The organism is Deinococcus yavapaiensis KR-236 (assembly GCF_003217515.1).
GTDB lineage: Bacteria > Deinococcota > Deinococci > Deinococcales > Deinococcaceae > Deinococcus_A > Deinococcus_A yavapaiensis.
In genome coordinates, this window is record NZ_QJSX01000008.1 from 1,929 (window position 1) to 58,396 (window position 56,468).

General features: G+C 66.1%; 56 protein-coding genes and 1 tRNA gene (1 of these 57 only partly in view). 33 read left to right on the forward strand and 24 right to left on the reverse strand.

The window, feature by feature from the left end; genetic code table 11:
• Positions 1-1,060 (reverse strand): NPCBM/NEW2 domain-containing protein (locus tag DES52_RS10885; protein WP_211317912.1); only part of this gene is annotated, 1,060 nt, incomplete at its 3' end.
• Positions 1,061-1,276: 216 nt separating this feature from the next.
• Here DES52_RS10885 and DES52_RS10890 point away from each other — a divergent pair.
• The 10 genes from DES52_RS10890 (at position 1,277) to DES52_RS10935 (ending at position 13,273) form a co-directional block, all read left to right on the forward strand.
• Positions 1,277-2,086 (forward strand): MurR/RpiR family transcriptional regulator, encoded by an 810-nt coding sequence (locus tag DES52_RS10890; protein ID WP_110886851.1) that lies wholly within the window; start codon positions 1,277-1,279, stop codon positions 2,084-2,086.
• Between the two features lie 55 nt (positions 2,087-2,141).
• Positions 2,142-3,236, forward strand: coding sequence for an o-succinylbenzoate synthase (gene menC, locus DES52_RS10895; RefSeq protein ID WP_110887030.1), 1,095 nt, complete (start codon positions 2,142-2,144; stop codon positions 3,234-3,236).
• 12 nt (positions 3,237-3,248) lie between these two features.
• Positions 3,249-4,007, forward strand: a complete 759-nt coding sequence (locus tag DES52_RS10900; protein WP_110886852.1) for an ABC transporter substrate-binding protein — start codon at positions 3,249-3,251, stop codon at positions 4,005-4,007.
• The gene (locus tag DES52_RS10905) at positions 4,004-4,771 is read left to right on the forward strand and encodes a GNAT family N-acetyltransferase (RefSeq protein WP_110886853.1); all 768 of its coding nucleotides are present in this window, start codon (positions 4,004-4,006) and stop codon (positions 4,769-4,771) included. The genes DES52_RS10900 and DES52_RS10905 overlap by 4 nt, the downstream gene beginning before the upstream one ends.
• Before the next feature lie 112 nt (positions 4,772-4,883).
• Complete coding sequence (locus DES52_RS10910) at positions 4,884-5,666, forward strand: M15 family metallopeptidase (RefSeq protein WP_110886854.1); 783 nt, start codon at positions 4,884-4,886, stop codon at positions 5,664-5,666.
• A 190-nt stretch (positions 5,667-5,856) separates the two neighbouring features.
• Positions 5,857-6,540: a response regulator transcription factor gene (locus DES52_RS10915; RefSeq protein ID WP_110886855.1), complete on the forward strand. Its 684-nt coding sequence runs from the start codon at positions 5,857-5,859 to the stop codon at positions 6,538-6,540.
• Positions 6,537-7,964: a sensor histidine kinase gene (locus DES52_RS10920; RefSeq protein ID WP_110886856.1), complete on the forward strand. Its 1,428-nt coding sequence runs from the start codon at positions 6,537-6,539 to the stop codon at positions 7,962-7,964. Before DES52_RS10915 ends, DES52_RS10920 begins: the two co-directional genes overlap by 4 nt.
• A gap of 132 nt (positions 7,965-8,096) precedes the next feature.
• Complete coding sequence (locus DES52_RS10925; RefSeq protein ID WP_110886857.1) at positions 8,097-12,035, forward strand: GAF domain-containing protein; 3,939 nt, start codon at positions 8,097-8,099, stop codon at positions 12,033-12,035.
• A gap of 90 nt (positions 12,036-12,125) precedes the next feature.
• A complete protein-coding gene (locus tag DES52_RS10930; protein WP_170131010.1) occupies positions 12,126-12,551 on the forward strand; it encodes a response regulator in 426 nt (141 codons plus the stop codon).
• A gap of 188 nt (positions 12,552-12,739) precedes the next feature.
• Positions 12,740-13,273, forward strand: coding sequence for a YceI family protein (locus DES52_RS10935; protein ID WP_110886859.1), 534 nt, complete (start codon positions 12,740-12,742; stop codon positions 13,271-13,273).
• Positions 13,274-13,573: 300 nt separating this feature from the next.
• Here DES52_RS10935 and DES52_RS10940 read toward each other — a convergent pair whose 3' ends face one another.
• Both DES52_RS10940 and DES52_RS10945 read right to left on the reverse strand, forming a co-directional pair.
• Positions 13,574-14,842, reverse strand: coding sequence for a vWA domain-containing protein (locus DES52_RS10940; RefSeq protein WP_110886860.1), 1,269 nt, complete (start codon positions 14,840-14,842; stop codon positions 13,574-13,576).
• Complete coding sequence (locus DES52_RS10945; RefSeq protein WP_110886861.1) at positions 14,839-15,444, reverse strand: MerR family transcriptional regulator; 606 nt, start codon at positions 15,442-15,444, stop codon at positions 14,839-14,841. Before DES52_RS10945 ends, DES52_RS10940 begins: the two co-directional genes overlap by 4 nt.
• A 327-nt stretch (positions 15,445-15,771) precedes the next feature.
• Here DES52_RS10945 and DES52_RS10950 point away from each other — a divergent pair, with 327 nt between their 5' ends.
• On the forward strand, positions 15,772-17,013 hold the full coding sequence (locus DES52_RS10950; RefSeq protein WP_110886862.1) for a cytochrome P450: 1,242 nt from the start codon (positions 15,772-15,774) through the stop codon (positions 17,011-17,013).
• 106 nt (positions 17,014-17,119) lie between these two features.
• On the opposite strand, the gene DES52_RS10955 is transcribed toward DES52_RS10950, so the two are convergent.
• Positions 17,120-17,204 (reverse strand) — tRNA-Leu (locus tag DES52_RS10955).
• A gap of 131 nt (positions 17,205-17,335) precedes the next feature.
• Between DES52_RS10955 and rpsO the strand changes: the two genes are divergently transcribed.
• Both rpsO and DES52_RS10965 read left to right on the forward strand, forming a co-directional pair.
• Positions 17,336-17,614: a 30S ribosomal protein S15 gene (gene rpsO, locus DES52_RS10960; RefSeq protein WP_110886863.1), complete on the forward strand. Its 279-nt coding sequence runs from the start codon at positions 17,336-17,338 to the stop codon at positions 17,612-17,614.
• Positions 17,615-17,722: 108 nt separating this feature from the next.
• A complete protein-coding gene (locus tag DES52_RS10965; protein WP_110886864.1) occupies positions 17,723-19,048 on the forward strand; it encodes a nitrilase-related carbon-nitrogen hydrolase in 1,326 nt (441 codons plus the stop codon).
• Here DES52_RS10965 and DES52_RS10970 read toward each other — a convergent pair whose 3' ends face one another.
• Complete coding sequence (locus tag DES52_RS10970) at positions 19,049-20,395, reverse strand: MFS transporter (protein ID WP_110886865.1); 1,347 nt, start codon at positions 20,393-20,395, stop codon at positions 19,049-19,051.
• Positions 20,392-20,655, reverse strand: a complete 264-nt coding sequence (locus DES52_RS22935) for a hypothetical protein (protein ID WP_170131011.1) — start codon at positions 20,653-20,655, stop codon at positions 20,392-20,394. Before DES52_RS22935 ends, DES52_RS10970 begins: the two co-directional genes overlap by 4 nt.
• 79 nt (positions 20,656-20,734) lie before the next feature.
• Here DES52_RS22935 and DES52_RS10980 point away from each other — a divergent pair, with 79 nt between their 5' ends.
• From DES52_RS10980 to DES52_RS11000, 5 genes are all read left to right on the forward strand, one after another.
• Positions 20,735-20,986 (forward strand): hypothetical protein, encoded by a 252-nt coding sequence (locus DES52_RS10980; RefSeq protein ID WP_110886867.1) that lies wholly within the window; start codon positions 20,735-20,737, stop codon positions 20,984-20,986.
• Between the two features lie 92 nt (positions 20,987-21,078).
• Complete coding sequence (mreB, locus tag DES52_RS10985; RefSeq protein WP_425451123.1) at positions 21,079-22,170, forward strand: rod shape-determining protein; 1,092 nt, start codon at positions 21,079-21,081, stop codon at positions 22,168-22,170.
• Between the two features lie 16 nt (positions 22,171-22,186).
• Complete coding sequence (locus tag DES52_RS10990; RefSeq protein ID WP_110886868.1) at positions 22,187-23,344, forward strand: LptF/LptG family permease; 1,158 nt, start codon at positions 22,187-22,189, stop codon at positions 23,342-23,344.
• 67 nt (positions 23,345-23,411) lie between these two features.
• The gene (locus DES52_RS10995) at positions 23,412-24,188 is read left to right on the forward strand and encodes a polysaccharide deacetylase family protein (RefSeq protein WP_170131012.1); all 777 of its coding nucleotides are present in this window, start codon (positions 23,412-23,414) and stop codon (positions 24,186-24,188) included.
• A 17-nt stretch (positions 24,189-24,205) separates the two neighbouring features.
• Complete coding sequence (locus DES52_RS11000) at positions 24,206-24,946, forward strand: class I SAM-dependent methyltransferase (RefSeq protein ID WP_110886870.1); 741 nt, start codon at positions 24,206-24,208, stop codon at positions 24,944-24,946.
• Positions 24,947-24,957: 11 nt separating this feature from the next.
• Here DES52_RS11000 and DES52_RS11005 read toward each other — a convergent pair whose 3' ends face one another.
• A complete protein-coding gene (locus tag DES52_RS11005; protein WP_110886871.1) occupies positions 24,958-25,464 on the reverse strand; it encodes a metal-binding protein in 507 nt (168 codons plus the stop codon).
• Between the two features lie 97 nt (positions 25,465-25,561).
• Here DES52_RS11005 and DES52_RS11010 point away from each other — a divergent pair, with 97 nt between their 5' ends.
• A complete protein-coding gene (locus tag DES52_RS11010; RefSeq protein ID WP_110886872.1) occupies positions 25,562-27,517 on the forward strand; it encodes a S8 family serine peptidase in 1,956 nt (651 codons plus the stop codon).
• A gap of 72 nt (positions 27,518-27,589) precedes the next feature.
• Positions 27,590-29,215, forward strand: a complete 1,626-nt coding sequence (locus DES52_RS11015; protein WP_110886873.1) for a S8 family peptidase — start codon at positions 27,590-27,592, stop codon at positions 29,213-29,215.
• Here the strand turns inward: DES52_RS11015 and DES52_RS11020 are convergent.
• The 4 genes from DES52_RS11020 to plsY form a co-directional block, all read right to left on the reverse strand.
• Positions 29,202-30,239, reverse strand: a complete 1,038-nt coding sequence (locus tag DES52_RS11020) for an aspartate-semialdehyde dehydrogenase (protein ID WP_110886874.1) — start codon at positions 30,237-30,239, stop codon at positions 29,202-29,204. The genes DES52_RS11015 and DES52_RS11020 overlap by 14 nt on opposite strands.
• Positions 30,240-30,432: 193 nt before the next feature.
• The gene (locus DES52_RS11025; RefSeq protein WP_110886875.1) at positions 30,433-30,741 is read right to left on the reverse strand and encodes a hypothetical protein; all 309 of its coding nucleotides are present in this window, start codon (positions 30,739-30,741) and stop codon (positions 30,433-30,435) included.
• A gap of 99 nt (positions 30,742-30,840) precedes the next feature.
• Entirely contained in the window at positions 30,841-31,557 is a 717-nt protein-coding gene (gene bshB1, locus DES52_RS11030; protein ID WP_110886876.1) for a bacillithiol biosynthesis deacetylase BshB1, read from the reverse strand.
• A complete protein-coding gene (gene plsY / locus DES52_RS11035) occupies positions 31,554-32,144 on the reverse strand; it encodes a glycerol-3-phosphate 1-O-acyltransferase PlsY (RefSeq protein ID WP_425451124.1) in 591 nt (196 codons plus the stop codon). The genes bshB1 and plsY overlap by 4 nt, the downstream gene beginning before the upstream one ends.
• A gap of 116 nt (positions 32,145-32,260) precedes the next feature.
• On the opposite strand from plsY, the gene DES52_RS11040 reads away from it, so the two are divergent.
• The gene (locus DES52_RS11040) at positions 32,261-33,799 is read left to right on the forward strand and encodes a sensor domain-containing diguanylate cyclase (RefSeq protein ID WP_170131013.1); all 1,539 of its coding nucleotides are present in this window, start codon (positions 32,261-32,263) and stop codon (positions 33,797-33,799) included.
• A 339-nt stretch (positions 33,800-34,138) separates the two neighbouring features.
• On the opposite strand, the gene DES52_RS11045 is transcribed toward DES52_RS11040, so the two are convergent.
• The 11 genes from DES52_RS11045 to hpaI form a co-directional block, all read right to left on the reverse strand.
• Positions 34,139-34,909 carry an ABC transporter ATP-binding protein gene (locus tag DES52_RS11045; protein ID WP_110886879.1) on the reverse strand — a complete coding sequence of 257 codons (771 nt, stop codon included), beginning with the start codon at positions 34,907-34,909 and terminating at the stop codon, positions 34,139-34,141.
• Positions 34,906-36,702, reverse strand: coding sequence for a branched-chain amino acid ABC transporter ATP-binding protein/permease (locus DES52_RS11050; protein ID WP_245900922.1), 1,797 nt, complete (start codon positions 36,700-36,702; stop codon positions 34,906-34,908). The genes DES52_RS11045 and DES52_RS11050 overlap by 4 nt, the downstream gene beginning before the upstream one ends.
• On the reverse strand, positions 36,699-37,709 hold the full coding sequence (locus DES52_RS11055) for a branched-chain amino acid ABC transporter permease (RefSeq protein WP_245900949.1): 1,011 nt from the start codon (positions 37,707-37,709) through the stop codon (positions 36,699-36,701). Before DES52_RS11055 ends, DES52_RS11050 begins: the two co-directional genes overlap by 4 nt.
• A gap of 130 nt (positions 37,710-37,839) precedes the next feature.
• Positions 37,840-39,006, reverse strand: coding sequence for an ABC transporter substrate-binding protein (locus tag DES52_RS11060; RefSeq protein WP_110886882.1), 1,167 nt, complete (start codon positions 39,004-39,006; stop codon positions 37,840-37,842).
• 144 nt (positions 39,007-39,150) lie between these two features.
• On the reverse strand, positions 39,151-40,113 hold the full coding sequence (gene hpaD, locus DES52_RS11065) for a 3,4-dihydroxyphenylacetate 2,3-dioxygenase (RefSeq protein ID WP_110886883.1): 963 nt from the start codon (positions 40,111-40,113) through the stop codon (positions 39,151-39,153).
• Positions 40,106-41,602: a 4-hydroxyphenylacetate 3-monooxygenase, oxygenase component gene (gene hpaB, locus DES52_RS11070; protein ID WP_110886884.1), complete on the reverse strand. Its 1,497-nt coding sequence runs from the start codon at positions 41,600-41,602 to the stop codon at positions 40,106-40,108. The genes hpaD and hpaB overlap by 8 nt, the downstream gene beginning before the upstream one ends.
• A gap of 26 nt (positions 41,603-41,628) precedes the next feature.
• Positions 41,629-42,441, reverse strand: a complete 813-nt coding sequence (locus tag DES52_RS11075; RefSeq protein WP_110886885.1) for an NAD-dependent epimerase/dehydratase family protein — start codon at positions 42,439-42,441, stop codon at positions 41,629-41,631.
• Positions 42,441-43,994 (reverse strand): 5-carboxymethyl-2-hydroxymuconate semialdehyde dehydrogenase, encoded by a 1,554-nt coding sequence (hpaE, locus tag DES52_RS11080; protein WP_110886886.1) that lies wholly within the window; start codon positions 43,992-43,994, stop codon positions 42,441-42,443. Before hpaE ends, DES52_RS11075 begins: the two co-directional genes overlap by 1 nt.
• Positions 43,994-44,827 (reverse strand): hypothetical protein, encoded by an 834-nt coding sequence (locus DES52_RS11085; protein WP_146237265.1) that lies wholly within the window; start codon positions 44,825-44,827, stop codon positions 43,994-43,996. Before DES52_RS11085 ends, hpaE begins: the two co-directional genes overlap by 1 nt.
• A gap of 4 nt (positions 44,828-44,831) precedes the next feature.
• Positions 44,832-45,632: a fumarylacetoacetate hydrolase family protein gene (locus DES52_RS11090; protein ID WP_110886888.1), complete on the reverse strand. Its 801-nt coding sequence runs from the start codon at positions 45,630-45,632 to the stop codon at positions 44,832-44,834.
• Positions 45,629-46,522 carry a 2,4-dihydroxyhept-2-ene-1,7-dioic acid aldolase gene (hpaI, locus tag DES52_RS11095; RefSeq protein ID WP_110887032.1) on the reverse strand — a complete coding sequence of 298 codons (894 nt, stop codon included), beginning with the start codon at positions 46,520-46,522 and terminating at the stop codon, positions 45,629-45,631. Before hpaI ends, DES52_RS11090 begins: the two co-directional genes overlap by 4 nt.
• 105 nt (positions 46,523-46,627) lie before the next feature.
• Between hpaI and DES52_RS11100 the strand changes: the two genes are divergently transcribed.
• Positions 46,628-47,668: a PucR family transcriptional regulator gene (locus tag DES52_RS11100; RefSeq protein WP_110886889.1), complete on the forward strand. Its 1,041-nt coding sequence runs from the start codon at positions 46,628-46,630 to the stop codon at positions 47,666-47,668.
• Between the two features lie 6 nt (positions 47,669-47,674).
• Here DES52_RS11100 and DES52_RS22940 read toward each other — a convergent pair whose 3' ends face one another.
• Positions 47,675-47,827, reverse strand: a complete 153-nt coding sequence (locus DES52_RS22940; protein WP_170131014.1) for a hypothetical protein — start codon at positions 47,825-47,827, stop codon at positions 47,675-47,677.
• A gap of 131 nt (positions 47,828-47,958) precedes the next feature.
• On the opposite strand from DES52_RS22940, the gene DES52_RS11105 reads away from it, so the two are divergent.
• The 3 genes from DES52_RS11105 (at position 47,959) to DES52_RS11115 (ending at position 49,741) form a co-directional block, all read left to right on the forward strand.
• Positions 47,959-49,083, forward strand: coding sequence for a cytochrome P450 (locus DES52_RS11105; RefSeq protein ID WP_245900924.1), 1,125 nt, complete (start codon positions 47,959-47,961; stop codon positions 49,081-49,083).
• An 89-nt stretch (positions 49,084-49,172) separates the two neighbouring features.
• Positions 49,173-49,526, forward strand: coding sequence for an ArsR/SmtB family transcription factor (locus DES52_RS11110; protein WP_211317913.1), 354 nt, complete (start codon positions 49,173-49,175; stop codon positions 49,524-49,526).
• Positions 49,527-49,528: 2 nt separating this feature from the next.
• On the forward strand, positions 49,529-49,741 hold the full coding sequence (locus DES52_RS11115; RefSeq protein WP_146237266.1) for a hypothetical protein: 213 nt from the start codon (positions 49,529-49,531) through the stop codon (positions 49,739-49,741).
• Between the two features lie 24 nt (positions 49,742-49,765).
• On the opposite strand, the gene DES52_RS11120 is transcribed toward DES52_RS11115, so the two are convergent.
• The gene (locus tag DES52_RS11120) at positions 49,766-50,851 is read right to left on the reverse strand and encodes a pyridoxal phosphate-dependent aminotransferase (protein WP_110886891.1); all 1,086 of its coding nucleotides are present in this window, start codon (positions 50,849-50,851) and stop codon (positions 49,766-49,768) included.
• 162 nt (positions 50,852-51,013) lie between these two features.
• Between DES52_RS11120 and DES52_RS11125 the strand changes: the two genes are divergently transcribed.
• The 8 genes from DES52_RS11125 to gatB all read left to right on the forward strand — a co-directional run.
• Positions 51,014-51,592 carry a TetR/AcrR family transcriptional regulator gene (locus DES52_RS11125; RefSeq protein ID WP_110886892.1) on the forward strand — a complete coding sequence of 193 codons (579 nt, stop codon included), beginning with the start codon at positions 51,014-51,016 and terminating at the stop codon, positions 51,590-51,592.
• Positions 51,593-51,606: 14 nt separating this feature from the next.
• Complete coding sequence (locus tag DES52_RS11130) at positions 51,607-51,888, forward strand: hypothetical protein (RefSeq protein WP_110886893.1); 282 nt, start codon at positions 51,607-51,609, stop codon at positions 51,886-51,888.
• Between the two features lie 256 nt (positions 51,889-52,144).
• Positions 52,145-52,873, forward strand: a complete 729-nt coding sequence (locus DES52_RS11135; protein ID WP_110886894.1) for an NUDIX hydrolase — start codon at positions 52,145-52,147, stop codon at positions 52,871-52,873.
• Positions 52,870-54,273 (forward strand): nicotinate phosphoribosyltransferase, encoded by a 1,404-nt coding sequence (locus DES52_RS11140; RefSeq protein WP_245900926.1) that lies wholly within the window; start codon positions 52,870-52,872, stop codon positions 54,271-54,273. The genes DES52_RS11135 and DES52_RS11140 overlap by 4 nt, the downstream gene beginning before the upstream one ends.
• Positions 54,274-54,331: 58 nt before the next feature.
• Positions 54,332-54,913, forward strand: coding sequence for a nicotinamide mononucleotide transporter family protein (locus tag DES52_RS11145; protein ID WP_110886895.1), 582 nt, complete (start codon positions 54,332-54,334; stop codon positions 54,911-54,913).
• Positions 54,897-55,898 carry an AAA family ATPase gene (locus DES52_RS11150; protein ID WP_110886896.1) on the forward strand — a complete coding sequence of 334 codons (1,002 nt, stop codon included), beginning with the start codon at positions 54,897-54,899 and terminating at the stop codon, positions 55,896-55,898. Before DES52_RS11145 ends, DES52_RS11150 begins: the two co-directional genes overlap by 17 nt.
• A gap of 56 nt (positions 55,899-55,954) precedes the next feature.
• A complete protein-coding gene (locus DES52_RS11155; RefSeq protein ID WP_245900929.1) occupies positions 55,955-56,296 on the forward strand; it encodes a TM2 domain-containing protein in 342 nt (113 codons plus the stop codon).
• A gap of 55 nt (positions 56,297-56,351) precedes the next feature.
• A protein-coding gene (gene gatB / locus DES52_RS11160) for an Asp-tRNA(Asn)/Glu-tRNA(Gln) amidotransferase subunit GatB (RefSeq protein ID WP_110886897.1) crosses the window boundary here: on the forward strand, positions 56,352-56,468 show its 5' end (the start). 1,296 nt of this gene lie beyond the right edge of the window; only the first 117 of its 1,413 coding nucleotides appear in the window; the start codon lies at positions 56,352-56,354; its stop codon lies beyond the right edge, outside the window.

The following is a 56,468-nucleotide window of genomic DNA, read 5'->3' on the forward strand; positions in this document are numbered from 1 at the left end:
TCAAGTCGCTTCTGCCGGTGACGTTCACGCTCACGGCCTTCACGGCGTCGGCTCCACGGGTGACGCCGGAGTCGTAGAGCTTGACGCCGTCCCCGTACACTTGAAAAACGACGCTGCCTCGGTCGCCCACCTCGTCGTCGACGCCGACTTGCGCGGAGAACGTCTGGCAAGCGCCGCCGAGGTAGTACGACAAGGTGCTGGCCGCGTGGACGCCGAGTCCCTTCGCGAACGTCTGAGTGCCGATGGTGAGAACGCGGCCGTCGCCGAGGGCTTGCTCGCCGTTGCTGCGGTCCTTCTCGACGGGCCCCCAGGCGTTCGTCGCCGAGGTCCACGCGAGGTCGCTCAGAAAGCGCTCGCCCGTCGGGGCGGGCGGAGGCGCGCAGCTCACCTTCGCGCTCGCCCAATCGGCGTGGTCGTAGTCGATGCTGTCGCCGCCGTTCGTCACGACGAGCTTCAGTTCGCTTCTGCCGGTGACGTTCACGCTCACGGCCTTCACGGCGTCGGCTCCACGGGTGACGCCGGAGTCGTAGAGCTTGACGCCGTCCCCGTACACTTGAAAGACGACGCTGCCTCGGTCGCCCACCTCGTCGTCGACGCCGACTTGTGCGGAGAACGTCTGGCAGACGCCCCCTAGGGCATAGGACAAGGTACTGCTCGCGTGGACGCCGAGTCCCTTCGCGAACGTCTGAGTGCCGATGGTGAGAACGCGGCCGTCGCCGAGGGCTTGCTCGCCGTTGCTGCGGTCCTTCTCGACGGGCCCCCAGGCGTTCGTCGCCGAGGTCCACGTGAGGTCGCTCAAGAAGTTGTCGCCGCCACGCACTTGGGTTGCGCCGAGGCCGGGCGCCGCCGTGCTGGGGCCGGTCCAAGGAAAAGCGCGTCCCGCGGTGTAAGGATCGCCGATCGGCGCGTCGAGCCGATCGCTCCACGGATAAGACGTTCCGGCCGCGTAAGGATCGCTCGCCTTGGAAGGCCGGCTGGACGGCGCGGGAGCTTGGCTGCATGAAAACAGCAACAGGGGGAGGCTGAGACGAAGCAACGAGCGCGCTGGTCTTCTTGGCATGAATCTCCCTCCCGCCCGCGGGAAAGGTCGCGTTCGGGGTGACTTTTTCAGCTTGCCATGCCTCTACGGCCCGCTCGTGACAGCTCCGCACGCGGCCCTTCATCTTTTTCCGCTTTCGCGTTCATGGGCGCTGCGACGTCGACTTCCCGATCCTTGCAATGCTTGTTGCGAAGTTCTATGATTTTGCAAGAAGCATTGCAGCGTCGTGGAGGGTGAATGCTCACGGAACTACTCGCCGAACGTCTCGCCGATCTCACCCCGGCCGAACGTCGCGTCGCCGATCATCTTCAGCGCCGCGCCGACGAGCTTCCCATGCTCAGTGCCGCCGCCATCGCCCGCGACAGCGGCGTGAATCCGTCGAGCGTGACCCGCCTCGCGCAGAAGCTCGGCTTCCAAGGCTATCCCGACTTCCAACAAGCGGTTCGCTTGCACCTTCGCGCTCGCCACTCGCCCACCACCTTGCCCACCCAATCGCTCGCGCAAGCCCACTGGGCGCAGGAGCACCGAGCGATCGACATGCTCGCTCAACTTCCTGAGGCGCACATCGACGACGCCGTCACGCTTCTGCACGACGCTCGGCGTGTCCTCGTCACGGGCGCGCGCGCCTCCACGCCCGCCGCCTCGTACGCCACCCACCTGTGGAGAAGCGTACGTGCGGACGTGCACCTGCTCGGCGGGGACGCCCCCGGCCTGCCCGAACTTTGGTTCGACGTCGGGCCGCCAGACCTCCTCGTCGCGTTCACCGTGCGGCGCTACGCGCGCAGCACCGCCACCCTCATTCACGCTGCCGAGCGCCGTGGCGTGCCACTCCTGCTCGTCACGGACAGCCTCGCCGCGCCCGGCGCCCGCACCGCGCGACGACTCCTGCTCGCGTCCGCGCCCGTCGAGGAGTCCAAGTTCGTGCCGCTCGCCGCGCCTGCCAGCCTCGTGATGCTGCTCGCCTCGAAACTCCTCGAGCGCACCGGAGACGAGCGCCTCCACGCCATCGACGCCGCCCTCGCCGACACCGAAGCCCTCACCTACTGACTCGGGAGGTCCCGTGAAGATCGAAGCAGCCGAACTCCGCGTCCTCGAACTTCCCATGCGCTTCTCCTTCGAAACGTCCTTCGGCGCCCAGCGCCGCCGCTTCGTTCCCCTGCTGACCTTGCACGCGGACGGCGTGGAGGGGTACGCGGAAGGCGTCATGGACCACTTGCCCCTCTACCTGGAGGAGACTCTGCCCGGCGCGGTCACCTTCGTACGCGAGCAACTCCTGCCCCGCGTGCTCGGCGTGGACTTCGAAACGCCCGAAGCGCTCGCGCGAACGCTGAGCGTGTACCGCGGCAACCGCATGGCGCGGGCGATGGTCGAGATGGCCTTTTGGGATGCCTGGGCCAAAAGCCTCGACTTGCCGTTGTGGCGCCTCCTCGGCGGCGTTCGTACGCTCATTCCCGTCGGCGTCAGCATCGGCATCCAAGACAGCTTGGAAGCCACCCGTGAGCAAGCCCTGCGTTACGCCGCCGAAGGCTACCGGCGCGTCAAACTCAAGATCAAACCCGGTTGGGACGTCGAGCCCGTGCGTGCCGTGCGCGAAGCGCTGCCCGACATCGCCCTCACCGTCGACGCGAACAGCGCCTACACCCTCACCGACACGGGCGCCCTCCAAGCGCTCGACGCATACCACCTCAAGTACATCGAACAACCCCTCGCGCACGACGACCTCACCGATCACGCCGAGTTGCAAGCTCGGCTGCGCACGCCCGTCTGCCTCGACGAGAGCATCACCAGCTTGCAGGGCGCCCGCAAAGCCTTGGCGCTTCAGGCGGCGCGCGTCGTCAACCTCAAGGTCGCGCGCGTCGGCGGACACCTGGAGGCGCGCCGCATCCACGACCTCACCCTCGCCTTCGACGCGCCCATCTGGTGCGGCGGCATGATGGAGACGGGCGTGGGCCGCGCGCACAACCTGCACCTCTCCACCTTGCAGAACTACACCCAGCCGGGCGACACCGCCAGCGGCAGCCGATACTGGGACAAGGACATCATCGAAGAGCCTCTCGAAGCGCGAGAAGGCTACCAAACCGTTCCGCCGGGTTCCGGCATCGGCGTGACCCTCGACCTCGCGTTCATCGATTCCGTGACGCGCGCCCGCCACGACGTTCGTCCGTCCGCCTTTCCGATTCCCGCCGAAGTGTACTGACCGGAGGTTCGTATGAAACACGCCACGCTTCTCGCCCTCGCCTTGCTTTGCACCGCTCAAGCCGCGCCCCGCACCCTCGCGCAAATCCAGGCGTCGGGCACCTTGCGCCTCGGCACAGAAGGAGCCTTCCCTCCCTTCAACTACTTCGAATCGAAGAAACTGGTCGGCTTCGAAGTCGATCTCGGCAACGCCCTCGCCAAAGCGATGAACCTCAAAGCCGAGTGGCAGACCTTGCCGTTCGACAACCTTCTCATCGCCCTCAACCAGGGACGCTTCGATTACGTTATCGCCTCGCACGCCATCACGCCCGAGCGCCAAAAGGCTGTCGACTTCGCCAAGCCGCACTACTGCTCGACCGTGAACATCGTCGCGAAGGTCGGCGGACCGCTCGACCGCAAGGCCCTCGCGGGCAAGACCGTCGGGGCGCAGGTGGGCACCGCGCAACTTCCGATTCTGCGCGCCGTTCCCGGGATCAAGGACGTGTTGACCTACCCGAACGACCAAGTGGCGCTCACCGCCTTGCAAAGCGGCCGCGTCGACGCGTGGAGCAGCAACGGGCCCGTCGTGGCGTACATGCTCAAGCAGGCCAAGCTGCAAAACAGCATCAAGATCGGCGAGGTGATCTCCAACGAACGCAACGCCAGCGCCGTCGCCAAAGGCAACACCGCCTTGCGAAGCGCCATCGACGCGGCGCTCGACAAGCTCATGAAGGACGGCACGTACGCCAAGCTGTCGAACAAGTGGTTCGGCCAGGACATCCGCTGCAAGTGACGGTCGATCTTCGCGAACTCACGACCCCCAACGCCATCGAGCCGTTGCAGGAACTGCAAGCGCGCGTGTGGGACCTGCCGCACCTCGAAGTCGTTCCCAAGGACATCCTGCAAGCCCTCGTCCACGCGGGCGCCCTCCTCGTCGGGGCGTTCGTGGACGGCGCGCTCGCCGGATTCGTTCTGGGATTTCCCACGAACGATCCGCGCACGCAACACTCGCACATGCTCGGCGTGCATCCGGAGTTCCGTCGGCTCGGCCTCGCGCTGAGGCTCAAGCTCTACCAACGCGATTGGTGCTTGGCGCGCGGCATCACGCGCGTCGTGTGGACTTACGATCCCCTGAAAGTCCCGAACGCCGCCTTCAACATCGCGCGGCTCGGCGCGACGAGCCGCACCTACCTCGACGACTACTACGGAAGCCTCGGCGGCATCGACGCGGGCGCACCTTCCGACCGGCTTCTCGCCGAGTGGCGACTCGACGCGCCACGCGCGGACGTCGCGGGCTTCGACGACGCTCCCTTCCTCAACGATCCGCTCACCGGACGGCCCGTGTCGACCGAAGCGACGCTCGCGCTTCCGCGCGTGCGGCTGCACGTCCCGCCCGACTTCGGACGCCTGCTCGCCGTCGAGCCGGACGCCGCTCGCGCGTGGCGCGCGAGCACGGGTCCGCTGTTCAAGGCGGCCTTCGCTGCGGGGTACCGCGTCACGCACTTCGAAGCGCGGCCCCACCCGGCGTACCTGCTCACCCGCGAAGACCCGACCTGATCGAAGGCTCCTTTCGAGAAGGCCGAAGCACGCCCTCCGTCGGCGGAGGGCGGCTCGGCGTTCACGACTTCGCGACGATACACTGAATGACCGCGTTTCCCGGGAGGAACTCGTGGATCGACTGACGCACGTCCTGACCTCGCTCGCGGTCCTTTCGACGTTGGCGCCGCCAGACGCGACGCGTGCCGACGACCGGCTCGCTCGGCGGCTCGTCGCCGCCTACCCGAGCGTCCTCGCACGCGTCGAGCGAGGAGGATTCGTGGTGTGGCGCGATGGAACTCGCATGGCGTTCGACGACGGACGCGAACCGACGTCGTACCTCGAGCGCCTCGACCACGCCGATTTGCGTGACCAACTGACGACGCCCTACCCGGCATGCGCGCCGATTCTGCCTCCCGCCTGGAACGTCGACCCCGGTCGACTGCGCCACGAAGCCTTTTTCGCGAAGTTGTACGGCGAGACCGAGGCGGCAGTGCGCGCCAACCTCGTCGCCGTGGATTGGTTCGGGCAGCGCGTTTCGTTCACGCGTGTCGGCGGAGCCGCCGAGGCGTTGCGGCGCGTGGCGGCGGAGATCGCGCGCTTGCCGGAGTTGCGGCCCTTCGCGACGCCCTCGGCGGGCACGTTCGTGCGCCGTGACGTCGCCGGCACGAACCGGGTGAGCATGCACGCGTACGCCGCCGCCATCGACCTCAACGTGAAGTCGTCCGATTACTGGCGTTGGACGGGTGCCCGCGAGGGTTCGCCGAACGTGCGCTACCGCAACCGGATGCCGCTCGAGCTCGTGCGAATCTTCGAGGCGCACGGCTTCGTGTGGGGCGGTCGCTGGTACCACTTCGACACGATGCACTTCGAGTATCGGCCCGAACTCGCCTCGCTCGGAACCTGCCCTTCGTGATGCCGCGGGGACAAATCGAACGAAGAAAACGGCCGCTCGGGCCGTTGATGGTGAACATTATACGACACGATGCGGCCATTCACAAGCTTTATGCGGGCGCTCGTAGGGCAGGGGAGAGGAGGTTCGGCTCTACACGAGTTCTGAACATTCACTTGTCGGAACTTGAAGACGCTCGGAGCACACTTGTGGCATGAAGACGATTTTGATCGTGGAAGACAACCACGGCATTCGAGAAATGGTTCGCGAGTACCTCTCCGAGCACGGATACAAAGTCAAGGTGGCGAGCAACGGCGTCGAAGGCTTGCTCGAAGCGCGGCACACCCCGCCCGACCTGATTCTGCTCGACGTCATGATGCCCGGCATGGACGGCTTGGAGTTCATTCGCAAGTACCGCGCTTCGAGCGGCACGCCCGTGATCTTCCTCACCGCCAAGGACTCTGAACTCGACAAGGTGCTCGGCCTAGAGCTCGGCGCGGACGATTACGTCACGAAGCCTTTCTCGATGGCGGAACTTCTCGCGCGCGTGAAAGTGCAACTGCGCCGCCAAGACGCCGCCCCGCAGATCGGGCCCGTACGGGCAGGCGAAGTGGAGCTCGACGCGAGCACGCGATCGTTTCGCGTGCGCGGGCAGGACGTGACGTTGACGCGCAGCGAGTTCGAGCTCATGGAGTTGTTCGTGCGGCATCCCCTGCGGGTGTTTTCGCGACTGGAATTGCTGGAGCACTTGCAGGAAGAAGCGCTCGGGTCGGAACGTACCATCGACGTGCACGTGCGGAACTTGCGCGGAAAGATCGAGGCCGAGCCGAGCAAGCCCAAGCTTTTGGAGACGGTGTTCGGCGTCGGTTACCGCTTCAATCCGGGATCTGGCGCGTGACACGTTCGTGGTGGCAGACGTTGGCGTTCAAGCTGACCGTTGCCTTCGCGTTCGTGGCGCTGCTCGCGCTCGGCACCGTCGGATTGATCTCGTCGCTTTCGACGCGCAGCGAGTTCAACTCGTTCATCAACGAGCGAACTCGAGAAGATTTGATTTCGCAGGTGCAATCGTACGTGCAGCAAAACGGCACGGTGCAAGGATTTTCTCAGCGAGGCCGAACGAGGGACCGCGGTCCCACCACCTCGCTCGACACCAACGGGCGCGGACCTCGCCCCGGGCAAGGCTCCGCGCCGAGGCGCGACGTCGACCCGTTCGTGGTGCTCGACGCGCAACGCCAACCCCTGGGAACGCTGCCCGACGGCGCCGTGACGAGCACCCAGCAGGCGAACGCCTTTCCCGTGAGCGTGAACGGTCGCGTGGTCGCGTACGTCGCGGAGTCGAACTTCGCCATGACGCTCGATCCGCGCAGCCAGCAGTTTTTGCAGCGCACGACGAACGCGATCTTGTGGGCGATGCTCGCCGCCGTCGTCGCGGCCGTGCTGATGGGCTTGCTGGTGGCGCGCGCCTTGCTCGGCCCGCTTCGCGAATTGCTGGAGCGCATTCACGCCATGCGGCGCGGTGAGGCGCCGACGGCCCTGGCGCGCGCGCGAAACGACGAATTCGGCGAGGTGCTCACCGCCTTTCACGACATGCACGCGTCCGTGGCGCTCAACCAGCAGGCGAGGCGTCAACTCACGGCGAACATCGCGCACGACCTCAACACCCCGCTCTCCGTGATGTCGGGCACGCTGGAGGCGATTCTCGACGGGACCTTCAAACCCACCAACGAGCGCCTCGCGCGCTTGCTGCGCGAATCTCGGCACATGAGCGACCTCGTGAACGACTTGCGCTTCTTGGCGCTCGTCGACGCGGGCGAACTGCACTTGCAGCGCTCGAACGCGAACGTCGCCGAGCTCGTGCGTGAAGCGACCGACAGCTTCTCGGAGCGGGCGGCGCACTCGGACGTGACCTTGAGCTTCGGGGCGAGCGGACCAGACGTCGACGTTCCCGTGGACGCGCGCCGCGTGACCCAGGTCGTTCACAACCTGCTCTCCAACGCGTTCGCGCACACGCCGCGAGGCGGCCGGGTGGAGGTGCGCGCCCGCACCTCGCCGAGTACCGTCCAAGTGAGCGTGAGCGACACGGGCTCGGGCATCGCCGCGCAGCACTTGCCGTTCGTGTTCGACCGCCTGTACCGCGGCGACGAGGCGAGAAGCGAAGGTGGCAGCGGCCTCGGTCTTTCGATTTGCAAGTCGATCGTGGAGGCGCACGGCGGCGAGATTTCGATTGCCAGCGAGGTCGGGCGTGGCACGACCGTCGCCTTCACGCTTCCGCGACGCGACTCGTTGACCGAGCGTCGCGAGGAGGGGCAGCAAGCGACTTGACCGCGTCAAGCCCGTGAGGTCGAGGTGACACGGCCCTCGCCGCTTTCACCGTTCCTTGAGCTTCGGTTTCATGTCATCCTCGGTGGGCGAATCGCTGCCTAAAGTACGGAGCGGCTTTCGAGCCTCGACGTGATGCCCGACTTCTCGACTTCCACTGACACGAACCGCTTGGGACGCGCCTTCGAGGCGTTGCCCGACCCGTTCTTCGTGCTCGATTCCGATTGGCGCGTCACCTTTCTCAACGGTGCCGCCGCCGCCTTCGTCGATCGAAGCGAGGCGGCCCTGCAGGGCCGCGTGCTGTGGGAGGTGTTTCCCGGCGTTATCGGCTCGAGCTTCGAGGTTTCGCTTCGCCTCGCCCGGAGCGAGGCGAAGCTCGTGGAGGACGAGGCGTACTTCTCACGCTTCGGGCGCTGGGTGGAGGTGCGGGCCTTTCCCGTCGACGATGGGCTCGCCGTGCACGTTCGGGACGTCACGGCCCGCAAGGACGCCCAGCGCCGAGCGCAGGCCCTGCGTGAAGTCACGCTCGCCCTCGCGCGGCCCTTGACCCGGGACGAGGTGGTGCGCGCCGTGCTCACCCTCGCCTTGCCCGCCCTCGGCGCCTACGCGGGCCTCATCGCGCGTCTCACGCCCGAAGGCGACGCCTTGGAAGTCGAGCAGACCGCCGGGTATCCCGTCGAAATCGCCCGCACGTGGCGACGGCACCCCCTCGAGGCGCCCCTGCCCGTCACGACGTGCGTGCGAGAAAACCGCGTGGTGTTGCTGCCCGAGGCGGAGTTGGACGGCGATCCCACCTTGCGTCGACATCGCACGCCCACGACCCGCAGCCTCGCGGCGCTTCCCTTGCGCTTCGGCGACAAGGTGACCGGTGCCTTGCTCGTCGCGTTCGATGTCGCGCACGCCTTCGACGCGGCGCAACGGGCGTTTCTGGAAGACGTGGCGGCTCAGGGCGCGGCGGCATTGGAGCGCGCGCACGCGTTCGACACGGAGGTGCGCGCCGCTCGCCACGCGAGGGCGCTCGTGGAATTGGGCGCGCGACTCATCGAGGCGCAGCGGTTCGAGGACGTGACGGACGCGGCACTTCTCGTCGGGCGCCGGGCGTCGGGCGCGTACGCGGCGGCCCTCTACCGCTTGGAGGACGGCCGTCTCGTCGAAATAGAGCGACAAGATGACGAGCACGATTCGAGAGCGTGGCGAACCGTCGACTTGTCGTCGCCGTTTCTCGCCGCCCTCGACGTCACGAGCGCGCCGCATTTCCTGATGGCCGAGGCTGTCGCGCGCCTGGCGCCCGACGTGAGGCTGGGCGAGACGACGCGGGCGATCGCGTTGCTGCCCTTGCGCGTACGCGATCGCCCGCTCGGCCTGCTGCTCTTCGCGTTCGACCACACGCCGACTTTCGACGATCTCAAGCGCGGCTTTCTCACGGCCGTGGCTTCTCAAACGGCGCTCGCGCTCGAACGGGTGGCGCTCGCGCATCGCTCGCAAGAAGAGCGCGACCGTTACCGCGTGCTGTTGACCGTCACGAACGACGCCGTGTGGGACTGGCAACTCCACGAGGACCTTGTGACTTGGAACGAGGGCATCTCGAACTTGTTCGGCTACGCGCTGCATGCCAAGGAGACCACGGGCGAGTGGTGGAAGGATCACATCCACCCGCACGACCGATCGCGCGTCCTGAGCGGAATCGACGCCGCTCTCGAAGGAAGCGTGGACGAGTGGCGCGACGAGTACCGCTTTCGCCGCGCCGACGGATCGTACGCCCTCGTCCTCGATCGCGGCCAAGTGCTGCGGGGCGTGGACGGACGGGCCGTTCGCATGATCGGCGGAATGACGGACCTCAGCGAGCGCGAACGGCACCGCGTGGAGCTTCAAGAAGTCAACGCGTCGCTCGAACGCCGCATCGCGGAGCGGACCGAAGCGCTGCAAGCCGAGACGGCCGCGCTTTCCGCCTTCGCGGCGTTCACGCGCGCCGTCGGCAACGAGACCAACTTGCACGCCCTCGCGCGCCTCGCGCTCGAGACCCTCATGAGCGCCTTCGGGGAAGGGGGCGCGGTGTACTACGACCGCGAGCGTGACGAATGGAAGGCCGCCGTGTGGGCGGGCGAGAGCATCGACGAGACGGGACTCTTGCCCAATTCGTCACCGCGCGCCGCGATGTTCGCCGACGCGCGTGCCCGAGAGGACGGCCTCGGCGGCGGTACGCTTCAGTTCGGCGCCGCCGCCTTGTATCCCGTGCGACAGGAAGACGACGTTTGCGGCCTTCTCGCCGTGAGCCTCAAGGCGACGCGCACGTGGACGCCGCGCGACCGCGCGATCTTCGAGGCGGTCGGGCACGGCCTCAGCCTCGCCGCCGAGCGGGCAGCGCACGTGCGCCGCGTCGACGAGGAACGCGAGGCGACGGCCGCGTTCGCCGCGTTCACTGAGGCGGTCGGAGTGGAGACGGACGGGCCGACGCTCGTCGAGCGCGCGATGCGCGTCGTGCGGGCCTCGCTGTCGCACGTCAGCGTGGCGTACTACGAACTCGACGACACGGAATGGAAAGCGCGTCTGCTGTCCGAGGACGTGACGCCCGACCTCGCCGAGGAGTTGCGCCAGGGCGTGCCGCGCGTGGCGCCGAATCCCGCCTCACGTGAGGCAGAGCCGCAGTTCGTGGATGGTTGGAACGCGACCGGCGACCGTGCGCCGCGCGCGACCGAGTACGGCGCGGCGGCCTTTTTGCCGTTGCGCGTGCGCGGCGAGACGCGGCGCTTGTTCGCTCTCGCGACACGTGAAGCGCGAGCGTGGACCGAGCGCGAGCGCAGCCTCGCGAGGGCCGTGGCGCGCGGTCTCACGCTCGCCTTCGAACGCGCGGCGGTCGCGCACGCCCTCGAAGCGGCCAACACCGCGCTGGAGAGTTTCGGAGAGCTCGCGCACGACCTCGCGTTCGAAACGGATTCCCTGGCGATCGTGAAGCGGGCGCAGGAAATCGTGCTGTCGCTGCTGCCCAGAGGCGTGTGCTTGTACTACGAACCGCACGGCGGCTTTTGGCACAACCGGGTGCAGACGGGACCGCTCGGCCCAGCATTGCAGAAGGTGGTCGACGCGAGCTTGCGGTTCGAGGACGCCACGAACCTCACGGCGCCGTGGCGCACCTTGCCGCCGTACTTTCAAGACGAGTACGACCGCTCCACGGACAACTTGCGCGAGGTGACGGGACAGATCGGGGCGACGGCGACGGTACCGCTCGTCGTTCACGGCGTGCCGCGCGGCGTGTTCGCCGTCGCGCTGTTCGGGGCGCGCGCGTGGAGTGCCGGCGACCGCGTCGTCCTGGAAACCGCCACGCGGCATTTGAAGCTCGCGCTGGAACGCGCGGAGACGGCGCGGGAACTGGAGCGGCAACGAGCGGCCCTGAAGGCGTCGAATGAGGACCTCGAAAGCTTCTCGTACTCCGTGTCGCACGACTTGCGCGCGCCGCTACGGCACGTGAGCGGCTTCTCGAGCATGCTGCGCCGCGCCTTGGAGCGCGGCGACGAGGCGCAAATGCGGCGGGCGCTCGCCGTGATCGAGCAGGCCGTGGAGCGTGCGAACGTGCTCATCGACGCCCTGTTGCAGTTCTCGCGCTTGTCACGTCAGTCGGTGCGGCGCGACCCGGTGGACCTCGGCGCGCTCGTTCGCGATGTGCGCGCCGAGGCGGAGCAGGAAGCGGCGGGGCGCGAGGTGGAGTGGGTCGTGCACGAACTGCCGACGGTGCCGGGCGACGCCGCGTTGCTGCGTCAGGTCTTGGCGAACTTGTTGACGAACGCGGTGAAGTACAGCGCGAAAGCGCCGCGGCTTCGCGTGGAGGTCGGCGCGGACGAGCGTCCGGGTGAAGTCGTGGTGTTCGTGCGCGATCAGGGCGCGGGATTCGACGCGCGTTACGTCGGCAAGCTCTTCGGAGTCTTCCAGCGCTTGCACTCCGACGCGGAGTTCGCGGGCATCGGCATCGGCTTGGCGACGGTGCGGCGTATCGTGGAGCGCTATGGCGGGCGGGTGTGGGCCGAGTCGACGCTCGGTGAGGGTGCCACGTTCTTCTTCGCTTGGCCGCTGAATTCGTAAGTGCTTTCACCATCTTAAGATTCACTTCATATAGGGTGATGTGAAGAAGCTTTCGGCCGTTCGTCCTCGCTCAATCTGGAGGAGCCGCGCTTGACCGCCCCCCACGTTCTGCTCGTCGACAACGACATTCTCGATCTCGAACTCGCCAAGCGCATCTTGGAGGACCTCGAACCCGCGCCGTGCGTCACGACGGCGGATAACGGCGAGGAAGCCTTGGCGTATCTCGCGTCGCTCGATCGTTTGCCGGATCTCGTGTTGCTCGACGTGAACATGCCGCGTCTCAACGGTTTCGACGTCCTCGAATGCTTGCGGCGAAGCGCTCGCTCCGCCAAACTTCCCATCGTGCTGCTCAGCACTTCGCGCGAGGAGCGAGACGTGCGGCGAGGCTTGGCGAGCGGAGCGACCGAGTACCGCGTGAAGCCCTCGCGCCTCGACGCTCTCGAGGCCCTGCTGCAAGACCTCGTGACCCGCTGGTGCCGCCCGGCAGCGACGCTGTTCTCGATGCCGACCGAGTAGACGATTTGCGATCGTCGGGTTCCCCGTCTCCTCACTCTTTGTTCTGACCGCTTCGCTTCTTCTTTCGAGAGGGAGGAACATCCTGTTTAGGTGTTGCACTACCTATTTGACATTGATGGAATTGGGTTGTACTCTAACTACATATTTCAAAGCGCTCTACGAAATGTAGGGCGGGAGGCAGGAACGACATGAACTGGACGATCGACCCCGCGCACACCACCCTCGAATTCGCCGTCAAGCATATGGGCCTCAGCACCGTCAAAGGCCGCTTTCGCGCCCTCGACGGCACCGTCGTGACCGACGAGCGCGGCGCCCTGCAAGGGCTCGAGGTCACCGTCGACGTCAACAGCCTCGATACCGCCGAGCAAAACCGCGACGGCCACCTGCGCTCTCCCGACTTCTTCGACGTCGCCTCGTACCCCACGGCCACCTTCAAGAGCACCCGCGTCGAAGCCAAGGGCGGCCAAGAGTACCGCGTGACGGGCGACCTCGTCATTCGCGGCGTGAGCCGAGAAGTCACGCTCGACGTCGAAACCACGCCCGCCGTCAAGGACCCCTGGGGCAACCAGCGCGCTGCCGCCGAGGCCAAAGGCAAAATCAACCGCAAGGAATTCGGCCTGACCTGGAACCAAGTGCTGGAATTCGGCGCCCTGCTTGTCAGCGAGGACGTGCGCCTCACGATCGACGTGCAAGCCGTGCAAAGCGCGAACGCCGCCGACTGAGCGCGCTCGCCGTAACTTTCTCCCTCGGCGCTCGGGCGACTCGGCACCTCCCCGCCTCGTAATGGGTCCGGAAGAACTGCGCGTTCCACGACTCGGCCTCCTCGTGGTTCGCGACGTCATGATCTCGGCCACGTGTCGACGAGAAATCGCTCGAAAACGAGGGGAAAAGGTGTTCGAACGAGTAAGGGGAGCCTGTCCACTCGCTTCCCTCCACCGTTCGACACCTTCTGCGGACGACCTCGGAACCTCTAGAAGCGAGACGAAGGCGCTGCCCAAGCCGGGCGGCGCCTTCGTCTCGCTTCAGCGCCGAGGCTTGCCGTGCGAGCGGTCGTAGTCCTGGCTCACCGCGCGCTTGCGGCTAAGCTTGTCCTTCCCGCTCTCGAAATCGTCCAGCAGCGTTTGGTTCTGTTGCAATTCGGCTTCCATGTCGGGCGTCCGGAGCGGCGCGCTGGCGACGATGTCGATCGAGCGCCGGAACGACTGCCGCGCGGTTGCCCAATCGCCCGCGTCCATCGCGCGCACGGCGTCACGCTTGGCGGAGCTCGCTTCGAGAAGCGTCAGGACGCGCCGCACCTCGGGATGCTCGGGCAACGCTTCGAAGGTCCCGGACGAGACGACGTCGAGGGCGAGCTCCGCGCGCAGCTTGTGCCGTGCGCCGCGCGCGTCCGTCCACGCCAAGCGCATGCGCGTCACCCCGATTCGCCGCGCGTCGCGCGTGGCGGCCGCCGCCACGCGCAACGTCACGAGGATGTCCACGGGATGCGGATCGGTGAGGTTGGGTAGCATGAGGCGTCCGAATTCGTTGCGCCGAAGGTCGTTGAGCACGCGAAGGACCTGCACGCCGAGCTCCGGATTGGGCTCCACTCCCAAGCTCACGGTGCGTCCCGTGGTTCGCATGAGGCCGCGCAGTTCTTCCTCGAAGAGGGTGGGCAGTCGAGAGGCGTCCTCGACGTGTTCGAAGTTCCCGTCGCCCGCGTTCGCCATGGCGAGCAGCAAGTCCTCGTCATAGTGCGCGCCGAGGCCAATGGCAGTCGTGCTCACGCCTCGCTGCGTCAAACCGCGAATGCGCGCGGCGATCTCGGCGCGATCGGTGAGGCCGACGTTCGCTTGACCGTCGCTGAGCACGACGACGCGGTTGAGCGCGCCTTCTTGGAGGTGCGCGGCGGCTTCCCGCGCGCCTTCGAACCACCCGTCGTGCAGGGCCGTCATGCCGCCCGCGTCGATGCCCTGCACGGCCGATTCGAGCGCTTCAACGTCTCCCACGAGCGTCGAGGGCACGACGATGCGAACGGTGTCGTCGAACGCGACGACGCCGACGCGGTCCGTGGGGCGGCATTGGCGCAACGCGGCGATCGCCGCCTTCTTGGCCATTTCGAGGGGCTCGCCGCTCATGGAACCGCTGCGGTCGATGACGAGCGCGAGGTTCAGAGGCGGGCGCGTGTTGGGCGTGAGTGGAGCGGGCGCGGGGTGAACGCGCACGAGCAAGGGCAGGTCGTGGTCCCGCCCGCTCGGCAGGGCGGCGCGCAGGGGCAGCAGTTCGAGGCGGGGCGTCGTGGCGTCGTTCGTCATGGCTTGGTCCTCCGAAGTTGGTCGAGAGCCGCGAGAAGCGCGTCGGCGAGGCGAGCTCGCTCGGCAGGCGTCTTGGGCGCTTGAAAGGCGGGGCCGACGTGCAACTCGAGGTCCGGGCGGACCGCGAGCCGCGTGTAACGTTCGGGCGGCACGCTGCTGGGCGCCGGAGTGGCGCGCGGCATGGGCGCTGGGGGCGGCGAGGAGCCGCGCAACGAGTCGAGGTATGCGAGCGCGGGATTGGCGGCCGCGCTGGGCTGCACCTCGAAGGTGGCGGTGCCGAGCAGGAGGGCTTCGAGGGCGTCGTCGCTCTTTCCGCTCAAGACTTTGTGCAGGGCGGTGGCTCCGTGTCCTTCGTGCATGAAGCGCCTCAGGGCGAGCAGTTGCAGCAGGTGGCGGCGCGTGTACCGCGCTTCACGACCCACTTTAAGCGGTTCGTCAAGCAATCCTTGCGTGGTGTAGTGCCTCACGAGGCGGGGGTTCACTTCGTCTTTGGCGCGGCCCGTCTTGTCGAGGGGCAGGACGTGGGGCAATGTCGCGTTCGCGAGCTCCACGAACGCATCCAGAGTGCCGATCCAATCGCTCGGCACGGTCAACGCTGACATGACCCAGCATGACGCTGTCAATTTGAATTGTCAACGTTTGTCGTTGTTGTCGGTCCCGACCTCCAAGCCTAGAATCGACCATCGTATGACTCGTCTTTCCGCTCGCGCCAATTCGGTCACGAAGCGGTGAAAACGACTCCACGCGTCAAAGCGTGAAGGGTGCCTTCCGTGAAGTCTTTTCCCGGAGCGTTGACCGCCCTCTGCCACGGCTCATGCAGGGGCGCGGCAAAGTAACCCGTGACCGACCGAATCGGTACTCGAGACGCTTCGGCGTTTCCGACGTGACCCTCACCGCACCTTCGCGTCCATCACCCCAAGGGAGACTTCATGACGACGTCCGACCGCACTGCGTCCCCCCCGAGATGTCCCGTTCACGACGACACCGCCTCGTTCACCCGCCGCACCGCCTCCGACGCGCCCCGAGAAGGCGCGGTCGAGCGCGACGAGCACGGCCTCTACCGCGTACGCAGCCTGTCCGCCGCCCGCGAGGTGCTGCGTTCTGAGGACGCGCGTCAAGCCGGTTTCATGGCGGAAGTCGCGGGCGGCGTGAAGCAACTCCACAATCTGCCCGTCTTGTTCGAGGAAGGCGAGAAGCACCATGAGATGCGCCGCTCCACCGCTCGGTACTTCACGCCCACCCACGTCGCGACGTACCAACCCATGATCGCCGCGCTCGCCGACGACTTGGTCGGCGAACTCGCGCGGGTGGGCGAAGCGAACCTCGACGACCTCAGCCTCAAGCTCGCCGTGAACGTCGCCGCCCGCGTCGTGGGTCTCACCAGTAGCCGCCTGCCGGGCTTGGAGCGACGCGTCATCGCCTTCGTCGAAAGCGGCGCGAACAGCGAACCCGGCGCCGCGTCCGGCGCGACGAGCCGGATGGAAGCGTGGCGGCAGCAAGCGAACATGGCGCTGTTCTACCTGCTCGACGTCAAACCCGCCATCCAGGCGCGCCGAACGCGGCGCCGAGACGACCTCATCAGCCATCTGCTGGACCGCGGGTACAACGACGTGGAAATCATGACGGAGTGCCTCACGTACGGCACGGCGGGCATGGTGACTACCCGCGAGTTCATCAGCGTCGCCGCTTGGCACTTGCTGCGCGACGCCGCGCTTCGCGCCGAGTACGTCCACGGTACCGAACCGCAGCGCCACGCCGTCTTGCACGAGATCTTGCGGCTCGAACCGGTCGTGACGACGCTGTACCGACGCGCCGAGCGGCCGATCGTCTTGAACGACCTCACCATTCCTGAGGGAAGCGTGCTGGCCCTCGACGTGCAGGAAGCCAACACCGATCCGGCCGCGTTCGGCGAGGACGCACAACAAATCTGCCCTGGCCGCGCCTTGCCGCGTGGCGTGCAAGCGCCCGCCCTCTCGTTCGGCGACGGTCATCACCGCTGCCCGGGCGCGTTCCTCGCGATTCGCGAATCGGACGTGTTTTTGCGGCGCCTGCTGTTGTGGCAGGACCTCGAGATCGTTTCCGAGCCTCGGCTGCGCTTCAACGAGGTCGTGAAAGGCTATGAACTGCGCGGATTCCGCGTGCGCTTGGGACGCTCGAAGGCGCGGACGTAGCCAACGCGGCCGAGCGCCTGGAAGGAAAGGGGCGTCGGAATTGCCCGCGTCCTTCCAGGCGCGTTGACCGAAAAGCGAAGAGGCTCTCGAAAGAGAGCCTCTTTTCTGGTGCTGGAGATGAGATTTGAACTCACACGCCTCGCGGCGCTAGCCCCTCAAGCTAGTGCGTCTACCAATTCCGCCACCCCAGCGAGCAGCGAAAAAAGAATAGAACTCCCTTGCGATTCTGTCAAGTCATGCTAAACTGGCGCTTGCCGCTTGGAAGGCCCCAATAGGGTTTGCTTTCCTCGTCGGGACATCACAACACAGGAGGACAAAATTCATGTCTATCGACAAACAGGCGGTCATCGCCGAACACCAAAAGGGCTCGACCGACACGGGAAGCACCAGCGTGCAAGTCGCTCTCCTCACCGAGCGCATCAACAACCTCAGCCGTCACCTGACCGCGAACCGCAAGGACAAGCACGGTCAGCGCGGCCTGCAGATGCTCAACGGTCAGCGTCGCCGCCTCCTGAAGTACTTGGAGCGCACGAACTACGAGGAGTACATCGCCCTCACGGACCGTCTCGGCATCCGCCGCGGCCAGCGCATCGTTCGCTGATTCCGATTCTTCCGACGCTTCGCGTCGCCTCCCCTACGAAGTAGGGGAGGTTTCTTTTTACACGAACGTCGCGGGAGGAACGAGACGAGGGTCGACTATGCTGAACGCATGTCTGAGCCTCGTCTCGTGCGGGCGGTCGTCGTCCAGCCGAAGTGGACCGTGGAGGACTTCGCGTCCGAAGGAAGCTTTCGCGCTTGGATGCGCTCGCAACTCGACCGCGCGCGACCGCACCTGTCGTCGTCCCGCCCGAACCTCGTCGTCCTGACCGAACTCAACGGGTTGCCGTTGCTGCTGACGAACGCCCGGCTCGCCACGCGCGCCACGTCGCTGCAAGGCGCGCTCGCCCTCAGTCTCGCGAAATTCCTGCCCGAAGTGCTCGCCGTGGCGAGCGCGCGGCGCGTGAGCCTCGCTCGGGCGCTGCACCTCGTCCGCGCTCCCGAAACGGTTCGGGTGTACTTGGAGACGTGCCGGGACCTCGCTCGGACCTTCGGCGTGTACCTCGTGAGCGGGTCGGCGCCGCTTCCGCACCTCGCGCGCATCGGCACCGACTTGTCGTTCGGGTCGCAGGTGTTCAACGAAACGGTCATCTTCGCGCCGGACGGACGCGTGATCGGCACGGCCGACAAGGTGTATCTCACGCAGCCCGAGGGTCCGGGCGGCCTCGACTTCTCGGTGGGCCGATTGGAGGACTTGCGGGTCTTTCCGACCGACGTCGGCGATCTCGGCGTGGCGATCAGCCTCGACGCCTTCATGCCCGACGTGATCGCGCGCCTCGAGGAGCAAGGCTGCACGGTGCTGCTCCAACCCGACGCGAACGGAGGTTCTTGGACGGGCAAGGAGCAGGAGGGGCCGCGCACCGGAGAGCGCGATCAGCCCGAAGCGTGGCTGGAAAGCGCGTGGCAAGCCGTCCAGCGCTCGCCGACGCTGCGCTACGCCCTCAATCCGATGGTGGTCGGCAACCTCTTCGACGTGGCCTTCGACGGACAAAGCGCCATCGTCGCTCGTTCCGACGAAGCGGCCGAGCCGCGCAGTTACGTCATGACCGAGCCGAGGGCGGGCTTTCTCGCGCTCGCACCGTGGGTGGAGGACGGCGACCTCGGAACGTTGCGGCGTGTCGGTTTGCAACTCGAGCCCGCGTCGCGCTCGCCGCGCGAAAACGCTTATCGAGAAGACGTCCTCTCGGCAGACCTCACCCTGCCGCCCCGCGAGCGTGACGCCCAGCCGCTCTCGCCGCACGAGGAAGCGGTGAACGCGTTGCTGGAAGGCCGCGCCGTGTTGTCGCCCGCGCCGGGCGTGACGGCCGCGCGAAGCGTGAAGCCGTTCGTCGTGGCGTCGCTGGTGGTGGGCGGCGCACGGATAGCGCGCCGCTCGAAACTCGTCGGTGGAGCGCTCGTCCTCGCGGGCGCCGCGCTCGGGGCCCTGTGGAGTTTTTGATCAACTCGGACCGGGCGCCCTGAGGCGCGCCGTCGTCACTTGCCCGGACAGCGCGATCAGGAGCGCGCAGGCGAACAGCAGCGCTACGCCGCTCGTCACGCCGAGCCACGCGACGAAGGCGCCGCCGAGGCCCGCCCCGATCGCGCCGCCGAGGACGTCCGCCATCTGCAGTGTGCCCGACACCTGGCCTTCTTGCCCGTCGGGCGCGCTCTTCATCACGACGAGGGTGTGCGACTGGAACGCCAGGCCCATCCCGAACCCGCCGAGCGCCCAGCCGAGCCACGCGAAGGCGAGCGGCACGCTCGGCACGACGATCACGAAGGCCATCAGCGCGATGGACGCCGCGACGAAGCTCACGCCGATCCGAGAGACGACCGAGCGGTAGCGACCCCGCGTGCGCTCGTCGAAGCGCGAATGCATGATGGAGGTGGTCGACCAAGTCAAGGCGGACGCGGTCAGGACGAGGCCCGCCGAGGTCGTGGAGAGGTCGCGCAAGTTCGTGAGGCCGAGCGGCACGAACGCTTCGGCACCGAAGAACGAGAAGGTCAGCACGAAGCGCGTCGCGAAGCCTGCTTCGAGCGGTCCCGCGAGCCGCCACTGTCCGCGCGGAAAGAGGGCGCGCAGGGCCGGGACGGCGATCGCGATGCCCGCCACGCCCAGCAACGCGACTCCCAGCCATGCGCGTTGCGTCAGCGCGGCGAGCGCGAGGGTCGTTCCCAAGGCGGCGAGCCCTGCGAAGCGAACGCGGCCCACGTCCAAAGGAGCGCCCGCCGAGGGCACGCGCCGCAGAGCGGGCAGCACGAGCGGCGCGGCGATCAAGAGCAGCGGCAGCAGCCCGAGGAACACGACGTGCCACGACGTGAGATCGGCCACGCGAGACGCGAGGTACGGCCCGACGAGGGCGGGCAGCACCCACGCGCTGGACAGGAGCGCGAGCATGCGCGCGCGCAAGGCGTCGGGCAAGGCGCGGTTGATGGCGACGTACGCGACGGCGATCATGCCGCCGCCGCCGAGTCCTTGCAGCGCCCGACCGACGATGAAGACTTCCATGCTGGGCGCGAGGCCCGCCACGACGAGACCCACCGCGAACAAGATCAGCGCGAGCGTGAACGGCGCGGTGGGGCCTCGGCTGTCCGCGACCGATCCGAGCGTCACCGTGGACAGCAAGTAGCCCATGAAGAAGGCGCTGAACGCCCAGCCGTACAGCCGAAGTCCGCCCAAGTCGCGCGTGATCGTCGGAAGGACGGTGGACACGGCGAGCGATTCGAAGGCGATCAACAGCAAGGTCAAGACGAGCCCGATGCTGAGCGCGCGGGTTTCGGGGCCCAGGAGGCGCTCCGCGCTCAAGGTGCGCGAGCCTCGTCTTGCAAGGCGGCCTCGATGCCGCGCCCCCGCCACGTCGGTTCGAGCGCCACCACTTCCTCCTCGCCGCCGCGCGCGAGGTAACCGACGACCTTGCCGCCCGCGATCACGACGACGCACACGACGCCCGGCTCGCCGATTCGGGCGAGGAGGGGCGCGTCTCGCAGGCGCCGCAAGGACGACAAGACGCCGGGAGAGGGAGTTTCACGCAGACGGCTGAGGCGAACGCGGGCGGGCAAGGACACGCGCATCATCTTAAGCGCTGTGGCTTTAGACTTTGTCGGTGATACTCGCTTCGATCGAGGCTCGAGAGGAAAGACCCGGGTGCGCTGGCGCTTTCTGTTGATGCTGGTGTGCGCCGTGCTGGGCGTCGGGCTCGCGCCGTTGGCGCTCGCCGCGTTCGCGCACGTCAACCCTTCGGCGTCGGACGCGCTGCGCGTCCTGTCCGTCGCGGAGGGCTTGCTCGCGCGCCGTGTCGGCGCGAGCGGCATCGACGCGTACTTTCGGGGCCTGATGTATTTGGGCTTGTCGTGCGCGCTCATTTGGACGGCCGCCTACGTGAAGCCGCGCTCTTGAAGCGCCCGAGCAGCGCGTGAACGCGTTTGAACCGAACCCTCATGGACCGCGTGCTAGCATACGTTGGTTATCGTTCCACGCCCCGCGGAGCCGTGTTGCTCGGCACGGCGCGGAACGAGAAGGCGACGGGGGGAGCTTTGAGGTTTTCAGAAGACATCGGCATCGACCTTGGAACGGCGACGTTCCTCATTTACAGCAAAAATCGCGGCCTCGTCCTGAACGAACCCAGCGTCATCGCCATGACTCGTGACACGAAGGAAGTCATGGCCGTCGGCGAAGAAGCGTACCGCATGCTGGGCCGCACGCCCGGCAATATCGTCGCGGTGCGTCCCATCAAGGACGGCGTGATCGCCGACGACGCTCTCACCGAGAAGATGATCGCGATGTTCTTGCGCAAAGTGCAGGGCAGCATGGGCCGCATGCTCGGCTTCAACTTCAAGCCGCAGCTCATGGTGGGCGTGCCGAGCGGCGTGACGGACGTCGAGAAGCGCGCCGTGTTGCGCGCCGCCCTCAACGCGAACGCCAAGCGCGCCTTTTTGATCGAGGAACCTTTGGCCGCCGCGATCGGGGCGGGCCTCAAGATCGCCGAGCCGGTCGGGTCGATGATCGTGGACATCGGCGGCGGTTCGACGGACGTTGCCGTGATCTCGCTCGGAGGCATCGTCGTGTCCGAGTCGCTGCGCGTGGCGGGCAACGAGTTCGACGAAAGCATCATCCGCTTCGTGCGCCGCAAGCACAACCTCATGATCGGCGACCGCACCGCCGAGGAGATCAAGGTCAAGATCGGCGCGGCGATGCTGCTTCGCCCTGAAGACAACCTCATGGCCGAGGTGCGCGGGCGCGACCTTCTGCACGGCCTTCCGAAGACCGTCTCGATCGAGACGACCGACATCATCGACGCGCTCGCCGAGCCCGTCAGCAAGATCGCCGAGGGCGTCAAGCGCGTTCTTGAGATCACGCCGCCGGAACTCGTGTCGGACATCATCGACCGCGGCATCGTCATGACGGGCGGCGGCGCTCTGCTGCGCAACTTCGACGAGTTGCTGCGTCAAGCGACCGGCATCCCGGTCGCCGTCGCCGAGAACGCCACGGAAGCGGTCGCGGTCGGGACGGGCATGGCGCTGGAAATGATTCCGATTCTGCGCCACCACTTGATCTCCAGCGACAACTACCTGCGTCGCTGAGGTCTTCACGCGTTCCATGCCGAGATTGCAACGTTACATCTTCCGCGAGTTGTACCCGCCGCTGGTGCTCGGCTCGCTGCTGTTCACGGCGGTCGTGTCCTTCGGCTTGTACTTCGTGTCGTCTCAGTGGCTGATCGGCGCGCCCGTCGCGCTCATCTTGCAGTACCTCGCGCTGCAAGTTCCGTATAACCTCACGATGGTCTTTCCGATGGCGGTCGTGCTCATGGTCGTCGTCGCGTACGGCCGCCTCGCGAACGAACGCGAGCTCGGCGCGGCGCAGACGGGCGGCGTGGGCCTCGGGCGCCTCGCCGTGCCCGCCGCGCTGCTCGCGCTGCTCGTGTCGGGCGTGTCGCTGTACTTCTCGGAATGGGTGGTGCCGCGCGCGAACATCGAGGCGCGAAGCCTCTACTGGGACGGCATCACGGGCGCGGGCTTGTCGCAACTCAACGGGCGTACCGTCGAAATCGGGCCGGGGCTGGAACTGCACTTCGAACGCTACGACACCCAAACGCGCCGAATGAACCGCGTGAGACTGCAGCAGTGGCAAAACGCGCAGGGAAGCGCCGACGCGAGCGGACGGCAAGCGATCGTCTTGTTCGCCGACAGCGGCACGTACGAAGGCAATTCCATCACCTTGCGAAACTACCGCTTCTACCGTTTGAACTACGCGGCGATCGACGCGCTGGGCAGCCTCGCACCGAACGTGAGCGATGAAGCGTTTCGCGAAGCGGTGCGCGGAGTCTTCCCGTTCGCGTCGAGCGCCGAGGGCACCATCGAGATCGACACGGGCTTGTCGCGCAAGCGGGCCATCGCGGAGTTCGCCGACACGATCAGCGCCGACTCCGTGTCGCTCTCGCGCCTGTGGGCGACGGCGAACGATCAGGACGCGACGTCGGCCGAGCGGCAAGAGGCGCGCTCGGCTCTCAGCCGCAAGCTCGCCTTGCCGCTCGGCAACCTCGTGCTCGTGCTCGCCGCGTTGCCGTTCGCGCTGCGCTTCGGAAGAACGATGGGTGTGGCGCTCGGCGTGGCCTTGCTGATCGCCGTCGCGTACTACCTCACGTACGTCCTGGGCCTCTCGCTGGGCGGCCGTGTGATTCCCCAGGAAGTCGCGCCGTGGGTCGCGAACGTCTTGTTCGGCGTGGGCGGCTTGCTGATGTTGCGGCGCGCCTCTTGACTCTCCTCGCTTCGCCGCAAAGACGCGCCTTTGCCAAAGGCGCGTTTCTTAAGTTAAGGTGAACGTCGTGAAAAGGCTCTCGGCCTGGCTGAAGTGGCGCCCCGACGACGGCGTCGCCGCCGTGAGTCTCGCCTCGTACTTCCTGCTGCCTTACCTGCTCGTGCAAGTCGGCAACGTCGGGTTGCTGCGTCGAGGTCGCGACACGGCCACGAGCGTCGCCTTGACCTTCGACGACGGTCCCGATCCCGCGTCCACGCCGTTCGTGCTCGACGCTTTGAAAAAGGCGGGCGTGAAGGCGACGTTCTTCGTCGTGGCTGAGCGCATGGAGCGCTTTCCGGACCTCGCGCGCCGCTTGGTGGAAGAAGGGCACGAAGTCGGCTTGCACTGCTACACGCATCGACACGCGTGGCTGCGCTCTCCGTGGGATTTCGTGTACGACCTGTGGCGCGCCTGCGCGACCTTCGAGCAAGTCCTCGGGTTTAGCCCCGCCTTGTTTCGCCCGCCGCACGGCGCGTACACCCTCGTGGCGGTTCTCGCGTTGCGCCTCGAAGGCTTGAGGGGCGTTCACTGGACGGTGATGGGCAACGACTGGGTGGAGTCCATGACGCCCGAGCGGATCGTACGGCGCATCCTGGCGCACTTGGAGCCCGGCGGGACGATGGTCTTGCACGACGCGGGTCCCGGCGCGAATCACTGCGTGCTCGCCTTGCCGTTGTTGCTCGACGCTTTGCGTGAGGCCGGGCTTTGCCCCGGGCCCGTCGGCGACTTGCCGAACGTGCGCCCCGAGCGGCTGGGCGACCTGCGTCCACGCTTGGCGAGGCTGCTGCGCGTCGTCACGCGCTGACACGGTACATTCGGCGAATGGACTACGGACCGCTCGCCGCCTTGTACGACCTTCAGTACGCCACTTACCGCGACGATCTGCACTTCTACGCCCGCCTCGCACGGGACGTGGGCGGCCGCGTTCTGGAGCTCGGGGCGGGGTCCGGCCGCGTGACCGTTCACCTCGCGCGGGCGGGCGTGGACGCCACGGGCCTCGAACTCTCGGCGGACATGCTTCGGTACGCGCGCGCACGAGCGCGAGACGCCGACGTCTCGCCGCGTTTCGTGGAAGGCGACATGCGCGACTTCGACCTCGGCGAGTCCTTCGACCTCGTGATCGCGCCGTTCAACGCCTTCATGCACTTGTACTCCACGGGCGACCAACTCGCCGCCCTTCGAGCGGTGCGGCGACATCTCGCGCCTCGCGGCCGTCTCGCCTTCGACGTGTACGTTCCGAACTTCGGTCCCGAGGGGGTGTTGCGTCACGAAGGCGAGACCTTCGAGGCCGACGGGCGACGCACGGACGTGTTGATGCTGCAACGCGTGGATCGATCGCGGCAAATCGCGACGACGCAGTACTTCGTGGACACCACGCACGAAGACGGACGCCTCGCGCGTGAACATCATACCTTGACGCAGCGGTACTTCACGCGCTTCGAGTTGGAGTGGTGGCTGCGCCACGCGGGCTTCACCCCGAAGTTCGCGGGTTCGTTCGAAGGCGGGCCCGTCACGGACGAAAGTCGCGTCCTCGTCGTGACGGCCACCCTCGCCTCCGGCTGAGGCGTCGCCGATCAGCGCCGCGCGCGCTTGGGCCGCAACTTCATCTTGTGGTCGGGCCGCACGCCGTCCGCCATGAGGTGCAGCCAAGAGCTGACGTAGTACCCGGTCAAGAGCGGCAGCAGCGACACCCACGACACGCGCACGTCCGGAACGCCGAACGTCGGCCACGCGAGGCGCAGGAAGCCGAACACGAGCGCCACGATGATCGCGAGGTACACGAGGCGGGTGGCAGGACCCACGATCCACGAGTGCGACCAGCCACGATGCGAGAACAGCAAACCGTACGGTACCCACAAAAAGCCCAGAAAGCCCCACGCGCGCTTGGAACTCACGTGCCCTTCGGCGAGGTCGAGGTCGGGCGACAGCAGAAACGTTCCGACGAAGAAGCCGACGGTGAACGTGACCGCGTCGAACGAAGAGATGGTGACGACGTCCGCACGCTGCAAGAACAGCGCGATCGTGCCGCCCACGGCGAAGGTGCCGACGTTGATGAGGTTATGAGTGCGACCGCTGGGCACGCGGACATTGTAGACGCTTGAAGCGTGGCCTGGCGCGCGAAAATCTCGCCGGATCGCTCTCACGTCCCATCACGTCCGTCCTCTAGACTGAGGAACGATGAAGCATGTCTCATGGACGGCCCTCTTGACTTTGGGGCTGGTAGGGTGTGGAGGGTCGGCTCCGGGGCAACCGCCGGCGGCGATGACGGTCGACGTGCGAGGAGCGCAAGTGGCGGCCGTGCAATACGAAGGTACGACGTCGTGGAGCGTCAAGAACGTGCCCGCTTGGCTCACGGTGTCGCCTCGCGCCGGAACGAACGCCGTCTCGACGCAAGTGAGCGTCGAGCCGACGATGTTCCTCAAGACGCCGCGCCTGAGCGGCACCTTCACCGTGCAGTGGGAGTCCGCCGACGGGCAAGGCTCGACCGTCGTGAAGGTGAACGCGGACTTGTCCTCGGTGTTGGCGCGCGTGACCGGACAGATCGTGCCGCCGAGCGTTCAAGGGCAAGACGCTGAAACTCGGCGCCCGACCGTCAACACCACGCGGAACGTGGAAGCGCAAAGCGTCCTCGTGAAATACCGAAGTGCCTCGGGCGTCGCGCGCGCCTTGTCGCTCGGCGCGGCGTCCTCGTCTGCCGGAGAGCGCGTGGCGGTCGTTCCAACGAACGACGTCAACGGGACCGTGCGCCGCTTGAAGCAAGACCCGGCCGTGGAGTACGCCGTGCCGAACGTGATGCTGCAACCGCTTGGCGAGGTGCTTCCCGCCAGCGTTCAGCCCGCCGATCAGTACGCACCGCTGCAGTGGCCGTTTCGCTTGCTGAGCTACGGCGCCGTGTGGCGAGACATGGAGGACCATCCGTATCCGAACGCCGTGACGGTCGCCGTGCTTGACACGGGCGTGCGGTACGACCACCCGGATTTGGAAGGCCGCCTGTACGGTCCCGGCGACGGGGCGCTCGACCTCGTCGAGAACGACGACGATCCGACGGACAGCGGTACGCCCGGCTTGGATGAAGGCAGCCACGGCACGCACGTCTCGGGCCTCATCGCCGCGCGTTGGGGCAAGTTCACGCCGCCTTGCGACACCTGCAGCGACAGCGGCGTCGTCGGCGCGGCGTACAAAGCGCCCGTGAAGGTGCTGCCCGTGCGCGTTCTAGGATCGGGCGGAGGCAGCCTCGCGATGGTCGCGACGGGCATTCGGTACGCCGCGGGTCTTCCCATCACCTTGAACGGCGAGACGCGGACGAATCCCCATCCGGCGCGCGTCGTCAATTTGAGTCTCGGCGCCGCCGTCTCCAGCGCGAATGCGCAGCCGCTGTGTGACGCCATCGCGGACGCGACGGCGCACGGCGCCCTCGTCGTTGCCGCGGGCGGCAACGACGGCAACACCAAGCCGTTCTACCCCGCCGCCTGCCCGGGCGCCATCGCCGTGGCGTCGGTCACGCTGGGCGAAATCCTGCCGCAACAAGCCAGCTACAGCAACGCGTACGGCGCGATCACCCTCGCGGCGCCGGGCGGCGAACGAGCGCACGCCTACAACGGAGGCTCGCTCGGCGAAAACGCCTTCCCCGATCTCGTGTACTCCACGTCGTGGGACTTCACGAACAACCGCCCCATCTACGAGGCGATGGCAGGCACGTCGCAAGCCACGCCGCAAGTTTCCGCGCTCGCCGCGCTCGTGATCAGCAAAGGGCTCGCCGAGACGCCGGACACGGTGCGCCAGCGTCTGATCGACTCGGCAACGCACCTCGGCACGCCGGGTCGTAACGACGTGTACGGCTACGGGCTCATCAACGCCGCCAAAGCCCTCAATGCCGAATCCGTCGAGCCCTCGCTCGACGTCCGCGTTCGCCAGGATTTGCCGAGCGAAGATCCGCAGTTTCTGCGCCTCGACCTCGACGCCGTCGGGCGCTTCTCGGCTTACCTGCCGAGCGGGTCGTTCACGCTCGACGCGCGTCAAGACACGAACGGCAACGGCCTGTACGGCGAGGAAGGCGAGGCGCGCTTGTCGCATGCTTTCGAATCACAACCGGCGACGGGCCAAGACGACCTCGGGAAGTTGAGCTTGCGCTGACGCCGGGCGCGTCGAGTGCTTTCGCAAGGTTCGCCTCATCCCACGTCAGCCTGGACGTGTGAACAATGAGGTATGAGGAAAGCTTGGATGCTTTTGGCGGCGAGCCTCGCACTCACCGCCTGCGGTTTTCTCGAAACCCCGGCCGAGACACGCGTCGGTGAAGTCACGGGGAACGTCGTGCCCGATCTCGTGCTGTCCGCGTCGCAAGACACGGCGTCCGTCTCCGCGTCTTTCGGCGCTCCGCGTGTACGCGGCCAAGTGCTGATCTTGGGCGCGTCGGCGTTACGCGCCCAAGGCCTCGACGCGCTGTCGGGCGTGCGGTTGGAGGCGCTCGGCGACGACTTGGCGCGCGCTTTCACGCCGAGCGGCGAGACCGACGAGGCCTTCGCCGCTCGCTTGCGTGCCTCGGGCGTGCGCGCCCAACCCAACTATTTGTACCGCGCGCTCGCCGCGTCCGTTCCGAACGACCCCGGCTATCCCGGCAACGCCGGAATCTCGTTCGGCGCCACCCGCGTCACCCAGGATTACCTCACGCGCATCAACGCGAAGAGCGGCTGGGACGCCGCCTTCGACGCGGGCAACCCCAGCCTCACCTCGCCGATCGTCGCGGTGCTCGACACGGGCGTGGACGCCTCCCATCCGGATCTCGCTGGACGCTTGCTCGCGGGCCGCGACTTTTGCGCGACTACCCTCGAAACGAACGGCGATCCGGGAACGGCCTCGTGCTCCGGCGAGGACGCCGACACGTCGGAAACGACCGGCGACTCGAGCGGGCACGGCACCTTCGCCATCGGCATGATCGGCGCGGCGACGAACAACGGTGTTGGGATCGCGGGCCTCACGTGGTCGGGCCGCACCTTGCTGCCCGTCAAGGTCTTCAACACGAGCTCCGTCGGGGAAGACTTCGCCGACACCGTCTCCCTCACGAAAGGCGTCGCGTTCGCCGTGTCGCGCGGCGCCCGCATCATCAACATGAGCGTCGGCTTCGGAGGCGGCAACTACGATCCGGCGCTCGCGCAAACGTTGCAAAGCGCGTACGACGCCAACGTCGTCCTCGTCGCCGCGTCTGGAAACGTCGCGATCGAAGGCGTGCTCTACCCCGCGTCCGATCCCCGCGTGATCTCCGTCGGGTCGACCGTCGTGAACAATCAAGGCGCCGAGGTTCGCTCGCCGAACTCCGCCGTGCCGCTCGCCGATCAACGCCCCGTGGACTTGTACGCGCCGGGCGGCGACATTCAACTCCAGAATCAATTGCTCGGACTCAACCTCGGCGGCGGATACACCCGTCGTGCGGGCACGTCGTTCGCGGCGCCGCAAGTGTCCGGCGCGGCGGCCTTGCTGCTTCAGAAGAATCCTGCCTTCACGCCCGAGCAGGTGCGGCGTGTCCTCACAACGAGCGGGCGTGACATCGCAGGCGGCGCGAAACTGCTCGACGTCGGCGCGGCCATGCGGGCCACCGCGCCGTCCACCGCGCCCTACACCGTCACGGTCACGGCGCGGCAAGGCGCGAGCGTCGTTCAGACCTTCCGCAAGCAGACGTACGACGCCGTGAGTCGCGTGCCGTACAGCCTCACCTTGCCGTACGGCACGTACACCCTCTCGGCCAGCCTCAGCGGCAACGGCTTGAACCTCACCGGAAGCCGCGTCTTCGAAGTCAACGCCGAGGAAGAATTCGGGACGGACATCACCGTCCGCTGACAACCTCGCTCGACGTGACGGCCCTCAACGCGCCGCGCTCGTGGAGCAACTCCGCGATCTGCACGGCGTTGAGGGCCGCGCCCTTGAGCAACTGGTCGCCCGACACGAAAAAGTCGAGGCCGCCATCGAACACCAGGCTGGCCCGTACCCGTCCGACTTCCACGTCGTACTTTCCGCTGGCCGTCAGCGGCATCGGGTAGCGCTTCGCGGCGGGGTCGTCCACGAGCTCCACGCCAGGCGCGGTTCCGAGCAGTTCGCGCGCCTCGTCGGGCGTCGCGGACCGCTCGAACTCCAAGGTGATCGCCTCGGAGTGCGCGCGCAAAGTCGGAATGCGCACGGCGGTGCACGAGACGCGCAAGTTCGGCTCGCCGAAGATCTTGCGCGTCTCCCACGCGACCTTCATCTCCTCGCGGGTGTATCCGTTGTCTTGAAACGTATCGATGTGCGGAATGAGGTTGAAGGGAATGGCGTGCGCGAACGTCCGAGCTTCCACCGCCTGCTCGTCGAGGTAGGCGCGCGTGCCTTCCAGCAATTCCTCCATGCCCTTGGCGCCCGCCCCGGACGTCGCTTGGTAGGTGCTGATGATCATGCGGCGCACGCCGAACGCGCGGTGAAGCGGCCACACGGCGACCGCCGCGATGGCCGTCGTGCAGTTCGGATTGGCGATGATGCCGCGGTGCGAGAGGGCCGCGTCCGGATTGATTTCGGGGATGACGAGCGGCACGTCCGCGTCGAGGCGGAAGGCACTGGAGTTGTCGATGACGACGCTGCCGCCCGCCACCCAATCGGGCGCGTACGCCTTGGAGATGCTGCCGCCAGCCGACGCGAGAATCACGTCCGCCGGAATCGGGCCGGGAACGAGTTCGCGCACCACGAGGTCGCGGCGACGAAAAGGCAAGGTGGAGCCCGCGCTGCGCGCCGAGGCGTACAACTGCACCTCCGAAGGTTGAAGCGTCGATGCCTCCAGCACCCTCAGCATCTCCACGCCTACCGCTCCCGTCGCTCCTACGATCGCAATTTTCATGTCTCTCCTTTTGTACGACTCGCTCGTCCGAGCTGACGCCTCGAACAAAAAAACCTGCTCTTTTCAGGAGCAGGTTCGGGCGACGGACCGCTTCGGTTCGTCGCCCGTCAAATCGTCGTCGTGAAGGCTCGCGCCATACTGCAAACTACGACGTGGTCGTCGCGCGCGTAGTGGGGCCGTCTAGAGGACCCCTTCATTTTTTGCGCTTCATCCACGACAACCATCCCGCCTTGGCTCGGTCCTCGGAGCGCTTGCCGACGATGTCTTCCATGGTGATTTCAGGCGCAGGCATGTCGGCCTTCACCCAGCCGTGCTCCAGCAGCACCAAGCCACCGTAACGACCTGCCGCGTACAGCGCGTGCGACCGTTCGCCCTCGGGCGTTCGCACGGAGCGTGGGTCCACGAGGGCTTGCAGCATCGCTTGCAGCACGTCGTCGTCACACGTCCAGCAACCTTCGCTGAAAACGGCTTCCTTTCCGTAGATACGAATGCGAGTCGGCATGTGAGAAGACACCTTGTGCGACGAAGGACGACGCGGGAAACGCGGCGCGCAGAGAGACGAAGTTTTGTGCTCTCCTACTCTAGCGCATCCCGAGCGACGTCAAGCGCCGAAAAGTGTACGCGGCTCCACGAGGAGGGGCGCCTCGCTTTCGAACGCTTCGCAGTATCGGCGTCCCGCGAGCGTACCCCAGTAGGTGAGACGCGCGCGGCGACGCTCCACGATCTCGGGCGTGACCGTCTCGGAGATGTATGGGCCGCCGAATTGGCTCGCGTGCGCGCGAATCGCCGCTTCCCACGCGTCTTGCACGTCGGCGACGTCCACGAGGACGTTCGGAACGATCGGAGCGTTGCCTTGATACAACAGCACGCTGGAAACGCGGTGCGGCGCGCCCGCCACATCCGCCTTCGCGAGCGCGGCGAGGTGCACGCCACGCTTGGCGAGGTGGTACGTTCCGAAATGATCGGGGTGACGGTCGGCGTGATGCGGGACGAACAGCACGCGCGGCCGCACGAGCCGAAGCGTCGCCGCGAGCTTCGCCGCGCCTTCCTGCGTGTCACGAAGCTCACCGTCGGGCAACTCGAGTTGCCCGCGCCACGCGAGTCCCATGATCTTGGCGGCAACGGCACACTCCGCTTCGCGCACGTCGGGTGTGCCGAGCGTTCCCTTCTCGCCGCGCGACATCTCCAAGATGCCCGCGGGGCGTCCGTCTCGCGCCAAGCGAATGAGGGTGCCGCCCGCGCCGATCTCGGCGTCGTCCGGGTGCGGCGCGAGGCACAGCGCGTCAAGGTCGCGTACCTCGCCGAACGTCGTTCTCACTTCGCCGCCTTCTCGCCGAGGCGGCGCTCCACGCCCGACTGCAAGCGCTTGATGTTGTCGCGGTGCTGCCAGACCAGCAAGGCGGCGAGGAACCCCACGACGCCGATTTCCCACGCGGCCCGACTCAAGACGAGGGCGATCACCAACGCGGACACCGCGCCCACCATGCTGCCCGCCGACACGAGGCGGGTGGTGACGATGCAAAACAGCCCGATGCAGAAAGCGCCCGCCCCCAACAGCGGGTCGATGATGAGCAGCGTTCCGAACGAAGTCGCCACGCCTTTGCCACCCTTGAAGCCCAAGAAGACGCTGAAGTTGTGCCCCAACACCGCGAGCGCGCCGCACAGCGCCTCCACGAAGGCGTCGTCCAAGACGAGCCGCGCGAGCAGCACGGCCAGCACCCCCTTGAAGATGTCGAAGGCGGCGACCAGCAACGCGGGTCCCCAGCCGAGGGCGCGCAGCACGTTCGTCGCGCCGGGATTGCCGCTGCCGACCGTGCGAATGTCGATGCCGCCGAGCCGCGCCACCCACGCTCCGGCGGGAATACTGCCCAGAAGGTACGCGAGGAGCAGAGCGAGGACGGTCACGCGCAAATTGTAAAGGGTTTGGCTGGCGAACGCTCGTTGGACCGCGTCTAAACAAGAGCGCGGGCGCTTCGGCCGACTCGTCTCGCGCGTCCGCTCGACTTGATACCATGAGGTGCATGACCGCGCTCGCCTCCATGGACGAGGAGCGGCGTCTCGAAGCCCTGAATCGGTACGAGGTATGGGAGACGCTGCCCGAAGAAGCGTTCGACCGCGTCGCGCGCCTCGCCGCCGAACTGGCCGACGCGCCGATCGCCATGATCAGCTTCGTGGGCGCCGATCGGCAGTGGGCGAAAGCCTGCTACGGCATGCTGTCGCTCGAAGCGCCGCGCGGCGAAGCCTTCTGCACGTGGACGATTCGAAGCCCCGCCGTGCTCGTCGTGCAGGACACGCTTCGAGACGAGAACTTCGCGTCGCTTCCGCTCGTGACGGGCGCTCCGCACGTGCGCGCCTACGCGGGCGCACCCCTCGTCACGCCGGACGGCTTCACCATCGGCAGTTTGTGCATCATCGACGACCGCCCGCGCGACTTCTCGGAGAGCGTGCGGCGCCACCTCACCTTGCTCTCCAAGGTCGTCGTCGATCAGCTCGAGGCGCGCCTCGAAGGTCGCCGCCTCGCGCGCAGCACCGCTTTCGCGCAGGCGCTCCTCACCATCTCGGCGCTCGGCGCGGAGGACGTCGCGCCGACCGAACTCGTGCGCCGCGCCGTCGAAGTCGTCGCGCGCGTCGCCGACGTCGATTGGAGCAGCCTCATCACCATCGAAGGTGAGAACGTCAGCGGCTTCACCGTGCGAAGCACGCCGAACGTCCCGCCGATCTTCGAGAACTTCGCGCAGGCGGAAGTCGTGCACGGCTGGCACGCCGCTTGGTCGTCGCACGGGCCGCACGAGTTCGAGTACGTCGACGATTACGCCGCGCATCCCGAGGTGCGCCGCCGCCTGCTGAACGTGGGTCTTCGTACGGTGATGTGGGGCGCGCTCGGACACTTCGAGCACACTCGGTACCTGCTGGTCGCCGCGCGCTTTCACGTTCCGCGGCCTTGGACGGAGCCCGAACGGCAATTGTGGGGCGCCGTCGCGCGCGTCGTGACGTCCTCGCTGGAACGGCGCGCGTACCTGTTTGCTCTTCGCGAAGCGGCCCTCACCGACACCTTGACGGGCCTCGGCAATCGCCGCGCCTTCGACCTCGACCTCGACGCGACCTTGGCGCGCGCCCACCGAGCGAACTCGACGTTCAGCGTCGGCATCCTCGACCTCGACGGCCTCAAGGCGATCAACGACCAAGAAGGACACGAACGCGGCGACGCCCTCTTGAGGACCTTCGCCGCCTCCTTGCGAAGCGAGTTGCGCATGGCCGACCGGATCTACCGCCTCGGTGGAGACGAGTACGCCTTGCTGCTCGAACATCCCGACGCGCGGTATCCGCCCGACGAGTTGCGAGACATCATGCTGAGCCGCGTGGAATGCGCCGCTCGCCGAACGCGTCGCTCGGGCTTCCCGGCGGCGGGCGCGAGCCTCGGGACGGCGCTGTTTCCGCACGACGCTCAAAGCGGCGCGGACCTCGTGCGCCTCGCGGACGCGCGCATGTACGAACGCAAGCGTCTTCGCAAGGACTTCGGCGACGACTTCGTGGTACGCGAAATCGACTGGGATTCTTGAACGCCGAACGTCGGCGAGGCTTGAGGATCATCAACGCGAACAGCGCCGCTCCGAGGACGAGCGACGGACTGGAAGCGACTCGACGTTCGGGCACGCCAAGGCGAGCGCGCGAGACCGTGGGTTTCTCGGCGAGGCGTGGGTTGTGCTGTTTCCAACGCGCGAGGGAGAAACAGGAACAGGTTGAAGTACGTCGGGCCGACTTCGATGACCTCCGAGAGAACCTGAATCGAGACCAGCGTTTCATACATCAAAAAGCTGCACGCGAAACGAAGGTCGTACGCGGCATTGCAACGAGAGGAGCGCGGCGGGTATCTCCGCCGCGCTCCTCTCGTTGCAACGCTACTGACGCGTCCCGAGGTAGCTCGCCGTGACACCTTCGTCTTCGGCGAGGCGCGCGCTCGGCCCTTCGAGCTTCACCTCGCCCGTTTCGAGCACGTACCCGTAATCGCTCACCTGCAAGGCGGCGCGTGCGTTTTGCTCCACGAGCAGCATCGTCACGCCGACTTCACGCAATCCCTCCAAAATCGTGAAGATTTCGCGCACGATGATCGGCGCGAGGCCGAGGCTGGGCTCGTCCAGCATCAGCAATCTCGGCTTCGCCATGAGGGCGCGTCCGATCGCGAGCATCTGCTGCTCGCCGCCCGACAACGTTCCGGCAAGTTGACGGCGACGTTCGCGCAACCGTGGAAAGCGCGCGTACACCTCTTCGAAGCTCGCCTTGAGGTTGCGCTCGCCACGGCGGTAGCGCGCGTACGCGCCGAGTTGCAAATTGTCCTCCACGGTCATGCTCGCGAAGAGTTCGCGCCGTTCGGGCACGAGAACCATGCCGATCGCCACGCGCGCCTCCAAACTCACGGTGGAGAGATCCCGGTCGCCGTACGTCACGCCGCCCCGGCTCGGCAGCACTCCCATGATCGCCGACAGCAACGTCGTCTTGCCCGCCCCGTTGGGCCCGATGACAGACACGATCTGCCCCGCACCCACCGACAGCGACACGCCGGAGAGGGCCTCGACCTTGCCGTAGGAGACGTGCAGGTCCGACACGCGCAGCAGCGCGTTCGCCGTGTCGCCGCCGACTCCCGGCGCGCCTTTCGCCGCGTCCCGAATCATGCCACCCCCCCGAGGTACGCTTCGCGTACGCCTTCGTGTCGCTGCACTTCCGCCGGCGTCCCCTCGGCGAGTTTCTCGCCGTAGTTCATGACGACCAAGCGGTCGGCGAGGTTCATGACGAGGTCCATGTCGTGCTCCACGAGCAGGATCGTGACGCCCTCGGCCTTGAGCTTGCGCAGCAAGGTCGCCAGTTCCTGCTTCTCGTGGTAGCGCAATCCCGCCGCGGGTTCGTCGAGCAGCAGCAGCGCGGGATCGGCGACGAGCGCCCGCGCGATCTCCAAGAGGCGCTGCTTGCCGAGCGGCAAGTTGCCCGCTTGGTTCCACGCTTGATCGCGCAGCCCGACGCGTTCGATTTCACGCAGCGCTTCCGCTTGCAAGCTCGCCTCGTCGCGCCGCTCGAGGTGCAACATCGAGGCGAGCAGGCCGCCGCGCGCCCGGGCGTAGCCGCCCATCATGGCGTTCTCGACGAGCGTCATCTCGGGAAAGAGCTTGACGTGCTGAAACGTCCGACCCACGCCGAGCCGCGAGATGGCGCGCGCCGGAAGCTTCGTGACGTCGCGTCCGCGCAGCACGACCCGTCCGCTCGTTGCGGGATTCACGCCCGTCACGAGGTTGAACATCGTGCTTTTGCCCGCACCGTTGGGCCCGATCAACCCGAGAATCTCGCCCGCGTGCAAGGTGAAGGACACGTCGTTCACGGCCCTCAAGCCTCCGAATTGCTTCACGACGTGCTCGACGCGCAAGACCTCCTCGCCGTTCGCGGGCTTGCTTCGCGCGCTCAGCAAAGGTGCTTGGCCGAACACCTTCGGGGTTCTCGGCGGCACGAGGCGGTCGAGGATCGGCCAAAGGCCGCGCCGCGAGTACTGCAGCATCAAGATGATCAGCAAGCCGAAGAAGATCGTTTCGTAACTGCCTGCCTGTCCGAACAGTGCCGGAAGGATGTCTTGCAGCCAGTTCTTGAGCAGGGTGATGGCGCCCGCGCCGAGCAGCGCTCCCCACACGAAGCCCGAGCCGCCGAGGACCGCCATGAACAGGAACTCGATGCCGATGTTCAAGCCGAACGGCGTGGGATTCACGAAGCGCCAGAAGTGTGCGTACAACCACCCGGCGAGGCACGCGAGGAGCGCCGCCACGAGAAAGGTCTGGATGCGCAGCCAGTACGTGTCGGCCCCGAAGCTCTCGGCGACGACCGATCCGCCGCGTAGCGCCCGAATCGCGCGGCCCGTGCGGCTCGACAGGAGGTTTTGCACGCCGACCGCCGCGAGAATGACGATCAGCAGAATGAGGTACACGTACGTTCGCCCGCTCGTGAGCTGAACGCCGAGGACGCTCAAAGGCGGAACTTCGCGCAAGCCCGTGAAGCCTCCGGTGAGGTCGGTGGCGTTGCCGAACACGTAGTAGAGGCTGATGCCCCACGCGATCGTCGCGAGCGGAAGGTAGTGGCCGCTCATGCGAAGCGTGACCGCGCCGAGAATCAGCGCCACGAGCGCCGTCATGCCGAACGCCGCGAGAAGGGCCAGCCACGGCGACCACTCCAGGCGCGTCGTGAGAATCGCCGTCGTGTACGCGCCGACGCCCATGAAGGCCGCCTGCCCGAAGCTCGTGGAGCCCGCCACGCCGGTCAGCAGCACGAGGCCGAGCGCGACGAGGCTGAAGATGCCGATGTTGCCGAGCAGCGTCACGCCGAAATCGGGCAGCAGCAGCGGCAAGGCGACCGCGAGCAACAGCGCTCCGCCCGCCACGAAAGTGCGCGTTTGCACGCCGCTCGCCTTGACGCCCGACGTGGCGCTCACGCTTCCTCCTCTTCGAGGTGATGGCTCGTGAGCGACCGCCACAGCAGCACGGGCAGGATGAGGCTGAACACGATGACTTCCTTCCATGCGCTGAACTGGAAGGAGGCGAACGCTTCCAAGAGGCCCACGAGGACCGCTCCGACCGCTGCCAGGGGGTAGCTCGCCAACCCCGCGAAGATCGCGCCGACGAAGCCCTTGAGGCCGATCAGGAAGCCCGAGTCGTAGGTGACGGGGCCGTTCGGTCCGATGAGAAGGCCGCTGAAGGCTCCGATGAGCGCGGCCAGCGTGAAGCACACGTAGCCCGCGTAGGTCGTGGAGATGCCGCTGAGCTGCGCGCCGAGGCGGTTCACGGCGGTCGCGCGCAGCGCCTTGCCCTCCATCGTCTTGTCGAAGAACACGTACAGCGCGACCATCAGCAAAAGGCTGAAGCCGATCGTCCAAAGGCTCTGCCCGGACACCGTGACGTTACCGAAGGTGACGCTGCCGTTCGTGAACGGCGGCGTACGCGCGCCTTCCGCGCCGAAGAACAGCAGCAGCAGCCCGACGAGCGCGAGGTGAAGCGCGACCGACACGATCAGCAGCACGAGGGTCGTCGCTTCACGCAGCGGTTGGTACACCACGCGGTACAGCAGCGGTCCGAGCGGCACGATCAACACGAGCGTCAAGAGCATCTGCGCCCACAGCATTGCCTTCAACGGCGTCAACGTCGCCGTGAGTCCCCACGCGACGAGCCCCACCCCGAGACAGGTCGCCGCCGTCGTCAGCGCCCGTCTCGGCTCGCCGCGCCGAAGGGCCGCCACGCCTTCGAGGATCGTCACGGCGATCAGCAGGCCGACGAGCAGCCACAAGGTGCCCGGCGTGCGCCCCAACTGCAAGCTCGCGAGCGTCAGCGCCCCGAAGGTCACGAAGTCTCCTTGCGGCACGAAGATCGCGCGCGTCACGGCGAACACGAGGACGAGCGCGAGCGCCAACAGGGCGTACACCGCGCCGCTCGTGAACCCGTCCATCGCGAGGATCGGGAAGATGGTCGGATCGAGAATCTGGGACACGCGTTCTCCTTGACGACAGGAACGAGACATGAGGAACGAGCGCGGTCAGCGACTCGCCGAGCTCATTCCTCACGTCATTTCCTGCTTCTTACTTGAGCAACTTCCAAGTGCCGTTCTCGATCGTCACCATGACGCGCGAACGGCTGTCGAGCCCGAGGTGGTTGTTGTTGCGCATGCTGAAGGTGCCGTGCGTGGCGATGAGGTTGCGCGTGCCCTCGATGGCGTCTCGCAGGGCAGAGCGGAACTCGGCCGTACCGGGCTGCGCGCGCCTCAAGGCGATGGGCGCCGCGCGCTGAAGCATGAGGCCCGCGTCGAAGAGGTGGGCGCCGAACGTCGACCGCGTGCCCGCTCCGAACTTGTCTTCGTACGACTTGATGTAGTTCAACGCGACCTTCTTGTTCGGGTTCGAGTCGGGCAGTTGTTCCGCCACGAGGATCGGTCCGGCAGGCAAGATCGCGCCTTCCACGTCACGCCCTCCGACTCGCAGGAAGTCCGCGTTGGCCACCCCGTGCGTTTGGTAGATGCGGCCCGTGAAGTTCCGCGCCTTGAGGGCCGCTTGCGGTACGACGCCCGGCACGCCCGACGCGCCGATCAGCACGGCGTCCGGACGAGCGGCGACGATGCGCAGCACTTGCCCCGTGACCGAGGTGTCGGTGCGGTTGTAGCGTTCGTTGGCGACGATGCGGATGTTGCGCTGAGCCGCGTACTTGCGAAGCTCGTTGTACCAGCCTTCGCCGTACGCGTCGTTGAAGCCGATGTAACCGACCGTGCGAATCTTGTTTTGCGCCATGCTCTGCACGATGGCGTTGGCCATGATCGCGTCCGTCTGCGGCGTCTTGAACACCCAGAAGCGCTTGGCGTCCACAGGATCGATGATGGCGGCGCTCGCCGCGAGCGAGATGTTGGGGACCTTCGCGTCCGCGACGACATCGATCATGGCGAGGCTGGCGGGCGTCGTCGTCGGGCCGATGATGAGGTCGACTTTGTTCTCCTGGATGAGCTTGCGCGTGTTTTGCACGGCGGTCGTCGTGTCCGACGCGTCATCCAAGACGATGTACTCGACGGGAGTGTTGCCGATGCGTTGCGGCAGCAATTGCACGGTGTTGCGCTGTGGAATCCCGAGGGACGCGGCGGGACCCGTCGTGGAGACGATCACGCCGACGCGGATGGGCGCGCGGCTTTGCGACTGGGCGTACACGACGCCGACGGTAGCGGCGAGCAGGGCAGACAACACGAGACTCTTCGTACGCTTCATACGACCTCCTGAGTACGTCGGAACCGCTCAAGCGACCGAACACGTCGCGGCCCGACCATTGAACACTTGTTAGGCTGTTTGTACGCGTTCACTGTAGCGAAGTCTGCGTGAAAATGCGATATCGCGATTAGAAATCCACCAAGGTCAAATGACGTGCACGGGCATGCCTTGAAGCGCCCCTTCACGTGGCTTCACCCACCCGCCGTCGAACGCTTCGAGAAGCGAGCCTTCCTCGAACCAACTTTTGGGCGTCTTAGCACCCCACAGCGTTTGACGCCGCGGATCGTCGCGCATCCAGCGAATCGGCTCGAAGTCCGGGTCGACCGTGATGTAATCCGACGTGTAAAGCTCGATGCGGTGTCCGTCCGGATCGCGAACGTACACGAAAAAGGCGTTCGAGATGCCGTGCCGTCCCGGTCCGCGCTCGATGCGCTCGGGTTGCCGCGCGCCCGCGAGGATGTCGCACGCACGAATGATGCTCAGAGCGTCCGGCATCCAGTACGCGAAGTGGTGAAGGCGCGGCCCGACGCCGTTCGTGAGCGCGAGGTCGTGCACGCCGCCGCGCCGTTGAATCCACGCCGCCCACACCGAACCGTCCTCGCCTTCCGTGTACTCCGAGAGGCGAAAGCCGAGTTCGCGCAGGTACCAGTTCATCGTGCCTTCGACGTCCGGACTCATCACGTTGACGTGATCGATGCGTTGCAAGCCCGGACCGCGATGCACGTGGTAGTCCTGCAGCAACCACTTGTGCGTCTTCGACTCGTGGTAGAACGCCACGGGCAATCCGAACGGGTCTTGCAACCTCAGCATCCTCGGGCGGTCGAGCTCCGACTCCCAGCGGTGCGGCAAGCCTTGCCGCTCGGCGAGGCGCACCAACTCCTCCAAGTCCGCCTCGCTTCGCACGCGGTAGGCGAGGTGCTTGACGCCCGCCTCGGGCGCGAGCTCCAACTTGAGCGTCCACTCGCGGTCCTCCACGCCCCGCAAGTAAACCGCGCCCGGCGTCTCGTGCAGCACGTTGAGGCCCAGCAGGTTCACGTAAAAGTCCTTCGAGCGCGCCAAGTCCGTCACGTAGAAGACGCCGTGCGCCACGCGAATGACGTCAATCATCGGCCGCCACCGCCTCGTGCGCTTTGCTCGACCGCGCCAGGAACGCCTGGATTCGGTCCACGTACGGCTGCTTGTCGTACACCTCGTACAACGCCGACGCCATTCGCACGGGATCGCCGAAGAAGTGCTTCTCGTAGAGGTTCTGGCGCGCTCCGAACGAGCTCAGCGTCATGTCCCAAGCGAGGCGGAAGAGCTTGAGGCGCTCCTCGGCCGTCCCGTTGCCTGCCTGCAGATACTTGGCGATGTGCGCGCCCATCGGCCCTTCACGGTCCGCCTTCGTCGGCATCATGATGATGCCCGACGCGCCCAGCAACTGAATCAGCTCGTTGAGCTTCGGGAACATTTGCGGGTAGTAGTTGCGCGCCGCGTCGAGGGGACCCCGAGCGGGCGTCATCACGCCGTACTCGTTGAGGGTCGCGCCTTCCTCGGCGGCCACGCGCAGCGCCTTCATGATCTCCAAGGTCACGATGAACTCGCTGACTTTCTGCTGCACGTGCTGAAACTGACCGCTGCCGATGGTGTTCACGATGCTTTGCGCGACGCCCAAGAGCGCTTCCGTCTTGGCGATCTTGCCGCACACGACTTGATGCGCCATGTGCAGCACCGCTTGCGTGCGTCCGTACGCCTGATTGGCGAGCTTCACGTCGTACAGCAAAAATACTCGCTCCCACGGCACGAGGACGTCGTCGAAGATCACGAAGGCGTCCTGTTCGTCGAAGCGGCTCGCGAGCGGGTGATCCTCGGGATCGCGTCCCAAGTCGAAGGGTTCGCGGCACTGGAAGTAGAGCCCGGGCGCGTTCGTCGGCACGGCGAACGCCATCGCGTACTGACTCTTGTCGGCGTTTTCCTTGAGGACCGTCGACGGGAAGATCAGGATCTCGTCGGCGACCGGGAGGGTCGCCATCATGCGCGCCCCGCGCACGACCACGCCTTGCTCCGTTTCGCGCACCACGCCGAGGGCGATGTACGGATCGGGCATCTCCGAAGCCATCTTGCTGCGGTTCACCTGCGGATTGGTCAGGGCGTGCGTGAGACACAAGTCGTGATCGCGCACGAACTCGTAGTACCGACGCATGTTCTCGCCGAAGTCCCGTCCCGGCACGCTCGGCTGGCTGCTCTCGCACTGATTGAAGTACTCGGGCGCCATCGCCGCCGCCATGAGGTTGACGTTCATGTAGTCGGGCGTGCGGCCCATGAAGCCCAGGCTGTGGTCCGCCCACGCCTTGTGCATGTCTCCGCGCCGCTTGAGGTCCTCTTTCGTGCGCGGCACGAGAAAGCTCAGGCCGTACCGCTCTCCGTTCTCCTCGTACGTCAGGACGTCACGGAACTGCGGGTCGTGTTGAAGATCGTAGAGTTCGGCGAGGCTGTGCGCGACGTTGCGCGTCTTCGGATGCGTCGTGGGGTCCGTGACGCGTTCGCCGTCGATGTACAGCGTCGGAGGATGTTCGCGTAGACCTGCGAGGAATTGTTGACCGGTGCGTGCTCCCATGAGTTGCAGCCCTCCTTCGAGCGTGATTACTTCTTGACTTCCTGCCGCGCCAGACCCACGTAGTCCTTCGCGACGAACACGCCGCCTTGGCGTTGCTCGGTGAGGTCGTTCTCGTCGCCGTGAATCCGCTCGATGTCCGAGGCGTAGTCCTCGGCGTTGTCTTGCGGGTGGTAGCCGACGTCGGCCCAGCCTTCGCTCGTCATCCAAGCGCGGGTGTTGGCGCTGATGCCGGCGAGGATCTTGAAGCCGAGCCGTGGCGTGTCGAGGCACGCGGCGACGAGGCTCACGCAGTCGCGCGGCGACAACCACGTGCTGAGGTTGCGGCGCTCTTGGGGCCGCGGCAAGAACGAGCAGATGCGCAGGGCGGCCGTTTCGATGCCGTGCTTTTCCCAGTAGAGGCGCCCCAGGGCTTCACCGAAGACTTTGCTGACGCCGTAGAAGGTGTCGGGCCGAACGGGCGCGTTCGGCCCAATCTTGTTGCGCTCGTCGCGTTCGTAGAAGCCGACGGCGTGAATAGAGCTCGCGAAGACGACGCGCTTCACGTCCGCGAGCCTCGCCGCCTCGTACACGTTGTGCGTTCCGTCCATGTTCACAGTGCGAATCGTCTCGTACGTGTGCTCGTTGGGGATGCCGCCCATGTGCACCACCGCGTCCACGCCGCGCATCGCCTCTATGAGGCCGCCGATCTCGGTGAGGTCGGCGAGGACGGTCTCCTCGCCTTCGCGCGCCTCGCCGAGGTCGCGGTTGTCCGTGAGGCGCAGCGTCTCGTACCGTCCGCGCAGCCCTTCGCGCAACGTCGAACCGATCGCGCCGGCCGCTCCGGTGATCAAGACCTTCATCACTCCGCCAACTTCTTGTCGACCGCGTCGCGCGCGGGTTGCGCTTGTCCGACTCCGAGGCGCGCCGTCTTGTGCGTTCCGAGGCTGACGGCGATGTTCTTCGTCTCCATGTAGAAGTCGAAGGAGTAATCGCCGCCGTCGCGGCCGATCCCGGAGTTCTTCACGCCGCCGAAAGGGGTCGGAAGGTGGCGGACGTTCTCGGAGTTCACCCAGACCATCCCGGCTTCGAGGCGGTGCGCGAAGGTGTGTGCGCGCGTGACGTCCGACGTCCACAAGTACGCGGCGAGGCCGTACCGCACGCCGTTGGCGATCTCCAAGGCTTCCTGCTCGTTTTCGAACGGAATCGCCGTCAGGACGGGACCGAAGATTTCTTCTTGCGCGATGCGCATGTCGTTTCGCGCGTGCGTGAACAGCGTCGGCGGAACGAAGTTCCCGTCGAAGGTTCCGCCCGCTGCGATCGTCGCGCCTTCCGCTTTGGCGAGGTCGAAGTACGAGGTGACTTTCTGCGTGTGCTTCGGGTGCACGAGCGGCCCGACTTCCGTGGAGGGATCGAACGGGTCGCCGACTTTGATGTTACGCGCGCGTTCGGCGATTTGGGCCGTGAACTCGTCGTAGACCGCCGCTTCTACCAGCACCCGTGAGCTGCTCGTGCAGCGCTCGCCGTTGAGGCTGTAGATCATGAACACCACCGCGTCGAGCGCTTTCTCGAGGTCCGCGTCCGCGAACACCACGACCGGGTTCTTGCCGCCGAGTTCGAAGTGGACGCGCTTGAGCGAGTCCGCGCCTTGCCGCATGATGTGGCTTCCCGTCGTCGTCTCGCCGACGAAGGCGATCGCCTTGATGTCCGGGTGCTCGGTTAGGGCCTTGCCCGCCGTCTCGCCGTAGCCGTGCACGAGGTTCACGACGCCTTTCGGAACGCCCGCCTCGTCCATGATCTCGGCGAGCAGGGCCGCCGTGACGGGGCTCCACTCGGCGGGCTTGTGCACGACCGTGCAGCCCGCCGCGAGCGCCGGGGCGATCTTCCAGGTGGACAGCATGAACGGGGTGTTCCACGGCGTGATCACCCCGACCGGTCCGATGGGCTGGCGGATCGTGTAGTTCAAAAAGCCTTTCGTCGGGAGGCTGGAGCCGTCTTGCGCCTCGGTCGCGCGGTCCGCGAAGAAGCGGAAGTTCTCGGCGCCGCGCGCCGCCGCGCTTTTCATGAAGCGAATCGCCTGACCGGTGTCGAGCGTTTCGAGGTGCGCGATTTCGTCGGCGCGCGCCTCGATGAGGTCGGCGACTTTGTGCAGCAGTTTCTTGCGCTCGGCGCCGCCCATGTCGCGCCACTCGGGAAATGCTGCCTTGGCGGCGGCGGCGGCTCGGTCGATGTCGGCTTCGTTTCCGCTCGCGACGGTCGCGATGAGGCTCCCGTCGATGGGGGAGAGCGTCTCGAAGGTCTCGCCGTTTCGGCTGTCCACCCACTGTCCGCCGATGAAGTGCTTCACGCCGCGTTCAGCGAAGCGCGCCTTGTATCCCTGGACTTTTTGCTGTCTCTCGTCGATCGTCTGAGTCATCATTCTCCTCGCGGTCTGGAGTCGCTGTAGAAGCGAAACGGTTCGGAAAGCAACGTGCGGCCGTTGCTCGTCACGGTCACCCGCGCGAACGGTCGAGCGGTCGAGCCGACCTCCACGCGGTACGTGTAACCGCCATTTCGAAATTGGTAGACGAGGCCGCCCGCGCTCGTCTTCGTGCGGATTCCGTTCGAGAGGCGAATGCCGCGCTTCGACGTGTCGAAATCACCCGACACGCGGCTCTCGCTCGTCTCGGGCAGACGCTCGCTTCCGACGTAATCGAAGGAACGGTACATGTAGCGGCCGTTCGGCAGGCGTTGAATCCACACGCTGCGCTTCGCGCTCGCGCCCGCGAACACGCTGCCCTCGGTCGGTCCTCCCGAGGCCGGATCGGCCTCGTTCACCGTGAAGTAGCGGCATTCCAACGCCTGCCCGTTCGACGTCACGGCGACGACGTGCGTGAAGGTATAGCCGCCGTCCGCGCGCTGGATGTTGCTCACATGGAGGAAGTTGCCTTCGGTGGAGGCCGCGCTTCCGAAGGGACGAAGCCCGTAGTACACGCTTCCGGCGGCTCCGTCGGCTGGCCCGAGCTGGTACCGAGCGATGTTCACGCGCTCCGGCGCGCTCTTCGTCAACGACGCGAGCGAGACGGCGACCGTTTCGTTCGGGCCGAGGAGCTTGGCGGGACTCGACACCGCCACGACACGGTCGGGTCCGTCGCACCAAGCGAAGAGGGGGCGGTACGCGGCGCTTGCGATCTGCCCGAAGTCGTGCTGCACGTACGGCTGTGCCGCCGCCATCGACGCGGCGAGCATCAGGACCCACCACCGTTTCAAGAATTCACCGCCCGTCCCACACGGGTTCTTTGTCTTCACGGCCGAGGATCGGCTCGGCGTCCTCGGTTTCCAGTGCGACGTCGTTTTCTAGCGCGCCCAGCCCCTCGACTTCCAAGCGCATCACGTCGCCGGGCCGCACGTGGCTGATGCCCTTCGGCGTACCCGTCAGGATGACGTCGTCCTTTTGAAGGGTCATGAAGCGGCTGATGTGCTCGATGAGCTCGGGAATGCCGAAGATCATGTCGCGCGTGGAGCCTTCTTGGCGAAGCTCGCCGTTCACGAAGGCGCGTAGGGTGAGGTCGTGCGGATCTTTCACCTCGTCGGCCGTGACGTAGTACGGGCCGAGCGGCCCGAAGGTGTCCCAGCCTTTTCCGCGTAGCGGGGGGCGGAAGGTGTTCGTGACGTAGTCGCGCACGACGAGGTCGTTGCCGATGGTGTACCCGCCGACGTAGTCCATCGCGCTCTTCGCCTTCACGCGCCGCGCGTCTCGTCCGATGATCACGCCGAGCTCCACCTCGTAGTGCATGAACTGAGCGCCGCGCGGGTAGATGACCGTGCCTTTGTGCGCGAGCAGGGTCGTGTTCGGCTTCCAGAACAAGGCGGGCTCGGTGGGCTGCGTGAGGCCGAGTTCGCCCGCGTGATCGTTGAAGTTCAGCGCGAGCGCGATGACTTTCGGCGGGTCGATCGGCAGACGGAAGGTCACGGCCTCCGGATCGTGCGCTTCGCCCGCGTGATCGATCAGCGCTCCACCTCGAAGATGTCCTTCGAGGGCCCGCCCCCGCGAGATGAACCGCGCGCGCTTCAAACGTTCACTCCTTCCAGCAAGCCGTACTTCTGGGCCATCTTCCGCAGTTTCGCCTCGACGTCGGGCGTGGTCGGGCCGAGGGGTTCGCGCCACTCTTTCTCGCACAAGCCCATCCAGCTCAAGACCGTCTTGAGGGGAATGGGGTTGGTGTCCCAGAAGATCGCGTCGTTCGCTTCCAGCAAGCTGTAGTGAACGTCGAGCGCCTCCTTGTATTGGCCGTCGAGGGTGAGTTGGCACAGCCGCGCCGTTTCTTGCGGCAGCCAGTTGGCGGTCGCGGCGATCGTGCCGACGCCGCCGACGGCCATCATCGGGAAGGTGAGGGCTTCGAGACCGCAGAACACGAGGAAGTCGCGTCCGACGGTGCGCAAAAGATCGCTGACGTACTCGACGTCCTTGCTGGAGTGTTTGATGCCGACGACGTTCGAGAAGCGCTCGCGCAATTTGGCGACCGTGTCGATCTTGATTTCGATGCCGCTTCGGCCCGGAATGTTGTACAAGACCATCGGAAGTTCCGGCAAGGCCGCCGCGACCTTGCCGAAGAAGTCGACGAGGCCCGCTTGATTCGGCTTGATGTAGTACGGCGTGATGAGTAGGGCGCCGCTCGCACCGAGATCCGACGCGAAGCGCGTGAGCTCGAGCGTCTCGTCGAGCCGTAGCGTTCCCGTGCCGGGCAGAAAGGGAACGCGGCCGCCGATGACGTCCGACGCGAACTTCAAGACGGCCTTGCGTTCCTCGACGCTTTGCGTGCCGGGTTCGCCCGTCGTGCCGCCCACGCTGACGCCGTGCGAGCCCGCCTGGATTTGTCGTTCGATGAGCCGTTCGAGGGCCGCGTAATCGATGGAGCCGTTCTTGAAGGGCGTAACGAGTGGGGTGATGGAGCCTTTCAACATGAAACCTCCCGAGTTGTGAATGCTCTCAGCGTATTGAATGGTAGGCTGAAGATGAAAGTCGAAAAGCACGGATAACGTCCTCTTCTTTGTGGAATCGCACAGATCATGAAGCCTTCACCGCTGTCTCGTCTGCTCGCCACGCTCGCTGGCCCGAAGCCCGAGCGTGACCTCGTGACGGCTTTGGAGGAACTCACGGGAGGCGAAGCGGCGATTCTCGCTCCGTGGGGAGACGTGCTCGCGGGCCATGTCACCCGGGAGGCAGTGCGGCGTGAAGCGCGCGACGAAGGCCGCTTGCTCGGCGTCGTGGTGTCCTCGGTGGACTCGGACGTGGTCGACGTGGCCGCCGAGGTGTATGTCCTCGCCGCTCTGCGGCGCGCCGCGCGTACGGCGCACGTCGGCGCGAGCGGCGAGGCGTTGCTCGCCGAGCTCGTGTCCGGCGCGCGCTCGGCGGATGTACGCGAACGCCTCGAAGCGGCGGGCCTCGAAGGCGAGCCGTTCGCCGTCGCCGCGCTCGAACTGCCGCTGCGCCGCGCGCGTTCGCGGCTCGCGCGCAGCGCGCTACAAAACGACTTGGAACGCTTGCGGTCGGCGGGTGACGCCTACTTCGCGGCGCTCGGCTACCGCTTCGTGTCGGGCGTGCGCGGTCCGCGCGTCGTGTGGCTTTGGGCGACGAGCGACCCGGACGCACAAGCCAACCGCTTGTGCGAAGCGATTCTCGCCTCGACGAACGAGGACGTACGCCTCGGCGTGTCCGAGGCGCAGCCCGAACCCGAGCAGGGCCGCCACGCGTTCACGCAAGCCCTGCTCGCCCTCTCCGCGACGACGCGGCCGCGCAGCTCGAAGTCCTTCGCGCGTCTCGACCCGCTGCACTGGATGCTGGCGTCCCAGCCCCACGAACACTTGACGTTGTGGCGCGAAACGCTGCTACGGCCCCTCAAGGCGCACGACGAGGACGGACGTCTGCTCGAAACGCTGCGCGCGTATCTGCAGGACTCCTCGCATCTCGGCGCGCTGTCGGCGCGGCTCAACGTTCACCCGAACACGTTGCGCTACCGCCTTGGACGCATCGAGGAGTTGCTCGGGCAACCCCTTTCGCATCCGGCGACGCTGGCGCGGTTGTACCTCGCGCTCGGCGTGGAAGGCTGAAGCGTCTTACACGCCGCCGCGCGTCGAGAGGGCATACAGAGCGTAGATGAGGCCCGCGACGATAAGGGCGATCACGGCGATCAGCACGGCGAAGCGGGTGTTCTTCGGGTACGGCACTTGGCCCTTCTCGGTGTCGGGCAGGCGGTCTTTGTCGCTCATGGCCGCAAGCTAGGGGCTGGGCGCGTGAAGCGGAAGCGAGGAATCTCAAGGCGCGCCAAAGTTCAGGAACGGCCAACTCGGGGTGTGAACGCCCTCGGGCGGCGCTCCTCGAGGCTCGCTAGGCTGACGACGTGAGCGATCTGTTTGCTTGGTACGCCAGCATGCGCGCCTCGTCGCCCGTCGCGTACGACTCGCGCCACGGCGTGCACAACGTCTTCTTGTACGAGGACGTGAAGACCGTCTTGTCGGACTTCGCGCGCTTCTCGTCGCAGCGGGGTCGCGGTCAAGGCAGCCAGAATCCCGACAACGCCCTCGCCGACTCGATCATCAGCACCGATCCGCCGAGGCACCGTCAACTGCGCGCCTTGGTCGAACGCGCCTTCACGCCGAGGCAGGTGGAAGCTCTCGCGCCACGCATCAGCGAGCTCACGCACGAGCTTCTCGACGGCTTTTCGCGCGACGTGGACTTCGTTCGGGACTTCGCCGAACCCCTTCCGGTCATCGTGATCGCCGAGATCCTCGGCATTCCCGTGCGAGACCGCCGCGACTTCAAGCGCTGGTCGGACGCGGTCGTGTCGGGCCGCCACGACGGCATGCGCGAAATGGCGACGTACTTCTCGAAGCTCATCGCGCGGCGTCGTGACGAAGGACAAGACGGCGAGGATCTTGTCAGCGCCTTGCTGCGCGCCGAGGTGGACGGCGCGCACCTCACGTCCAACGAGTTGCTGGGCTTTTGCATCCTGCTGCTCGTCGCGGGCAACGAGACGACCACCAATCTGCTCACGAACGCCGTCCAGGTACTGTCCGATCATCCCGGCGTGCGCGATGAACTCGTCTCGAATCCCGACTTGTGGCCTTCCACCGTCGAGGAAGTGCTTCGCTTGCGCTCGCCCGTGCAGAGCATGTTTCGCGTGTCGACGGAGTCCGTGGAGCTTTCGGGCGTCACGATTCCCGCCAACGCCTGGGTAATCGCCTGGATCGGAAGCGCCAATCATGACGAGCGGGTCTTCGAGATGCCGGACGTCTTCGAGCCCCGCCGCTCGCCCAATCGTCACCTCGCCTTCGGGCACGGCGTCCACTTCTGCCTCGGCGCCCCCCTCGCCCGCTTGGAGGCGACCATCGCGCTCAGAGCCGTTTACGAGCGCTTTCCGCACTTGCGCGCCCGTGAAGACGCCGAGCTCAAGTACATCGATTCCACCATCGTCCACGGCGTCAAGGAGTTGCCCGTGCACCTGAGCGTCGAAGCGGCGAGCTGAGACTCGGCGGCGAGGCGTCACTAAGCTCGACGGCTTATTTGTATGGCAATCTATATTGATAGAAGCGAATATAGATCAGGATCTAAGGCGTGACGGACGTCTCCGCCCTGCCCGATCTGCCCGAAGCGCCTCCCGCCGACGCGTTACGCGCCCTCGCCGACCCGACGCGGCTTCGCATCCTCGAGTTCATGCTCGAAAGCCGCCTGCGTCGATTGCGCGACGGCAACTGCTTCGGAGGCAGCATTTCTCAGCACCTCGGCCTCTCCCAACCCACCGTCAGCCACCACATGAAGACGCTCGTGGAAGTCGGACTCGTCCGTGCGGAAAAGCACGGCACGACCGTCTTCTACGATTTGGAGTCCGAGGGCTTCGAACGCGTCCGACGCTACCTCGACACGTACGTGCTCGCCCTCCGCGTCCACGACCCGGAAGAACAGGAGTGATCATGAACACGCCCCAGCACCTTTTCGACCAAGCCAAGACGCGTTATGAGCAATCGGTCGCCGCGCACGCGCAAGAACAGCGACTCGTGCGCCTTGCCGCGCGCCCGCCTTTTCGCGTCACCGTCGCGCGCACTCTGAGAGTTCTCGCCGACCGCCTCGAGCCCCTGTCGATGGGTTCGGCGGCCAAGACGCAAACGCCGCTTCCCCGCCTTTGAGGAAGCGGCGTCCGCACCGAGCGCTCAGCCGTTCGCTTGGATTTGCATCGCCGCTTCCAAGAAGCGGTCGTTCTCCTCGGGCGTGCCGAGTGCGACGCGCAGACAACCCGCGAGCAGGTGCTGTTTGTCTTGGCGGCGCGGCAACACCCCCTTGGAAATAAGCGCCTTGTACGCCTCCTCGGCGTTCGGCGTGCGAACGAGGAAGAAGTTCGTGCTCGACGGATACGCCACCCACGTCGGGTGCGCTTCGAGGGCTTTCAACACCCGCTCGCGCTCGCGAACCGTCGCCTCGGCGCGCTCGCGCACGTACTGCGGATGTTCCAGCGCGACTTCCACCACCGCTTGCGTGAGGGCGTTCACGTTGAAGGCGGGAACGAGCTTTTGGAGTTCCGTCGCCATGGCGGGCGTCGTGAGAGCGTACCCGAGGCGCAACCCCGCCAGACCCCACGCCTTGCTGAACGTCCGCAGAACGACTCGGTCGTCGTGTCCGCGCGCGAGCTCGCGGTAATCGCTGCCGGAGTACTGGTAGTACGCCTCGTCCAGCACCGTGACCCAACCGCCCGCCTTCGACGCGGCGTTGGCCAGACGCACGACGTCATCTTCACGGTCGAGGTGACCGGTCGGCGCGTGGGGTTGCGTGAGGTAGACCAAGCCGGGGCCGCCTTTGCGAAGTTCGGCTTCCAAGCCGCTCGCGTCCAAAGAGAAGTCGTCGTGCAAAGGCACTTCCACGAGGCGCGCGCCGAGCATCATCGCTTCGAGCTCGTACACCGCGAACGTCGGCTTGACCGTCAAAACCGTGCGGTTGATGCCGCCGAGTTCGGTCAGCAGCTTGATGAGGACGTTGCTGCCCGGCGTCACGACGACGCCCCTCGGGTCCCACCCTTCGTACGCTCCGATACGCTCGGCGAGGGTGTCCGCGTTGAGGTCCGGGTATCGATTCCAGGCTCGGCTCATGGCGCGCTCGGTCGCGAGCTTCTTGAGGTTCTCGGGAAAGTCCCAAGGGCTTTCGTTCTGATCGAGCTTCACGGGCACGTCGATCCGCGTGAACGGGTAGGCGGGCGTGCGCCTCACTTCCTCGCGCACGGCGGCCAAAGCGTCTCTCGTCGTCATGTGGTCATTGTACGCCCTCGCCTAACGCTCGTTCTGTTTGCCAAGCGTCGCTTAACGGGGAACGAATCTCGACACCGTTGGCGTGTGGTGTGCCTGTTACACTTAACGTATGAGCGTTCGTTTGGTACTCGACTCCTCGACCGTCGATCGCGGGAGTCGCCCGTGACGCAGCAAAAGACCCGCCGCGAGCAGATCTACGAAGTCGCCGGAACCCTCTTTTCCGAGCGGGGGTACCACGCGACCAGCATGCGCGACCTCGCGTCCCACCTCGGCATGCAAGGAGGCAGCCTTTACGCGCACATCAGCGGCAAAGAGGAGTTGCTCGTCGAACTCGTCAATCAGGCGGCCGCGCAGTTCGACGAGTCGCTCATGCCTTTGCGCGAGGAGAACTTGTCGCCCGAGGAGAAGTTGCGCGAAGCGATGGGCCGTCACATCGACGTTGTCGCGCACAACCTCGAGACGGCCACGGTGTTCTTTCACGAGTGGAAGCACCTCAGCCCCGAGGCGTACAAGAAGGTCACGGATTGGCGCGACACCATCGACGGGTTGTACCGCGACATCGTCCGCGAAGGAATCGAGAAGGGCGTCTTCAAGCCCGACTTGGACGTCAAGATGACCGCGTACCTCGTGCTGTCGGCCGTGAATTGGACGTACACGTGGTACCGCCCGGGCGGGAAGCTCGGCGCGCGCCAAATCGCCGATCAGTTCGCCGACATGCTGATGAGCGGCCTTCGCAAGTAAGGACGGGCAGCCTCGTGGCCGTTCCACCTACCGTGACCGTCAAAATTCGCGACGCCCTGCTTTTCGCCAAGAAGCGTGCGTTGGAGACGGGCCGCACCCAACAACTCGAACTCGGCGAGGACCTCTTCGTGCGCATCGCGGGCGACGCGCGTCGCTTTCTGCTTTTCCAACTCGACGGCGAGCCGTCTCGGGAATACGCCGCCGCCGTCGCGACCGCCTTGGAGTTCAAGGCTCCGCGCTTCGGTTGGCATCAAGGCGAGACGCTCCGCTCCCTCACCGTCGAAGACGCGAGCTGACCCGGCCGAACGCCGCTCGGCTTCTTGCCGAGCGGCCCCGAGGCGACCCGCGATTCGAGCGCGCCGCGAGGCCGCAGGCGAAACGATGAGTACCTCTGCGGCCAGGCTTTGAAGCATGCCTCGTGCCTCGTCGGCTTCGAGCCGTCGAGGGCGCCTTTGCGCGTCGGCGGGCGTGCGCCACTCCTCGGGTCATGCCCTTTTGCACCTTGACTTAGATGCTGATGGCATATATGCTGATTGCATCTAAGGAGGTCGCATGACCCGCTCTCCCGACGAACAAGCATTTCTCGACGCGTACGACCCCACGGCCTTCGAGCGCCCGTCCGTCACCGTCGACGTCGTCCTGCTCACCGTCCTCGACGGCGATCTGCACGTCCTGCTGATTCGCCGCGACGAGCATCCCTGCAAAGGCTGCTGGAGCCTTCCCGGCGGCTTCATTCGCATGACCGAATCCCTCGACGAAGCCGCCGCCCGCGTCCTGAACGACAAAGCCCACTTGCAAGGCGTGTACGCCGAGCAGCTTTACACCTTCGGCGCTCCTCGCCGAGATCCGCGCACGCGCGTCCTCAGCGTCGCCTACGTCGCCCTCGTGAACGCCGCGCGACTGCGGCCCGTCGAGGACGACCGCATCCGCCTCGCCTTGCTGCACGTCGACTGGCAAGGAGAAACGGGCGGCCCCGCCTCCGCCTCTTGGCACGGCCAACTTCTCGCGCTCGCCTTCGACCACGCCGACATCCTCGGACTCGCCGTCAAGCGCCTTCGCGGCAAGCTCGACTACGCGCCCGTCGGCTTCGAACTTCTTCCCGAGCGCTTCACCCTGCGCGACCTTCAAAGCGTGCACGAGACGATCCTCGGCCGCAAGCTCAACAAGGACTCCTTCCGTCGCCGCATGCTCGCCTCCGGACGACTGAGCGCCGTCGGCGAGCGTGAAGAAGACGCCGACCACCGACCTGCCGCCCTCTACACCTTCGAAAGGAGCGCATGATGCTCACCCTCGACCGCCCCGCCCGAATCAGCGACGAGAACTTCATCCTCGACACGGACTCGTACAAAGCCTCCCACTTCCTGCAATACCCCGCCGGAATGACGCGCCTCTTCTCGTACCTGGAGTCGCGCGGCGGCAAGTACCCCTACACGCGCTTCTTCGGCCTTCAGTACCTTCTCGGGCGCTACTTCACCCAACGCGTCACGCCTGAAATGGTCGAGGAAGCCAAGGACGTCTTCGAAGCGCACGGCGAGCCTTTTCCCTACGAAGGCTGGATGACCATCGCGACCGAACTGGGCGGTCGCCTTCCGCTCGAGATTCGCGCCGTTCCGGAAGGCAGCGTCGTGCCGAACCACAACGCCTTGATGACCGTCACGAACACCGACGACCGCTTTCCCTGGCTCGTAGGTTGGGTGGAGACGCAACTTCTGCGCGTGTGGTATCCCACGACGGTCGCCACGCAAAGCCACTTCATCAAGGCGATCTTGCGCAAGGCCTTGGAACAAAGCGCCGACGACCCCGAGGCGGAACTGCCGTTCAAGTTGCACGACTTCGGCTCACGCGGCGTGTCGAGCCGTGAATCGGCGGGGATCGGCGGCCTCGCGCACCTCACGAACTTCCTCGGAAGCGACACCGTCGAAGCCCTGCGCTGCGGCCGCAACTACTACGGAGCGAGCATGGCGGCCTTCTCGATTCCCGCCGCCGAGCACGCCACGATCACGACGTGGGGCCAAGCGCACGAAGTCGACGCCTACCGCAACATGATTCGGCAGTTCGGCAAGCCCGGCGCTCTCTACGCCGTCGTCTCCGACTCGTACGACCTCAAGCGCGCCATCGTCGAGCACTGGGGCACCACCTTGCGCGACGAGGTCTTGGCCTCGGGCGCCACGCTCGTCGTTCGGCCCGACTCGGGCGATCCCGCCGCGATGGTGCGCATGGCCGTCAACGCCCTCGCCGCCAAGTTCGGCACGACCACGAACGCCAAAGGCTACAAGGTCCTGCGCGGCGTGCGCGTCATTCAAGGCGACGGCGTGCAGGAGGACTCTATCAAGGAAGTCCTCGCCGCCGTCATGAACGACGGCTTCAGCGCCTCGAACGTCACCTTCGGCATGGGAGGCGCCCTCTTGCAGATGGTCAACCGCGACACGCAGAAGTTCGCATACAAGGCGAGCGCCGCCGTCGTCGACGGCGAGTACCGCCCCGTCTACAAGGACCCCGTCACCGATCCCGGCAAGCGCAGCAAAGACGGCGTGCTCGACCTCGTGCTGGACGACGGCAGGTACAAGACGATGCAGCACCGGACGTTCCAGCCCGACTTGACGAACAGCGCCCTGCGAACCGTGTACCGAAACGGCGACCTTTTGGTCACGGACACGCTCGACGACGTGCGGGCGCGGTAATTCCTCATCCCCGCTCCCCTCCCGCGAGGAGGCGGAGCGGTCGAAAGGGCCGTTGGACATGAACATTCCCCAATGGGCGCTCGATTGGTCGGGCTCGCTGTGCGTCGTGGTCTCGCTGGTGTACCTGTGGCGCAAGAGTTCGACGTACTGGCACTGGTCGAACCTCAGCCTCTTGCCGTACTTCCTGCTGTTCGCGTCGTCGGCGCAGTGGATGCTCGCCGGACTTCAGATCACGTACCTGCTGTTCGGAATTCACGGACTGTACTTGTGGTACTTGGAGTCTCGCAAGTCAAAAGGCGAGATTCGCTTCAACGAACCGCTGTGGTACGGCGTGACGTGGGCAGCGAGCCTCGCGATCTTCGCGTACACCGTCGCCGTGACGGACTTCCGCGAAGCGTGGAACTGGGTGCAGTTCGCGTCCGTGACGCTCGCCCTCGTCGCGAATTTCGGAACGACGCGCAAGCGGACGTGGTCGTGGCCCGTGTGGATGCTCGTGAACGCCGTGAGCGCCGTGTACTTCCAGCACCTCGGGTTGTGGGCGCAATTCGGTCTGCAATTCGTGCTGGCCGCCCTCAGCGTGTGGGGTTGGCGCGAGTGGGCGCGGCAAGACGAGAAGGTGGCGCGTGTCGCCACGGTTTGAGCGCGGCCTCGTGATCGGGAAGTTCGCTCCCCTGCACAAAGGGCACGAACTCCTGATCGAGACGGCCCTCTCGGCGTGCGAGACGGTGAGCGTGTGGTGCTACTCCGAGCCCGACTTTCACGACATGCCGACGAGCGTGCGCCAAGACTGGATTCGCGCGCTGTTTCCGAGCGTGACGGTCCTGCCGAACGCGCCGAGCCCGCCGCCGAACGACGCGCCCGACGAGACGCATCGAGCGTACGTGGGAAGCGTGCTCGACACTTGGAACGTGCGTCCCGACGTCGTGTTCACGAGCGAGGCGTACGGAGAGAGCTTGGCCGTGACGCTGGGTTGCGAGCACCGGATGGTCGATGGCACGCGGAAGCGAGTTCCCATTTCCGGGACGCGCGTTCGCGCCGACGTACACGCGCACCGATCCTTCTTGTCGCCGCTCGTGTACGCGCATTTCGTGCAAAAGGTCGTGCTGCTCGGCGCGGAGTCCACGGGCAAGAGCACCTTGACGGCGTTGCTGGCGCGCGAGTTCGCGACGCTCGGCGTCGCGGAGTACGGACGGGAGGTGTTCGAGCGCGAGAACGGAGTCTTGCGGCCCGAGCACTTCGTGGAGATCGCCCGAGGACACCGCGCCTTGGAGGACGCGGCCCTGCTCTCGCCGAACGTGCACCGCTTCCTGTTCGTGGACACGAACGCCCTCGCAACGGCGATGTGGTCGTTTTGGCTCACGAGAACTTGCGAGCCCGACGTGCTTCGTCTCGCCGACGAGTGTCGGTCGCGGTACGCTCACGTCTTCGTGTGCGCCGACGACATCGCCTTCGAGCAGGACGGCTGGCGGTCGAACACGTCCGTGCGCTCGGTGCAGCAGGCGACGGTGTTGTACGACCTCGCGGCGCGCGGCATTCCGTACACGGTATTGCACGGGTCCTTGAAGCAACGTTTGGCGCGCGTTCACTTTGAACTCGTCGGCAAAAGTCTATATCGTGGCGTTTGACACTTTTCGAAATTAAGCGTAAGATGAAAGGCAAAGTGCGACTTGGAGGGCAGTGTATGTCGATGAACGATCCGCAGACCGGCCAGCCTTACTCTCAGCCTGTTCCTGCCGACACCAGCAGCAAAAAAGTTCTCGCAGGCGTCCTCGGCATCCTGTTCGGTTCACTCGGCGTCCACAAGTTTGTTCTCGGGATGAATACCCAAGGCTTCATTTTGCTAGGGATCTCGGTCGCGTGCTGGATCTTAACGATCGTGACGTTCGGCATCGGTGGTCTGATCACCATGCCGATCCTGACCGTCCTCGGCATCATCGGCCTCATCGAAGGCATCATGTACCTCGTCAAGAGCGACAGCGATTTCTACCGCACCTACATGGTCGGTAAGAAGCCCTGGTTCTGACCTTTTCTCGACTGTCAAGGGCCGCCGTTCGAGGCGGCCCTTTATACTTGCCTCCATGTACGAGGCGGTCATCGGGTTGGAAGTTCACTTGCACCTTCGCACGCGCACGAAGATGTTCTCGGGTTGTCGTGCCGACTACTACGGCGCCGAGCCCAACACCTTCACGGACCCC

What these genes read in the sequence shown, in the direction of transcription:
- hpaI (WP_110887032.1), bottom strand. Translation starts at nt 46,522, where the DNA reads ATGTTGAAAGGCTCCATCACCCCACTCGTTACGCCCTTCAAGAACGGC.
- DES52_RS11010 (WP_110886872.1), top strand. Translation starts at nt 25,562, where the DNA reads ATGAAGCATGTCTCATGGACGGCCCTCTTGACTTTGGGGCTGGTAGGG.
- hpaB (WP_110886884.1), bottom strand. Translation starts at nt 41,602, where the DNA reads ATGGGAGCACGCACCGGTCAACAATTCCTCGCAGGTCTACGCGAACAT.
- DES52_RS11075 (WP_110886885.1), bottom strand. Translation starts at nt 42,441, where the DNA reads ATGAAGGTCTTGATCACCGGAGCGGCCGGCGCGATCGGTTCGACGTTG.
- DES52_RS11015 (WP_110886873.1), top strand. Translation starts at nt 27,590, where the DNA reads ATGAGGAAAGCTTGGATGCTTTTGGCGGCGAGCCTCGCACTCACCGCC.
- DES52_RS11045 (WP_110886879.1), bottom strand. Translation starts at nt 34,909, where the DNA reads ATGATTCGGGACGCGGCGAAAGGCGCGCCGGGAGTCGGCGGCGACACG.
- DES52_RS11135 (WP_110886894.1), top strand. Translation starts at nt 52,145, where the DNA reads ATGACCCGCTCTCCCGACGAACAAGCATTTCTCGACGCGTACGACCCC.
- DES52_RS10935 (WP_110886859.1), top strand. Translation starts at nt 12,740, where the DNA reads ATGAACTGGACGATCGACCCCGCGCACACCACCCTCGAATTCGCCGTC.
- menC (WP_110887030.1), top strand. Translation starts at nt 2,142, where the DNA reads ATGCGCTTCTCCTTCGAAACGTCCTTCGGCGCCCAGCGCCGCCGCTTC.
- DES52_RS11000 (WP_110886870.1), top strand. Translation starts at nt 24,206, where the DNA reads ATGGACTACGGACCGCTCGCCGCCTTGTACGACCTTCAGTACGCCACT.
- DES52_RS10990 (WP_110886868.1), top strand. Translation starts at nt 22,187, where the DNA reads ATGCCGAGATTGCAACGTTACATCTTCCGCGAGTTGTACCCGCCGCTG.
- DES52_RS10925 (WP_110886857.1), top strand. Translation starts at nt 8,097, where the DNA reads ATGCCCGACTTCTCGACTTCCACTGACACGAACCGCTTGGGACGCGCC.
- DES52_RS11040 (WP_170131013.1), top strand. Translation starts at nt 32,261, where the DNA reads ATGACCGCGCTCGCCTCCATGGACGAGGAGCGGCGTCTCGAAGCCCTG.
- hpaD (WP_110886883.1), bottom strand. Translation starts at nt 40,113, where the DNA reads ATGATTGACGTCATTCGCGTGGCGCACGGCGTCTTCTACGTGACGGAC.
- DES52_RS10900 (WP_110886852.1), top strand. Translation starts at nt 3,249, where the DNA reads ATGAAACACGCCACGCTTCTCGCCCTCGCCTTGCTTTGCACCGCTCAA.
- DES52_RS11055 (WP_245900949.1), bottom strand. Translation starts at nt 37,709, where the DNA reads ATGGACGGGTTCACGAGCGGCGCGGTGTACGCCCTGTTGGCGCTCGCG.
- DES52_RS11060 (WP_110886882.1), bottom strand. Translation starts at nt 39,006, where the DNA reads ATGAAGCGTACGAAGAGTCTCGTGTTGTCTGCCCTGCTCGCCGCTACC.
- DES52_RS11140 (WP_245900926.1), top strand. Translation starts at nt 52,870, where the DNA reads ATGATGCTCACCCTCGACCGCCCCGCCCGAATCAGCGACGAGAACTTC.
- DES52_RS10965 (WP_110886864.1), top strand. Translation starts at nt 17,723, where the DNA reads ATGTCTGAGCCTCGTCTCGTGCGGGCGGTCGTCGTCCAGCCGAAGTGG.
- DES52_RS10940 (WP_110886860.1), bottom strand. Translation starts at nt 14,842, where the DNA reads ATGACGAACGACGCCACGACGCCCCGCCTCGAACTGCTGCCCCTGCGC.
- DES52_RS10945 (WP_110886861.1), bottom strand. Translation starts at nt 15,444, where the DNA reads ATGTCAGCGTTGACCGTGCCGAGCGATTGGATCGGCACTCTGGATGCG.
- DES52_RS10950 (WP_110886862.1), top strand. Translation starts at nt 15,772, where the DNA reads ATGACGACGTCCGACCGCACTGCGTCCCCCCCGAGATGTCCCGTTCAC.
- DES52_RS11155 (WP_245900929.1), top strand. Translation starts at nt 55,955, where the DNA reads ATGTCGATGAACGATCCGCAGACCGGCCAGCCTTACTCTCAGCCTGTT.
- rpsO (WP_110886863.1), top strand. Translation starts at nt 17,336, where the DNA reads ATGTCTATCGACAAACAGGCGGTCATCGCCGAACACCAAAAGGGCTCG.
- DES52_RS11120 (WP_110886891.1), bottom strand. Translation starts at nt 50,851, where the DNA reads ATGACGACGAGAGACGCTTTGGCCGCCGTGCGCGAGGAAGTGAGGCGC.
- DES52_RS11020 (WP_110886874.1), bottom strand. Translation starts at nt 30,239, where the DNA reads ATGAAAATTGCGATCGTAGGAGCGACGGGAGCGGTAGGCGTGGAGATG.
- DES52_RS10915 (WP_110886855.1), top strand. Translation starts at nt 5,857, where the DNA reads ATGAAGACGATTTTGATCGTGGAAGACAACCACGGCATTCGAGAAATG.
- DES52_RS10890 (WP_110886851.1), top strand. Translation starts at nt 1,277, where the DNA reads ATGCTCACGGAACTACTCGCCGAACGTCTCGCCGATCTCACCCCGGCC.
- DES52_RS22940 (WP_170131014.1), bottom strand. Translation starts at nt 47,827, where the DNA reads ATGAGCGACAAAGACCGCCTGCCCGACACCGAGAAGGGCCAAGTGCCG.
- DES52_RS11145 (WP_110886895.1), top strand. Translation starts at nt 54,332, where the DNA reads ATGAACATTCCCCAATGGGCGCTCGATTGGTCGGGCTCGCTGTGCGTC.
- DES52_RS11025 (WP_110886875.1), bottom strand. Translation starts at nt 30,741, where the DNA reads ATGCCGACTCGCATTCGTATCTACGGAAAGGAAGCCGTTTTCAGCGAA.
- DES52_RS11115 (WP_146237266.1), top strand. Translation starts at nt 49,529, where the DNA reads ATGAACACGCCCCAGCACCTTTTCGACCAAGCCAAGACGCGTTATGAG.
- hpaE (WP_110886886.1), bottom strand. Translation starts at nt 43,994, where the DNA reads ATGACTCAGACGATCGACGAGAGACAGCAAAAAGTCCAGGGATACAAG.
- DES52_RS11100 (WP_110886889.1), top strand. Translation starts at nt 46,628, where the DNA reads ATGAAGCCTTCACCGCTGTCTCGTCTGCTCGCCACGCTCGCTGGCCCG.